Source organism: Janthinobacterium sp. GW821-FHT03C10, assembly GCF_059420865.1.
In genome coordinates, this window is sequence record NZ_JBWKUN010000002.1 from 1 (window position 1) to 55,316 (window position 55,316).

The window sequence follows — 55,316 nt, forward strand, 5'->3', positions numbered from 1 at the left end:
ATACCCGCCAGGCGCTGGCGACGGTTCAGTGCGGCGAACTGGGCGATGAAGGTTTTCCATTGGCCGGTCTGCATGGAAGGCTCCCGTTTGTCTGCGATGTACAGTCAGACAGCAGGGATACAGGAAGATTCCCGGACTTCCCCTACTTAGCGGGAACAGAGCCATAATTTATTGGGGGTTACTTAGGCCAGGCGCATCCAGAGCGCCGGCGCGGCGCCTTCCGGGCCGGCCGGCGACCCTGAGGCCTCTGCCGTGCAGCGGCCCTCTTCCAGCCGCACGATGCGGTCCGCCACGTGACGGGCGATGGGCAGATTGTGCGTGATCAGCAGCAGGGCCAGGCCGCGCGCCTCCTGCACGTCGAGCAGCAGCCGCAGCACCTTCGCCTGCACCGAGGCGTCCAGCGCGGCGGTCGGTTCATCGGCCACCAGCACGGCCGGATCGCCGATCAGCGCCCGCGCGATGGCCAGGCGCTGCAATTCCCCACCGCTCAAGCTGCGCGCCCGGCGCGCCAGGAACGCCGGCGTGGCCGGCAGGCGTACGTCGGCCAGCGCCCGCAGCGCCGCCGCGCGGCAGGCGTCCACGCTGCCGCGAGCCGCGATGACGAGCGGCTCGGCCACCGCCTCGAACACGGTGAAGTGGCTGGCCACCGAGGCGCCCGCATGCTGCGGCACGTAGGCGATGCCCGCCGCCGCGCCGCCCGGCTCGCGCGCCGGCGTGTCCACGCTGCCCGCATCGGCCTGCTGCAGGCCGACGAGGATGCGCGCCAGGGTCGACTTGCCCGCGCCGGAGGCGCCCACGATGACCACCGTTTCGCCCGACTGCACCTCCAGGTCCACGCCCGCCAATACCGCTTGCCCGCCCAGGCGCTTGTGCACGCCGCGCGCCGACAGCACGGTGACGATGCCGCCGCGCAGGCAGGCCACGCCCGTGGCGTCGAGCGCCGGCGCTTCCTCGCCGCAGCGCTCGATGCGCTGGCTGCAGCGGCTGGCGAAGGCGCAGCCGCGCGCGTTTTCCTCATGCGTGCCGGCGATGCCCTGCAAGTCCTTGCCGTTCTCGCGCGGCCAGGCGCGCAAGAGGCCGCGCGTATACGGATGGCGCGGCGACGCCAGCACCGATGCGGCCGGCCCCGTTTCCACGGCGCAGCCGCCATACAGCACCAGCACGTCGCCATCGAGCGCGCGCGCCAGTTCCAGGTCGTGCGTCACCACCACCAGCTGGCGCTGCGCCGCTTCGGCGCGCAGGCGCCCGAGCACCAGCGCGCTGGCGGCGGGATCGAGCGCGGACGTCGGCTCGTCCAGCACCAGCAGTGCCGGCGCGGGCGCCAGCGCCGCCGCCAGCAGCACGCGCTGCAGCTGGCCGCCGCTGCATTGGGCCGGATAGCGACGGTGCAGGATTTCCGGCAGGCCCAGCGAAACGAGCAAGGCGCCGGCCGCCTGTTCGGCCGGCCCGCGCCGCATGCCCAGATGCCGCCGCAAAGGCGCCACCACCTGGGCCAGCAAGGTGTGCTGGGGATTGAGGGCGTCGTGCACGTCTTGCGGCACCAGGCCCGCCTGGCGGCCGCGCCAGCGCCGCAGCGCCGTTTCGTCCGCATCCGCCAGCTGTATGCCGCCGGCGCGCAAGCTGCCGCTGCAGTGCCCCGGCGCCAGGCCGAGCAAGGCGCGCGCCAGGGTGCTCTTGCCGGCGCCCGATTCGCCGATGATCGCCAGCGGCACGCCGGGGCGCGTCTGGAAGTGCAATTGGCGCAGCAGCTGGCGGCCATCCGCCTCGACGCAGAATCCTGCCGCCGCTAGCATCGCGCGCCCTCGTCGAGGCCCTGGCCCAGCAGCGCCAGCGCGATCAGCAGCATGGCCAGGCACAGCCACGCCGCCAGGATCCAGGCGCGCGCGTCGGGATGGGCAAGATAGGGCATGGCTTCATTGAGCATGCCGCCCCAGGTCGGGGTGCGCGGATCGGCCAGGCCGAGGAAGGCCAGGCCCGCATAGTGGAACACGGCGCGGCGCACCAGGGCGACGGCCTGCACGGCCAGCAGTCCCGCCATGGCCGGCCATACGTGGCGCCGCAGCAGGTAGATGCCCGATGCCTCCGCCAGGCGCGCCGCATCCAGGCTCTCCTGGCGCCATACCTGGCGCAGGCGCAGGCGCAGCGCGCGAAATTCGGCATCCCAGCCGAATGCCGCCAGCATCGCCACCAGGGCAGGCGCACCGGGCTGCATGGCCGAGGCGATGACGATGAAGACCAGGGTGGACGGCAAGGCGCCGAACAGGTCGGCCAGCCGCAGCACGAGCGCATCGGCGGCGGGCCAGGCCAGGCCCGCCAGCGCCAGCAGCACCGCCAGCGCGATGCTGGCGGCGCTCACGGCCACGCCGATGCCCAGGGTGGGCAGCGCGGCGGCCGCCAGGCGCCGCAGGACGTCGCGGCCCAGGTCATCGGTGCCCAGCCAGTGCATGCCGTCCGGCGGCGCCAGCACGGCTTCGAAGGCGCCGCCGGACGCCGGCTGCAGCCAGCTGGCGCCGGCCAGCATGAGCGCCAGCGCCAGCAGCAGTCCCGCCCCCGCGCGCACGGAGGCGTTCATGGCGCGCGCTGCCCGCGCAGCGCCAGGCGGCCGGCCAGGACATCGGCCAGCAAGTTCATGGCGAACAGCAGCAGCCCCGTCGCCAGCAGCGCGCCGCGCACCAGCGGGTAATCGTGCTTGGCGATGGCGTCCGTCAGCGCCAGGTTGATGCCGGGATAGGCGAGGACGGTTTCCGCATACACGGCGCCCGACACCAGGCGCGCGGCCACGCCGCCCAGGCGCGACAGCACGACGGCAAGCACGTTGGGCGCCAGGTGGCGGTAGCGCAAGGCGAACGGTCCCACGCCCTGCGCGCGGGCCAGCTCCATGAAGGTGCGCTGGCGTACGCTGACGGCCGTGGCGCGCGCGCTCAGGAACACGCCGGCGGCGGCGGGCAGCGCCATGGCGCACACGGGCAGCACCAGGTGCCGCGCGCGCTCCAGCCAGGCGGCCGCGCCCGTCTGCATGGAAAACGGCGCCATGGCACCATTGCTGGGCAGCCATTGCAAGCCATAGGCGAACAGCATCACCAGGCCCATCGCCAGGGCGAACGGCGGGATGCTGTCGAGCGCCAGGGTGGCGGCCGTCAGCGCACGGTCCGCCGCCCTGCCCTGCGCGAACGCGGCCTCGATGCCCAGCACCACGCCCAGCAGCAGGGCCAGCGCCAGCGCGCAGGCCACCAGCAGCACGGTCCACGGCAGGTACTGCGCCAGCAAGGCCGCCACCGGCATGCCATGCTGGATGGAATAGCCAAGGTCGAGCCGCAGCAGCTGCGCCAGGTGCTCCAGGTACAGCTGCCACAGCGGCTGTCCGCCGCCCAGGCCATGGCGCGCCAGCAGGGCGCCGCGTTCGGCCGCATCGAGTTCGATCAGCGCATCCTGTCCCAGCAAGGCCGTGACGGGGTCGCCGGGCATGAGCAGCGGCAGCGCGAAGTCGAGGCTGACGAGCGCCAGCAAGGCGAGCACATAGCCCGCGGCGCGCCGGCCCATGAAGGTGGTAGCGCTCAGCGTCGGCTCCCGTCTACCGCACGAACATCAATTTGTTCAGCGGCAGCGAGATGCCGACGCCGATGCCGCCCGGCGTGAACCACGGCCGCAGGCGCGCATTGGCCGCCGTGCTCCATAGCGGCGAATACAGGAAGAAGGCCGGCAATTCCTCGGCGTAGATGGCCTGGGCACGGTCGAGCAGCGCGCGCCGTGTGGCCACATCGACGGTGCCGACCTGCTGCTGCAGCAGCTCGAGCAGATCGGCGCGGCGGAAGGCATCGCTGTAGGCGCCGTTGCCCGCCGTTTGCCGCAGCATGCTTTCCGGGTCGCCATTGCTGCCCTGGCTGACGAGGGCCAGGTCGAAATCGGCGGCGGCGATGCGCGCGCCCAGGATGCCGCTGTCCATGATGCGCACATGGACTTCCAGGCCCAGCTTTTCCAGCTGGCCGGCCAGCTGGCTGGCGGGCCGCGCCAGACTGCGCGCCGCCGCCAGGTCGAGCACCCAGGGCTTGCCGCCGCTGTCGCGCAGGCGGCCGTCCGGCGCGGCGCGGTAGCCCAGCTCCGCCAGCATGCGGCGCGCGGCAGAAAGATCGTAGGCATATGCGGCGAACGGCGCGCCGCTCTGCCAGATGCTGCCGCGCGCGAAGCGTCCCGCGGACACCTCGCCCTGCCCGTTCTCGACGACGCGCAGCAATTCCTGCCGGTCGATGCCGCGGGCGATGGCCTGGCGCAGGCGCTTGTCGTCAAACGGCGGGCGCGCATGATTGAAGCGCAGCCGCACGGGATGGCCGGAGGGTGCGCTGACCACGGTGGCGAAACGGGTCACCTCGGCCACCAGCGGCGCCGGCAGGCTGCGGATCATGTCCACCTGGCCCCGTTTCAACGCCCCCACGGCAAGCGAAGGCTGCATGCGCAGGAACAGTACGCTACGCACCCTGGGCGGGCCCAGGTAGTATTCTTCGTTCGCGGTAAACAAATAGCGGCCCGCCGCCTTGTCGTACGCGCCCAGGCGGTAGGGGCCGCTGCCCACGATGTCGGCCGGTTTCACCTGCTGGGGGGCGCCCAGGCGCGCATACACATGCTGCGGCAGGATGAACACCGACCCGGCCAGCTGCGCCACGAAAGGCGCATACACGCGCTTCAGGCGCACGCGCACGCGCCCTTTTCCCAGATCGTCCACGCCGTCGACGGCGCTCAAATCGAACAGCGGATGCGGGTGCTGGCGCAGATAGGCAAAGGTAAACACCACGTCCGCCGCCGTGACGGGCAGGCCGTCATGCCAGCGCGCATCGGGCCGCAAGGTGAATTCGATGGTGCGATGGTCGGCGCTTTCCCGCCACGCGCTGGCCAGGCCCGGCACCAGCTTGCCGCTGGCATCGCGCCACACGAGGGTGTCGAAAATCAGGCTGGTCAGCGTATAGCCCATGCCGCCGCTGGCATGGGTGTAGGGCGTGGGCAAGCCAAAGTCGCCCTGCTCATCGGCAATGGTACAGCGCTCGATGCGCGGCGCCGGGGGCGGCCGCTGGGCGCTGGCGCCGGCACACGCCAGCGCGCCGGCAAGGAGAAGGGGGAAAAGCAAGCGAAGACGGGGCACCAGCGTTCCTGACAATCAGAAGAGAAGCCAACCCTGGCCGCCATGGGCCGGGGGCATGTGCTGCACAAGATTCCCATATGAATGAGAATTATTTACAGCTGCATATCTTATGATTGCCGCCCTGCCCAGGCAAATTGTCTTTCCGGAGGGCTGGTATCGGAAAAACCGAGGGGTGGCGTGGCCGCCAGTCCGGTCTCAGGCGCCGGAGCGGTGCAGGCGCCATAGCCGGTGCCCGCCGAACGCCAGGCATTCCAGGTCGCCCGCCACGCGCAGATGCTCCAGCGCCGCGGCGACGACGTCCTGTGGACACTGCCCGGCCAGCCACCACTGCGCCACGCCCTCGAGCGTGTCGGTGCCGTGGGGATGCCGGGCCAGGTAAGTGCGGATCAGCTGGATGGCGATGTCGATGTCGGTGGAAAAGGAAGTCATGGCATACGGTAGAGAGGTATCGTCAAAAACACGCGTTCCGCGCCGGCAAGGCCGCGGCCCGCGATCAGCAGTCTTACTCGCCCTGCTCCGGCGCGCGCCCGATCTCGCCGTCGAGATTGGCCAGGAACCAGGCCAGCGACGCCATCAGCGCCACGTTGCGCTTGAGGTGATCCGGGTCGACCTTGTCCAGGGTATCGGCCGGCGTATGGTGGTAGTGGAAGTAGCTGTGGCTGTCGACCAGCGGCTCGAAGCTGGGCACGCCGCCCGTTTCCAGGCGGTGCAAGTCGCCCGTGCCCAGCGCGTCGCGGCGCGTAAACGCGTGCGCGCCCATCGGCTGCAAGGCGGCCAGCAACGGCGTAAACAGTTTTTCCGCCTTCGCTCCCACGCTGGCCTTGATGCCGAACGGGCGGCCGGCGCCGCTGTCCATCTCGATGGCCGCGTATTGTTTACCGAGCGCCTGCTTGTGGGCCTCGAAATAGGCCTGGCCGCCGCGCCCGCCGTTTTCCTCGTTCATCCAGGCGATCACGCGGATGGTGCGGCGCGGGCGGTAGTCGAGCTTTTTCAGGGTTTCCACCACGCCCATCGCCGCCACCACGCCGGCGCCGTCGTCGTGCGCACCGGTCGCCAGGTCCCAGGAATCGAGATGGCCCGAGACCACCACCACTTCGCCGGCCTTGTCCGTGCCCGGCCAGTCGGCGATGACGTTGTAGCTGTCCGCCTCGGGCAGGTTTTGCGGCGTCAGGGTCAGGTGCATTTTCAGCGGGCCGCGCGCGGTCAGGCGGCCGATCAGCAAGGCGTCTTCCACCGTGACGGCGGCGGCCGGAATGCGTTTATTCTCATCGAGGCCGGTGGCGCCCGCATGCGGGATGCGGAAGTTCGCGCCGCCCACCGAGCGCACCAGCGCGGCGGCCGCGCCCAGGTCGGCCGCCGCCTTCGGTCCGAGGAAGCGCGCGCGCGAACCCTCGCCATACGTGACGCCCGCCAGGCCCCGCTCGGCCATCTCCTGGTCGAACGGCGTGTCGATCAGCACGATGGCGCCCTTCACTTCCGGCGCGCGCGCCTTGAGTTCTTCCAGGCTCCTGACGATGATCACGGGCGCCGTCAGGCCGGCGGCCGCAGTGGCGCCGGAGCCGCCCAGGGCCGTGAGCACCACGCGCTGCGACACGCCCTGCGGACGGCCCGCGTAATCGACGATTTCCGCCGTTTCCACGCCGCGCACCCAGTGCGGCACTTTCACGGGCTGCAGGGTGACGGTGGCGCCCAGCTGGCGCATGGTGTCGGCCACCTGCCGCACGGCGGCCGCCGCGCCGGCGGAACCGGACAGGCGCGGGCCGATCAGGTCCGTCATGTCGGCCAGGCGGGCGTAGGCCCAGTCGCTGTGCAGCGCCGTATCGCGCACCTGCGCCAGCGCTTGCGGCGCATTGCCCGGCGCGGCGGCAAAGGCGCCGGCGCTGGCGACGCAGCCCAGGGCGATGGATAAAACGCAACGGCGCAACGGCGCGCCAGTCAGGATGGTAGGCATGTGTTCAGTTCCAGTCAACGAGGTCGTAGCGGGTACGCCTTGGCCAAGGGGCAAGGCGCGGCGTTCTACGATAGCGTATTTATTCTGTCATTGCAGCAACTTTTGCGGGAGCGATTGCTTCTTTCCCCCGGAGTCGATTACCATCAGGATCGTGATCGCTACCGGATACCGCCATGCTCAAGGGAACACTCTGTACCGTCCGGCATTTGCAGGCCGCCGACCTGAATACCTATATTTCCCTCGTCAACGACCTGCCTTCGCGCGGCGAGTTTTTCTCGATGCAGTTCAAGTCGCCCGAGGCCATGCGGCGCGACTTCCTGCAATCGGGCTTCGTCACCGAGGACAGCGAATTGTTCCTCATCGAGGACAGGGCCCAGCACATCATCGGCACGATCACGCACTTCAAGAGCCGCACGCCAGCCTCGCGCGAGATCGGCTACCGCCTGTTCGACCGGCAGCGGGATGGGCGCGGCTACGTCAGCGAAGCGACGCGCCTGGTGGTCAACTACCTGTTCAATGCCTATCCCTACCACCGGCTGGAGCTGCTGATGGATCCGCTGAACATCGGCTCCGAGCGCATCGCGCAAAAGAACGGCTTTACCCAGGAAGGCTTGATGCGCCAGGCCTTCTTTATCAACGGCGTGATGCGCGATGTCAAAATGTACAGCCTGCTGCGGCCCGAATGGCAGGCGCGCCTGCGCTGACTTGTTACCGCCGGGGCGGGATTGTAATAAGTTGTATTAGACGTGGAACAAGCTTGCGGCAGCAGATATAGTCCAGTCCATGCAGATCATTGTGATCTCGCCGGAATGGAAGGAAATGCCATGTTGAACAAGAAACTCCTGGGTGCGGTAATGGTTGCGGCAGTGGCTGTGTCTTCGGCCGCAGTCGCCGGTGACCGCGACTTCAATACCGTTGCAGGCGCCGTTGTCGGGGCGGCCATTGGCAACAGCACCGGCGGGCGCAATGGCGCGATCGTCGGTGGCGTGCTGGGCGCCGCCGTCGGCAACAGCATCAGCACGAATGACCGCTATTACGACCGTGGCGGCTATCGCGGCGGCTACCGCGAAACCTATTATGCGCCTGCGCCGCAACCGGTGTACTACGCCCCTGCCCCGCAGCCCGTGTATTACGCGCCGCCTCCGCGCTACTATGGCCCGCCGGCGGTCGTCTACGTGCAACCGGGCCGCGGCTACTACCGCGGCCATGGCCGCCACGACTACTATGACCGTGGTCACGGCCACGGCTGGGGCCATCGCCGTTAAGCATCGCCCTGCCCCTGCACAATGCAAAACCTGCGCCAGCCTGCTGCCGCAGGTTTTTTTGCAAGATAGGCAAGGTATCGCCACTGCACATTATCGGCTAAGCTGTGTCCTATGATCAACATTCCTGGCCGCCTGGACCGCACCAACCGATGCATTTAATCAAAGACGCACTCGACTTCGGCCCCTGGCTCGACGCCGCCGCCGGCACCAGCGTGGGTGCCGGCCTCCTGCCACGCCGCGAGAACCAGGACAACTTCCTGCTGATCGATGCCAGCGGCCACGCCGTCTGCCTGTCGCGCCAGGCGCCGTTCCACTGCCAGGTGCCGGGCTGGCCGCGCGGCCACGTGCGCGCCGCCGTGCTCGACGGCATGGGCGGCCACGGCCTTGGGCGTGAAGCGGCGGAAGCGGCAGTGCAAGGCTTGCTGGCCGTACCTGCCTGCCTCGACACGGCCAGCCTGGCAGCCAAACTCGACGAGTTGCACACGCGCTTGCAGGACACCTTCGCCAGGACGGCGCCCGCCCAGGCGCGCCCGCCCGGCACCACCCTGACCTTGCTGGAAGTGCCGCCCGGCGAAGCGCCGCTGCTGTATCACGTGGGCGATTCACGCCTGTATGAAATTGCCGACGGGAAGGCCGGCATCCTCACCGTCGACCACGTGCCGGCCACCGTGTACGCCATGCGCGGCGCGCTCGACGAGACGCGCTGGCGCGCCGCCGTGCACGGCGAGCACCATCCGCAAATCTCGCAGGCCTTTATTTTAGGCAACGCCATCAGCGACAGCCTGCAGCTCGACAAGCCGCTGCGCGGCCTCGATGCGGCCGCCTTGCCGCCCTTCCTGGCCCACCTGGGCGACCGCCGCGTGCTGCGCGTGCGCCCCGGCGCCCACTATCTGCTGGCCAGCGACGGTTTCTGGGCCTGCGACGATCCACTGGCCCTCACGGCCCGCTGGCCCGCCTTGTGTGCCGGCAAGACCGCGGCTCAGGCCGTCCGCGCCCTGTTCGACGACTTTCTCTCCCACCCGCCAAAAGGCTTGCATAGCGACAACATTACCGTGGTGGCGTTGCGCTTCGATGCGGAGTTCAGCGCCGCAGCCGGCTAGCGGCCAGGTAGCCGGCCGTGGCCGACACGGCCGACAAGGCGGCGCCCCAGGCCATGTCGATCGCCGTCAAGGCCAGCGGCCAGCCGCGCAAGGTCGCATAGTTACTCAAATCATAGGTGCCGTAGGCCAGCAGTCCCAGCAGCGCGCCCAGCGCCGCCGCCGTGCGCCCGCGGCGCGCGCGCAATCCCGGCAGGATGGCAAAGACCAGCAGCCCCGCCACGTACAGCAGGTAAAACAGCACGGCCGGCGCCCAGCGGGGCGTGTCCGCCAATAGCGGGCCCAGCGCCGCGGCGTACACGGGGCGCATCAGCACGGCCAGCCACAGGGCGTCGATGGCCAGAAATACGCACAAGGCGGCGCCATAGGCAATGGCAAGCTGGAACGGGCGTTGGACAGGCATGGTCGTCTTTCGGCGTCAGGCAGTTGGGGAACAGTTGCGCCAGCATAATGCAAAACGTCGCCACGCTCACGACGGCCCGCATGAAAGGAACCACCGCCGCGGCGCGCGGTCTGACGAAAGGACCTCGCCAACGTCACAGGAGCATGCCATGAGCAACACCATCGCTACACCGCAGGCCGGCACCGCCGGCGCGCCCGACTATGCCGCCATCAAGCAGCGCCAGCAAGCAGGCTGGGCCAGCGGCGACTTCGCCGTCATCGGCGTGACCCTGCAGCCGGTCGGCGAGTCGCTGGCCGAGGCCGCCGACATCCGCGCCAACGAAGACGTCATCGACATCGCCGCCGGCAACGGCAACGCCACCTTGGCGGCGGCGCGCCGCTTCGCCCGGGTCGTGTCCACCGATTATGTGCCGGCGCTGCTGGACAAGGGCCGCGCGCGCGCCGGGGCGGAAGGGCTGGCCGTGACCTTCCGCGTGGCCGACGCGGAAGCCCTGCCCTTCGCCGATGCCAGCTTCGACGCGGCCCTGTCGACCTTTGGCGTCATGTTCACGCCCGACCACCGGCGCGCGGCCAGCGAAATGCTGCGCGTGCTGCGTCCCGGCGGACGCATCGGCATGGCCAACTGGACCCCGGACGGCTTTATCGGCCAGCTCTTCAAGACCATCGGCAAATATGTGCCGCCCCCGGCGGGCGTCGTGTCGCCGGCCCGCTGGGGCGAGGAAGCGTATGTGCGCGACCTGTTCGGCCAGGCGGCAGAGCAGGTGCACAGCCAGCGCAAGGTCTTCAATTTCCGTTATGCCTCCGCTCACCACTGGGTGCAGGTCTTCCGCGATTATTACGGCCCCGTCCACAAGGCCTTTGCCACGCTGGACGCGGGTGGCGCCGAGGCGCTGGAGCAGGATCTGTTCGCCCTGCTCGAACGGCTGAATACGGCGGGAGCCCACTCGCTGGTGGTGCCGGGCGAGTATCTGGAAGTCATCGTCAGCAAACGGCGCAGCTGAACGCAGCGGGACTGGCGATATCAAAATAACATATCCGGAAAGACATAAAATGTGTTTTTGAGCAATGGTTTCCATGGCGTGTATGACAAGGTGTGACCAGGGACATGAATTTGGGCAAAAAGAGCGCATTCGGCGCCGCGAAAGTTGCCAAGCAGCGGCAAAAGCGCGTAAGCTCTCATGTATAACAGAGGGCAAAATGTCCCCGCTCGATTCGAGTCAGAATGTCATGAAAAAATGCAGCAACCCGGAGCACCCGCACTGTACGTTCTGGGTCTTGCCTGGGGAAACAGTCTGCGCGGGCAACCATCCGCAAGCGACGACTGCTCCCAGCAGCTACGACCTGTTGACCGCACTGCGCAGCGCCCGTTCCGAGCCATCGGCAACGGCGCTGCCGCACGCCCGTGCGCATGATGCCGGGCTGCGCGATGCGGTGATACGCGATGCGGCTCAAGCGGTGACCAGCCCTGCGCCAGCCTCGGCCCCCGCCGGCCTGCCAGCATTTACCCCATTGCCCGTCGCACAGCCGGCCACTGCGCCGGCCTACCAGCCGATACAGGCCCACCTGCACATCAGCGGCTTCGATCCCCGCGCGGCAGGCGGACGGCAAACCCTGAAAATGGAATTGCGCGGCATGAGCGCCACCTGCGCGCCGCAGCTGACCTTGCGCCTGCGCTCGGACCTGATCCCGCGCGGCTTTGTCCAGCATGATTTCGTGCGCGCCACGCGCGGCGACTGGCGTCCCGTATTCGTCGAGTTTTCCTCGCGCAACAAGGAACACGGGCAATACCAGATCGAGGTGGAAGTCCACAGCCACGTCGATGGCGCCGTGGCGCAGAAATGGGTGTGCACCTTCGTCATCCTGGTGCCGCGCCGCGACGCCACCCTGACGGAAATCCACCAGATCTTCCTCAGCACGCACAAGAACGTGCGCGTGATGGCCGACGATGCCTCGATCGCCCGCGTGACGGGCGGCGACGGCTGCAACCTCGACGTCACCGCGCGCAATGCCGGCATCGCCCACGTGGATTTGTCAGCCCCGCAAGGCAAGATCGACATGGGTTTTACCACCATCGCCTGGGACGAGGAGCTGATCGAAGTCGACCTGCCCGCCGCCAGCCACTGCCACCCGCACCCGAGCCAGGCCGCTTGCCTCGTCAATGCGGCGCCGGAAGCGGGCGAACAGCGCCAGATCCGCCTGTTCGCGCTGGAAGAATGCATGCTGGGCCGCTTCGAGCTGGTGGACCCGGAAGCCGACGTGCTGCTCAGCCATTTCAGCCCCGACGGTCAGGACAACAATGGCTTGACGCGCCGCCTGTCGGGCCGCCACGCCATCATCCGGCGCAGCCAGCAAGGCTTTGAAATCGAGGACGTGTCGCGCTACGGCATGCTGCTCGACGGCGTCTGGCCGGGCAAGCACAAACCTGTGCCCCTGCGCCTGGGCATGCGCATTGAATTGTCCGCCAGCATCAAGGGCATCGTCGTGCTCAGCGTCACGGCCATCCTCGCGCATGGCGTGATCCTGCACCGCATCGACCACGGCGCCCGCGCCGAGTGTTTTTACCTGCTGCTGCCCGACACCGAACCCACGCCGGCCAGCCACCTGGTCACGCCGCAGGCCAGCTGCCTTCCCGTGCTGTTCCACCGCAACGGCGGTTTCTGGCACCTGGACGCGGCCAGCGGCAAGGAAACCGCGCTGGCCCCCGCCACCGCCCTCGACAAGCTGAGCGGCTTCGCGCGGCACAACCGTTTCGCCAGCGAACCGTATCCGGAATGCTGGATCATCCGCACCGAAGGCGCGGCCCTTTGCGATAGCACCATGCAAACTGCGTAGTAACACTGTTGTAAATCTGCAGTTATCCGCAAGGCTTTAGCGTGGTATCAGTACGAGAAAAATCATCGACAACCCCAGAATAAACACCGCTTCCAGCGTAAACACGATGGCGGGAATCTGCAATTCGCGCGGGATTTTCATGGCGAGACCTCTTCAAAACGTGGTACTGCTTTCAGCATAGCGCGCCCTGCGCCAAATACATTATCAGCTGCACAACACACTTGGCCGGCCGGCATCAGGCGCCGAGTCCGCCATCACGTCCATTCCGACACACAATTTAACACTTTAATAGCAGATATTGCGCAAATAGCCCTCAGCGACGCCCCTGCGTACTGTATATTCATCCAGTTAATATTTCCCGTACTTCACAAAGCGCCCGCACGGCGTTTTACATTTCCTATGGCTTCCAACAAAGCGCATCATGCGACCGGTTGGGCTGCCGGCGTGATCGCCGCGGCCCTGGTCGCGCACGCTGGCGCCGGCGGCCCCTATCAAGTGCTGAGCATGCTCGCCTTTGTCATGGGGGCGCTGGGCGGCACGGCGCCGGACTGGCTGGAAGTGGCCTGGTGGGCGCGCACGCACCGGCTGTGGATCACGCACCGCACGTGGACCCACTGGGGCCTGGCCTGGATCGCCCTGCTCGTCTACACATATCTGCAATTGCCGCACCACCTGTGGGCGCCGCCCCTGTTCGGCTTTGCCGCGGGCGGCATCATGCATCTGCTGGCCGACTGGCCCAATCCGCTGGGCGTGCCGTGGATCTTTCGCCGCCACTCGCTGCGCTGGTGGAAAAGCGGGCGCCACGACATCATCGTCATCATCGCCGCCTGGCTGGCCGCGACCATCGTGGCCGACCACGTGTTTTTCGACGGCATCCACTGGCAGCGCAGCGTGCTGGCGTTCGAGGGCCTGCTGCACTGGTCCGCCACGGCCCTGCAGCAAGCCTGGGCGGATCTGCAACAGTGGCAGGAGCGCTGGCGCCTTGGTGGCTGACGCCGATTGACGCCGCCCGCATGGCAATGTGATAATGAGTATCATTCTCAAACAGCCCAGCCAGCCGGCACCCCGCGTTCCGTCAGCCCAGCCCATCCCTTGCCTGGAGAACGCAGTGAGTACCGTCCCTCCCACCCATGCCAGCCACCTGAACACCTTGTACAGCGAACACCACGGCTGGCTGTATGGCTGGCTGCGCGGCAAGCTGGGCAACCGCGCCGAGGCGGCCGACCTGGCGCAGGACACTTTTTTACGCCTGCTGGGCAAGCGCGAGGTGACACCGCTGGCGCCCCTGCGCGAGCCGCGCGGCTACCTGGCGACCATCGCGCGCGGCTTGCTGATCGACCGCTACCGGCGCCAGGCGCTGGAACAGGCCTACCTGGAAGCGCTGGCCCAACAAGCCGAGCCGATATCGATGTGCGCCGAAACGCATGCCATCATCATCGAAACCCTGCTCGCCATCGACCGCCTGCTCGACCGCCTGGGCGCGCGCACGCGGGCCATCTTCCTGCTGGCGCAAATCGAAGAACTGAGCTATGTGGACATCAGCCGGCGCCTGGGCGTGTCCCTGCCCACCGTGAAAAAGCACCTGGTGCGCGCCTACACGGAATGCCTGATGCTGGCGGCCGGCTGATGTTTTCCCCTTCCGCCCCGCAGTCAGCCCCAATCGCCCGCAAGGTGCTGGCCGCCGCCGCCCACTGGCATGTGGAACTCCAGTGCGGCAGCGCCGACCCGGCCGCCCTGCGGGCATGGCGCGACGCCAGCGCCGAGCATGAACGGGCCTGGGAACTGCTGCAGCGCATGGACGGCCAGCTGGCCACGATACCGCCGGCGCTGGCAATTCCCGCCCTGCAGGCGGCGCAGCAGCGCCGGCGCAGCGCCGCGAAAGTGCTGGCCCTGCTGCTGGCGGCCGGCGGCGGTATCGTGCTGGGCCAGGCGGGCCTACAGTCCGCCCCCTGGCAAGCGTGGACGGCGTCCTTGCGCACGGCGCCGGGCCAGCGCCGCCACGTGGCGCTGGCCGATGGCGGGCATATGGAAATGAACACGGACAGCGCCGTCGACGTCGACTACAGCGCCGCGCGCCGCCGCATCCGCCTGCACCATGGCGAAATCATGATCACGACGGCGCCCGATGCGCGCCCCTTCCTCGTCGACACGCCGCACGGCGTGATCCGCGCGCTGGGCACGCGCTTCGGCGTGCGCTGCGATGCGGACGGCAGCGTCGTCAGCGTCTTCGAGCATGCCGTGGAAGTACGCTGCGCGGCGCGCCCGGACGCCGTGCGCCGCCTGGAAGCGGGCCAGCAGCTGCGCTTTGGCGACACTGGCCCGGATGATGCGCAGGCCACGCAAGCGCACCAGGACAGCTGGCTGCGCGGCATGCTGGTGGCCGCCGACTGGCCCCTGCAACGGCTGGTCACGGAACTGGCGCGCTACCGGCGCGGGCGCCTGGCCTGCGACGCCGGCGTGGCGCGGCGCCCCGTCACGGGCACCTACCGGCTCGACGATATCGACGCCGTGCTGGAAAGCCTGTGCGCCTCGCACGGGCTGCAAGTGACCTACTTCACGCGCTACTGGGCCACCGTGTCGGCCCGGTCAACGTAATTATTTTCAGTTTTTTTGTCTCAGGGGTTGGTGTTTCGGCGCGCTGCTTCGGCTTGACAGGTAAGTAGCCGATTCATACGCCATTTTCCTATCCCTCTGAGCAGAAAGACCGAGCATGCAGCCGACCATCCCCGTCCTCCATCCCGCCGCGCGCGCCATCCGCCTGGCCGTCCTCGCCATGGCGTGCGCCGCCCCCGCCGCCTTCACCGCCGCGCCCGCGCTGGCGCAAGGCCAGGCCGCCGCGGCAAGCGCTGCGCCGCAAGCCTACGCCATCGCGGCCGGCCCGCTGGCCACCGCCCTGAACGACTTCGCCGTGGCCGCCGGCGTCAGCCTGTCGACCGATCCCGCGCAGACGCGCGGCTTGCGCTCGCCCGGCGTGCGCGGCAGCCACAATGTGGCGCAGGGCTTTGCCCAGGTGCTGGCCGGCAGCGGCCTGGAAGCGGTGCAGCTGCCGAACGGCGCCTACGTGCTGCGCCAGGCGGCACCCTCCTCCGCGCCGGCGGCCGGCGTGGAAAAGACCATGGCTCCCGTGGTCGTGAACGCCAGCATGGAGCGCGACCCCGTCAGTGAACACAGCAACTCGTATGCGGCGCGCGCCGTCACGGTCGGCAAGGGCGTGCAGACCCTGCGCGAGATTCCGCTATCGGTCAGCGTCGTCACGCGGCAGAAGATGGATGACCAGAACCTCAACACCATCGACGCCGTCCTCGCCAACACCACCGGCATCACCATGTACGACAGCCCCATGGGCGGGCGCTATGTGTATTCGCGCGGCTTCATGGTCGACACGTACCAGTTCGACGGCGTCAACCGCGCCATGTACTACCCGCAGGCGAACAGCTTTACCAGCAACACGGCCATGCTCGATCGCGTGGAGATCGTGCGCGGCGCCACGGGCCTGCTGCAGGGCACGGGCTCGCCCGGCGCCGCCATCAACATGGTGCGCAAGCGCCCGCTGGCGGAAAAGCAGGTGCAGCTGGCGCTCGGCGCGGGCCGCTGGAACGACGTGCGCGGCGAAGTCGACGTCACCGGCCCCTTGAACGAATCGGGCAGCATCCGCGGCCGCGCCGTGGCCGCGATTGAACAGCGCGATTATTTCTATGACGTGGCCGACAGCCGCACGGACGTGCTGTACGGCGTGCTGGAATTCGACCTGGCGCCGGGCAGCAAACTGACGACGGGCGCCAGCTACGAGAAGCTGCGCTCAACCCCGTTTTTCTCCGGCATGCCCCGCTACCTCGATGGCAGCGACCCGAAACTGCCCCGCGAGACCTTCCTCGGCGCCGACTGGAACCGCTGGGCTAGCCGCCAGACGGCCGTCTTCGCCGAATTCGAGCACCGCTTCGACGCCGACTGGTCGCTGAAAGCCAGCGCCAACTACACGCGCGAGCGGCATGACGTGAAATACATGTTCAGCCAGGGGGCGATCAATCCCGCCACCCTGGCCGGCATGATGATGTACGGCGGCGTGTTCGACTACGGCAGCACCAACAAGGGTATCGACCTGTCGCTCGACGGCAAATTCAACGCCTTCGGCCGCCGCCACGGCTTCAGCGCCGGCATCAGCACCAACCGCCTGGAAAGCGACAGCGATTTCAGCCTGGCCCTGCTGAAACAAGCAAACAATCCGCTGCAGCCGAATCACGGCGTGGCCGAGCCGAGCGACGCCTGGTTCCGCGAACACAGCTACCGGGGCGATCCCAGCGTCACAAAAATGACGCAGACGGGCGCCTACGGCGTGGCCCGCTTCAGCGTCAGCGATCCGCTCACCGTGGTGGCGGGCGCGCGCGTGTCGAACTACAGATGGAGCAGCGTGTACCGCGACACGGGCGAGGTGTACATCGATCCCTACCGCGAAAACGGCGTCGTCACGCCATATGGCGGCGTGATCTACGCATTCGACAAGCGCTGGTCCGGCTACGCCAGCGTCTCCGACATCTTCCAGCCGCAAAACCAGCGCACGGCCGAAGGCGCCCTGCTCGATCCGCTCAAGGGGCGCAACCTGGAAGTAGGCGTCAAGGGTGAACTGTTCGACGGCAAGGTGAACACCTCGCTGGCGCTGTTCCGCATCGAGCAGCGCAACCGCGCGGAACTCGACCTGGCCAATACCTGCTCGTCCGGCACGGAGTGCTATTTCTCGACGGGCAAGGTGCGCAGCGAAGGGCTCGATGCGGAAATCAGCGGCGAAGTGGCGCCAGGCTGGCAGCTGTTCGCCGGCTACACGCTGAACAATTTCAAGTACCTGGAGCAGACGTCGAACGCGGGCGTGATGTTCGCCAGCACCTACTCGCCGCGCCACATGCTGCGCGCGTGGAGCGACTACCGCCTGCCCGGCGCCTTGCAGCAGTGGAGCGTGGGCGGCGGCGTGAACTTCCAGACGGAGAGCTCGCGCATCACGCGCGACGTGACCGTGGCACAGGGCGCGTATGCCTTGTGGAGCGCGCGCGCCGCCTGGCAGATCGACCGCAACTGGACGGCGTCGCTGTCCGTGACGAACTTGCTCGACAAACGCTACTACCAGACGGTGGGCGCGCCGGCCTGGGGCAATTTCTACGGCGAGCCGCGCAAGGCGCAACTGACCTTGCGCGCGCGTTTCTAAGCGGGACTCAGGTCGCCGGGCGCAGGGGCGCCTTCGGCAGCGGGATGAATTCCGTCTCGCCCGGCACCTGCCCCATGCGCTGGGCGCTCCAGTCGTCGGCCGCCTGCGACAGGCGCTCCTTGCTCGACGAGACGAAATTCCAGAACAGGTAGCGGTGGCCGTCCAGCGGCTCGCCGCCGATGACGACGAACTGCACCAGGCCGCCGCCTGCCGATACCACGGGCACGGCACCTGCCTCCAGCAAGGCCATGGTGTGCGGCAGCAGCGCCACGCCGTCGAGCAGCACCTCCCCGCTGACCGGATAGATCGCCGCTTCCGGCGGCAATCCTTCCAGCCGCAGCTCGCGCCCCGCTTGCAGCGCCACGTCCAGGTACAGCGTCTGCATGTAGGTGCGCACGGGCGAGGTCTGGCCGAAGGCCGTGCCAATCAGGACTTTCACGACGGCGCCATCGAGCGTCACGACGGGAATGTCGGCCTGCGGCGTGTGCGTGAAACTCGGCGCATCCTCTTCGTGCGCCTTCGGCAGCGCGGCCCACAGCTGCAAGCCGTGCGTGCGGTGCGGCTGGCCGGCCAGATCCTGCGGCGTGCGTTCCGAATGCACGATACCGCGCCCGGCCGTCATCCAGTTGATGGCGCCCGGTTCGATGCGCTGGTACGAACCGATGCTGTCGCGGTGGTCGATCGCGCCCTCGAACAGATAGGTGACGGTGGCCAGGCCGATATGCGGATGGGGGCGCACGTCGTGGTTGGCGTCGGGCGCCACGTCGATGGGGCCGAAATGGTCGAAGAAGATGAAGGGGCCGACGGCCTGTTTCTGGCTTGACGGCAGCAGGCGCCGCACGACGAAGCCGCCGCCCAGGTCCTTTTCATGGCTTTTCAGGATGGCCGCGCTCATGCCAGCACCGTCGTGATTTCCGTGGTGACGGCCGTCATCAGCTTGTGGATCGGGCATTTGCCGGCCACGGCCAGCAATTCCTGGCGCTGCGCATCCGTCAGCTCGCCCGTCAGGTGCAGGGTGGCGGCCAGGCGGTACACGCCCTTGCGCTCCTCGCTGGCATCGCGCTCGGTCGACACTTCCACGTGCTCCAGCGGGATGCCCTTGTGTTTGGCGTACCAGACGACGGTGAGCGCCTTGCAGGCCGACAGGGCCGCGTCGTACAGGTCGTGCGGCGACGGGCCGGCGTCGCCGCCGCCCTCCTCCACCGAGGCGTCGGCGGATATGATGTGATCGCGCACGTGCACGATGTGGCGCATGGCTTGCGACTGGTCGCGGATGGCTTTGATGGTCATGGCGTTCCTTGGTGCGTTTGGAAAGCCACAATTTACACCGTTTGCCCGCTTGGCGCAGCCCGCTCCATGCCAACTTGCCTAATCGAGCGTGCGCGCCACGCGGAATCCCACGATGTCATTCGACAGCACGGTGGAAAAGCCGTTGCGCAGGGCCGAGCGCAGGTAGCGCGGGTGGTACAGCCAGGAGCCGCCGCGCAGGATGCGCCGGCTGCTGTCGCTGCCCTCTTCCCATGCGCTGCCATCGACAGGCGCGCCCTCGTAATTGTCGTGCACCACGTCCTGCACCCATTCCCACACATTGCCATGCATGTCGAACAGGCCCCAGGAATTCGGCGCGAACATGCCCAGCGGGCTGGTGCCGCCCCGGTACACGCCGCGCGGGCCGCCGTTGTACACATACAGGCCGTCATAGTTGGCTTGCTCGGTGCTGATCGTGTCGCCCACATTGAACGCCGTGCGCGTGCCGGCGCGGCACGCGTATTCCCATTCCGCTTCGCTGGGCAGGCGGTACTTGCGCCCGGTACGTTCGCTGAGCCAGGCCAGGTACAGTTGCGCGTCATTCCAGCTCACGCCCACCACCGGGTGCTGGTCGTTCTGCACGAAGCCGGGATTGTCCCAGTCCGTCTCGGAACCGCCCGCCCAGCCGGTCGCCTTGACGAAGGCGCGCCATTCGCCCACGCTGACAGGGTGGCGCGCCAGCGCGAACGGGCGCTCGATGCCGACCCAGTGCTGCGGCCTCTCGCGCTCGAGCCAGGCCTGTTGCGAGCCGGCCTGGATGGCGGCCTTGTGCTCCGTCTCGTGCGCGCCCATCTGGAAGCGGCCGCTGGGAATGAGCACCAGTTCCGGCCCCTGCCCCGCGCCATCGAGAAAATCGTCGCGCAAGACGCCTTCCGCATTGGCCACCGGTTGCGCATGTTCGGGTTCCGATTCCGCTTCCGGCGCCGGCGCGGATGCCGGCGCCGGGACAGCGGCAGCGGCGGCGCGGCTGGCCTCTTCGCGGCGCGCCCGTTCCTGCTCGGCGCGGTAGGCCGCCTCCGCCTTGGCGACGATGGCCTTGCGCTGCAACTCCTGGTGTTCCTGCAAGGCGGTGGCGGCATCGGCTTCGCGGCGCGCGCGCAGCTGGCCGCGCAGCGCCTCCTTGCGCAGCTTGCGCGCCTCTTCCGCTTCGAAATGGCGCTGCGCCTCCTGCTCGCGGCGCAGTTTGTCCAGTCGCTGCTTTTCCAGCGCGGCGGCCTGGATTTCCGCCTTGCGGCGCTGGTCCAGTTCTTCCTGGCGTATCCGGGCCTGCTTGATCTCTTCCTCGCGGGCCTGTTCGGCGGCCAGCGCCGCCTCCTTTTGCTGCTGCGCCGCGCGCGCCTGCTGCTGGCGCGCCTGCTCCGCCAGTTCTTCGGGCGACGGCCCGGCCGCGCGTTCCAGGTTTTCCAGCAAGGCTTGCACGGATTGCGGACGCAGTTCCGGCGTCAGCGAAAATCCGTTCTGCAGCACTTGCCATTGTTGCGCGTTGAGCGCTTGCGGCGTTGATGGCAGATGGCTGGCGCTGCGCGCGTCGTCGAACGGCATGCGCGCTTCGAGCATTTGATAGATCATCACGGCCACCGCATACACGTCCAGGCGCGGGCTGGGCTGGCGCTGGTTGGCGCCGGCCTCGGGCGCCCGGTAGCCGTGCGTGCCCGCATTCGGCATGTCCAGCGCCAGGCTGCTGTCCGCATTGCGCACGCGCGTAGCGATGCCGTAATCGAGCAGCTTGACGTCTCCCTTCGCCGTCAGGAAGACGTTGCCCGGCTTGAGGTCGCGGTGCACCAGCTTGTGCTTTTCCCACGCATACGACAGGGCCTCGGCCACCGGCTGCAGCAGTTGCTGCACGGTGGACAGGGGCAGCGCGCCCTCGCGCGCCAGATAGTGCTCGAGGTCTTCGCCATCGAGGCATTCCATGATGATGAAATAGCTGGCCGTGGCCGGGTCCTGCGCCCACTCGTAGACGCGCACGATGTTTTCATGCGCGAGCTTGCGCGCCTGGGTCGCTTCCTCGATCAGCAGCTTGGCATGCGTGGCGCTTTGCGTCAGCTGCGGCGGCAATATCTTCAGCGCCACCATTTCGCTGCTGCCCAGCTCCGCGTGCGTAGCCAGGTCGGTGGCTTGCCACACCTGCCCCATGCCGCCCGTGCCGATCAGCCGTTCGAGCCGGTAGCGGCGGTTTTGCGGACCGATTTCCTGGCCCGTCATGAAGCCCAGCTCCGTGCCCTGGCGCACGGGCAGCGGCGCGGCCACGGGAGCGGTGCCGGGCGGCGCGTACTCGGCGTCGAGGATGGCGTTCTTGCGGCGTTCAAATTCCTGCTCGCTGAGCAGCCCGTCGTCGTGGAGGGCGCGCAGTTCCCGCAGTTTATCTCGTGCTTTTTGCATCATCTGGGGTGAAACGCTTCCATCAAGGCTGCAGGGCGACGCCGCAGGCGGCGCAGAATTTATCTTCGGGATGGCCCGCGCGCTGCGCATGGCCGTTCTTGCAGCGGGCCGGCGCCGATGCTGGCGCGGCGGAGGCCGCACCCGGCTGCAGCGCCTGCGCCACGGCCACGCCCAGCTGCGCCTGTGCCGACAGGCCGTGCGCATGCGCCGCATTCTGCAGGTTGATCAGGTCCAGCTGCTGGCGCCGTTCGCGCTCCGCCTGGCCTTCCAGATAGCTGCGTTCCTGCGCCACGCTGTCCTGCGCCATGCGCAGCGCGTCCAGCGGCGCGACGCTGTTTTCGGCCGCCGCCAGCGCCGCCAGCGCGTGGATCTGCTCGGCGCTCATGCCCGCCTGCAGCTGCACCTTGAGCACTTGCGCCAGCGCGGCCGCATTCTGCCCGGCGGCCATGGCCACCTTGCCCGTGTCGCTCAGGGAGCCGATTTTCTCGATGCGGTCGATGTCGATGCGCGCCAGTTCGGCCGCATGCGCCTGCTGCGCCAGCAGGGCTTCATATTCTCCCTTCCAGCGCGCGTAATCGCTTTCGCGCTGCTGCGCCATGGCCAGCAAGTCGCGCTGCCATTGCGCTTCCTGTTCCAGCTGGCGCAGCTGCTGGCGCTGTTCCTCGATGGCCAGCGCGTCGAGCTGCGCCAGCTGCGTTTGCTGCTGCAGCTGGCGCGCGTGCACGCCGTCTGCCTCGATGGTGCGCAGCAGCTTTTCCTGCTGCGCGATGGCGTCCTCGCGCGCGCCGCCGCGCCGCAGCGCTGCCACCTTTTCCGCGATTTCCGCCGCCTGCACCTGGGCCGCCTCGTCCTTGTGCGCCTCGGCGCGCAGCAGTTCGCGCTGACGCGCCAGCTGCATCTGGTCTTCCCACTCCTGCACCCGCTCGGCCTCGCGCTTGCGCGCCGCGTTGGCCAGCATCAGGCCCTGCCAGGCCGCCTGGTGCTGCTCCGCCTCCAGCTGCGCCTCGCGCTGGGCCGCATCCGCCTCCGCCTGGCGCAGGCGCGCCAGCTGGGTGCGGCGGCCCGTCTCGTCGTCGATCAGCAGCGCGCTTTCCACCTGCTGCGCGATCGACTGCAAGTGGACTTGATGCGTAAAGCGCTGCTGCGCCAGCTGGATCTGCTCGCGCCCGTGCAGCTGCGACAATTCCAGCTCGCTACGCATCTTGATGGCGGCCAGCGCCCGCACGTGTTCCCAGTTGGCCGCTTCATCGGCCCGTTGCGCGCCCTTCTGCGCCAGTTCCTGTTCCAGCTCGCCCAGCGCCAGCGCGGCGCCATGGTCGAGCGCCTGACGCCGCGACTTCGCTTCCAGGATGCGGCCATACAGGTCGATCTGGCGTCCGCGCAGCGCTTGCAGGCGCTCCGCCTCCTGGTGGCCCAGCTCCGCCTTTTCCAGCGTCGCATCCTGCTGCAGCTCGGCGCGGCGGTGCGCATGGCGCGCCGCCAGTTCCTCGCGGCGGATGCGCTGCCATTCTTCCTCGTCATACAGCTGGTCGAGCTGCTTCATGCGCTCAAGGCTGTGCTGCTCCAGTTCCTGCGCCGGCAAGCCGCCCAGCCACAGGGTGCCGATGCTGGCGCCGGCGTCTCCATCGCGCCTGTCGTGCCGCAAACTGAGCGTTTCCACGCGTGCCACGGCCAGGCCGGACGGCGCCAGGCGCTGCGTCAGGGCCGATTGCAGGCGTTCGTTCAGTTCGGGCCGCAGGTCGGCATTCGCGTCCATCTCGCGCAGCGCGCGGCTGCCGATGAATTCCAGCGCAATCTGGCGCACGGACGGCAGCAGCAAGGCATGCAGGTGGGCGCGCGTGACGGCGCCCGGCGCGCGCATGAACTGGCGCGCGAACGCATCGGGCTGGCCCAGCGCGATATCGATACGCAAGGACGCGGCGACGTTGAGCAGCTCCGTGCTGGCCAGCCCGGGCAGGTCGAATTCCAGGCTGACGGCGTCGGCGCGCGCGATCAGCACTTCGGCCGGGCGTGCCGGCAGCAGCGCGGGCAGGCGCGCAAAGAAGGCGGCGCTGTCGTAGTCGCCGGCCGGTATCAAGGTGAAAGCGTCCGATTGCACGATCCAGGCGCGCGACTCGGCCGGCACCTGCAGGCGCCGCGCCGCGCTGCCGAACAGCGAGGACAGCTCGCGCACGCCGAAGAACAGGGCCAGTTGCCCATCAGCAAGATGCCATTGATTGGCATGCAGCACCGCGTCGCTGTCGGGAGCGCCCAGCGACAAGCCGCATTGCGCGCAATAGCCGGCGGCAGCGCCGTTCTTGTGCTCGCAGCGCGGGCAGCGGGCGCCGCCAAAACCAAACAATTGGAACATGTGTGACTCCTGATGAGAATGATTGCGTGCGCTGGCTGCCGTAGCGATTCTAGCAGGAGCGCCGGCGGCGCACGCTACAGCGCGCAGTATCGAATAATGCCATGTGGCAATTGCATTCATATGCCCGGATACAGGGCTATTTAGCCCTCAATTCCAGCCGTCGGCTGGTCGGCCGCCCCCGTCGGCATTTCAGCGCCGTTTTTTTGCAGGCCATCCCGCCAAAACCACGGCTGGTCGCATGCGCATGGCGGGCGGGCGCGCGCTTGGCTACAGTGCAGACATACCCACCCGCCACCGAAAGGAACGATCATGAACACGCAAAAAAACGCCCTGAAAAACATGGAAGCCATCTTTACCGTCGTCGTCGCCATCGCCTGCGGTGCCAGCTACGTCAGCTTCATGCAGCCATCGGCAGCCAGGAGCGCCGACGTGGCGCAGGCGAACGCCATCCCCGTCGTGGTGGTCAGCGCCAAGCGCCTGACGGAGCAGGAAAAGAAGATCTCGCTGATCGAGGAACGCCAAGCCTTGCTGGGCAACGCCACCGCCAGCACCCTGTGAGCCACGCATGATGACTCCACGCCGCCTGGCGCCAGTTTGAACACGACCGCGCCAGGCCGCCATTTGCATCTCATTGTATCCGCCACGGATACACGGACACACAGCATTGTGTCAATTGTAATAAGTTGAATCAAAGGCGATCAGCACGCCCGCAAGCGCCTATAGTCCATTTCACGCAATCACCGAAATGGAGCACACAATGAAACCCATCGCACTCTACGCAGCAGCCATGCTTGCCATCAGCGCCGCGGCTTTTTTGCCCGCGCAGGCCATGGCACAGAATCAGCTCGGCGTCAGCATTGTCGTCGGCAACGCCCCGCCTCCGCCACGGTTTGAAAGCGTGCCGGCGCCGCGCGCCGGCTATGTCTGGGCGCCAGGCTACTGGAACTGGGATGGCCAGCGCCATGTCTGGAACAATGGCGAATGGCTGCGCGAACGGGGCGGCAACCAGTACCGCCGCGCCGCCTGGATACAGGAGAACAACCGCTGGCGCCTGGACCGTGGCGGCTGGGTCGCCGCGCAGGTGCAGCCCGTGCGCTATGACGAAATCCGCATCGCCCCGCCGCCGCCGCGCCGCGAAGCCATCCCGCGCGCGCGCCACGGCTACATCTGGGCGCCCGGCCACTGGGAATGGCGCAGCCAGCGCTACGCCTGGACGCCGGGCGTGTGGATCGCCGAACGCCCCGGCTATGTGTATGCGCCGCCCGCCTGGAACCAGCGCGATGGCCGCTGGCAGATGGAGCAAGGCCGCTGGTCGCCACGGGGCCCGAACGGCGACCGCGACCGCGACGGCATCCCCAACCGCTATGACCGCGACAATGGCAACCGCCACGACCGCGATGGTGACGGCGTACCGAACCGCGACGACCGCCGTCCCGATAATCCGCGCCGCGATTAATACGCATCCGTAGTCCCGACAAGGCCACCCATCGCGGTGGCCTTGTCATTTTCCGGACACATCCGTGTATTAACATCGCGCGACGATCAATCACACTGCGCGAGAAAGATTCACGATGGCGATGGAAACTGCCGGTTTTACTTACGGCTCGGATACCTCGGGCCTGGTCTGGGGCTTCCTGTTTGGCCGCGCGGCGCAGCCGCTGGCGCTCGACTCGACGGCCGCATTGGCCTGGCTGGCCGATGGCGCGGCGAGGCCGGCGCAGGAATTCGTCTGGCTGCATTTTAATTTGTCGCATGCCGCCAGCGAAAAATGGCTGATGGCGCACACGCAGCTGGCCGACGAATTCTATGAAACCCTGCACCAGGGCTCCCGTTCCACGCGCATCGAGCAGGCGGAAAACACCCTGATCGCCGTGGTCAACGATGTGGTGCACAATTTCTCGTTCGAGGCGTCCGATATTTCCACCATGTGGGCCAGCGTGGCGCAAAACCTCGTCATCACGGCGCGCCGCGCGCCGCTGCAGTCGATCGAGCGCCTGCGCCAGGCCGTCATCAAGAACCACGAACCGATCCGCTCGTCGGTGGAACTGCTGATCCACCTGCTGCGCGACCAGGCCGACGTGCTGGTCAACATCGTGCGCGATGCCGTGGCGCGGGTCGACGATATCGAGGATCACTTGCTGGCCGGGCGCCTGGTGCCGAAACGCGCAGACCTGGGCGGCATGCGGCGCGTGCTGGTGCGGCTGCAGCGCCTGCTGGCGCCGGAACCGGCCGCCCTGTTCCGCCTGCTGCAGCGTCCGCCCGCATGGGTGTCGGAGCTGGACAGCCTGGAACTGCGCCAGTCGACGGAGGAATTTTCCGTGGTGCTCAGCGATATGTCCTCGCTACAGGAACGCATCAAGCTGCTGCAGGAAGAGATTGCCGCCAGCGTCAACGAGGAAAACAGCCGCAGCCTGTTCGTGCTGACCATCGTCACCGTGCTGGCCTTGCCGATCAACATCATCGCCGGCATGCTGGGCATGAATGTGGGGGGGATTCCGCTGGCCCAGCACCCGCAGGGCTTCTGGATCATCGTCGCCATCATCGTCACGTTCACCGTCGTGGCGGGATGGCTGGTGGTGCGCGTGCAGAGAAACAGTTAAATCCCTGCACGGCCTGGCGGGCGGACGGCGGGCGCCGTCCCCCATGGTGCTTGCCGCGCTTAGCGGTGGTACTCGCCGGCCCGTTCAGGCTGGTAGACGATTTCCTCGATCTTGACCTTCACCACGCCGCCCGGCATGGGCCAGGCGATGCTGTCGCCGACGGACAGGCCCAGCAGCGCGCTGCCGACGGGCGCCAGCACGGAAATACGGTCGGCCTGGCCTTCCACATCCTTCGGATAGACGAGCGTCAGGCAGAATTCCTCCTTGTTTTCCACCGTGAAGCGCACGGTGGAATTCATCGTCACGACGGTCGGGGGAATCTCTTGCGGCTCGAGCACCTCGGCACGGCCAAGTTCATCGAGCAAGGCGGCCTTGTCAGGCGACAAATTATTACCCAAGGCATACAACAACGCTTCCAGTCGTTCCAGGTCTTGTGACGACAAAATAATTTTTGGTTTTTTTTCCAAGATATCCTCACTATTGATCATTAGGGCGACGTCCGGTTTTGCTGGCGGCAACTTGCTTGGCCGCGGCGGACAAAACAAACAGCATCAGAACGTCCATCATCAGCGGATTATGGACGAACTCGCGGAGCAAGGCCATAGCGTTCTCGCATTCTTCATTAAAAATTATAAAAATCAATGACTTGCAATCAGCCACCCAGAGAAAAAGTTAATCCGCGCCAGGCTGGACGGACGCATTGAAGTTATTCTTCATGGCATTTTGTTTACTATCAGCATGTTTTTAGGGAAAAAACCCGGCTGCTCAAAAAAGGATTAAAATTCAATTTGATTTATTATTAGAAAGACACGGCCAGCTATTTCCGCCTGTCTTGTCGCCTTGCCTGCCGCCACCGATCTGCGGCCTGGACACTAAATTGCCGCGCGCCCTGTACTTTCACGCCGCAAAATGACAATATGTCGGCCTTAGCAACACTTAGCAACACGTTGAGAGTTCCGGCTCACTTCGGTTTTCATCAGACTGGAACGTAAAGTATGGCAGGGCGAGGCGGGATCACACGGGGCGGCGGCAAGCGGGGCCGGCAGGAGCATGCGTCATGATGGCGCCCTTGATGCTGCCTTCCGTGCAGCTGCGCGGCGACCGGATAGCCCGGCTGAACTTGCTGGCCGCGGCGGCCATGCTGGCCACGGCCAGCCTGCTGCTGATCCTCTTCCAATTGTTTTCCCTCCAGGCATCCTTCCAGCACAACCTGCGCATCCAGGCCGACATGCTGGCGCCCGCCGCCTCCCAGGCCATGCGTCAGGATAATCGTCTTGCTGCACAACAACTTCTCGCTCCCCTCGCCGCCGCCCCGCATATCCGCCAAGCACTGCTCTACACCCCCTATGGCATGCCGTTTGCCCGCTACGCGCGCAGTGGCGCCGACGCCGTGCCCGCGGCGCCGCGCAACGGCCTGCATATCGATTATCTGGACGGCAGCGCCGCCATCCTGAAGGCCTTGCCCGGCGGCGGCGCGCTGTACCTGCGCGCCAGCCTGGCGCCGCTGTACGCCAGCCTGGCGCAATTTGCCGCCTTCACCCTGCTCGTCTGCCTGTGCGCATTCGGCCTGACGTTCCTGATGGTGCGCCGCACGCGCACCGCCGCCCAGCATGCGGAAAGCCATTTGCACTACCTGGCCCACGTCGACTCCGTCACGCAGCTGCCGAATCGCCATGAATTCAACGATGCCCTGGCCTACGCGCTGGCGCGCGCCGACCGCCAGGACAGCAGCGTGGGCCTGCTGCTGCTGGACCTGGACAACTTCAAGATCGTCAACGATACGCTGGGCCACCACTGCGGCGACCAGCTGCTCAAGCTCGTCGCCGAGCGCCTGGTGGCCATCCTGCGCGGCACCGACATCATCTGCCGCATCGGCGGCGACGAATTCGTCGTCATCGTCGAACCGGCCGACGACAGCTCGGAAATGGCCAGCGTGGCGCGCAAGATCCTCGCCGTGCTGGCCGCGCCATTCGACCTCGAAGGCCACCAGCTGTACGTCAGCGCCAGCATCGGCGTGAGCCTGTACCCGTTCGACGCACAGGACGTGGCCACCCTGACGCGCAATGCCGATACGGCCATGTACCACGCCAAGCACCAGGGCAAGAACCGCTACGCCGTGTTCAAGGCCGAAATGGAATTGCGCGCCCAGCGCCGCCTGCGCATGGAAGCGAACCTGCGCCGCGCGCTGCAAAACGAGGAACTGTATCTGCACTACCAGCCGCAGATCGACTTGCGCAGCGGGCGCATCGTGGGCGTGGAAGCGCTGGTACGCTGGAACTGCCGCGAAATGGGCCAGCTGAGCCCCGCCGAATTCATTCCCGTGGCCGAGGAAAGCGGCATCATCGTCGACCTGGGACGCTGGGTGCTGCAAAGCGCCTGCCGCCAGGCGGCCGTCTGGTGCAAGGCGGGGCTGCTCGACTCGCTCGAGCACGTGGCCGTCAACCTGTCGGCCTGCCAGGCGCGCGACCCGGGCCTGATGGACGATATCCGCGCCATCCTGCACGAAACGCAGCTGCCGCATGGCTTGCTGGAGCTGGAAATCACGGAAGGGGTCTTGATGGACAATATCCACGCCAACGTGGAACTGATGCGGCGCCTGCAGGAAACGGGCATCCATTTGTCCGTCGACGATTTCGGCACCGGCTATTCGTCGATGTCCTACCTGAAGCGCCTGCCGATCGACCAATTGAAGATTGACCGCAGCTTCGTGCACGACCTGCCGGGCGAGGGCGAAGCCATCGTCACGGCCATCATCGCCATGGCGCACAGCCTGCACCTGAAGGTGGTGGCCGAAGGGGTGGAGACCTTGCAGCAGGTGGAGTTTTTGAGAACGGCGGGCTGCGACAACGTGCAGGGCTACTTCTTCGCGCGCCCGATGACGGCGGCGCAGCTGACGGCATTGCTGCTGGAGCGGCGCGACTGGAGCACGCGCACGATTTTGCCGGCTTGAGTTGCTGCCAACGATGGTGTCGGATTACGGCCGTTGGCCTAATCCGACCTACGCCATGAACAGGTAGGTCGGCGTAGGTCGGGTTAGCGCGAAGCGCGTAACCCGACACCACCCACATCAGGCCAATTTCGCCGAATGCTCGCGCGTCGCGTGGAATGTCAGCTTCGGCCAGCGCTCTTCCGTCAACCGCAGGTTGACGCCCGACGTGGCCAGGTAAGCCATGTTGCCGGCCGCATCGTAGGCCACGTTGTGGCCCAGCGCGTTTTCGAAGTCCTGCAGGACGCGCTTGTCGTCGCAGCTGACCCAGCGCGCGCTGCTGATGCTGGTGCCTTCGAACACGGCATCGACGCCGTACTCGTTGAGCAAACGGCTGGCCACCACTTCGAACTGCAGCACGCCGACGGCGCCCAGTACCAGTTCGCCGCCCTGCACCGGCTTGAAGACCTGCACCGCGCCCTCTTCGCCCAGCTGCTGCAAGCCCTTGTGCAACTGCTTGATCTTCAGCGGATTACGGATGCGCACGGAGCGGAAGAAGTCCGGCGCGAAGTACGGGATGCCCGTAAACGTCAGCATCTCGCCTTCGGAAAAACTGTCGCCGATCTGCATGTTGCCATGGTTCGGCAAGCCGATGATGTCGCCCGCGTACGCTTCTTCCACCTGTTCGCGCGAGGAAGCCATGAAGGTCACCACGTTCGACACCTTGATCTCGCGCCCCAGGCGCAAGTGCTTGACCTTCATGCCGCGCTCGAAACGTCCGGAGCACACGCGCAGGAAGGCGATGCGGTCGCGGTGGGCCGGGTCCATATTCGCCTGGATCTTGAAGACGAAACCGGTGAAGGGCTGCTCGGTCGGATCGACGGAACGCACGGTCGCGTCGCGCGGGCGCGGCGCCGGCGCCCAGTCGACCAGGGCGGAGAGAATCTCGCGCACGCCGAAGTTGTTGATGGCCGAACCGAAGAACACGGGCGTCTGCACGCCGGAAAGGAATTCCTCCAGGTTGAACGGATTCGACGCGCCGTGCACCAATTCGACTTCCATGCGCAACTGATCCATCTCCAGCGGGAACATCTCCTGCAGGCGGGGATTGTCGATGCCCTTGATGATTTCGAAGGCGCCGTCGGCCTTTTCCTCGCCCGCCTTGAACAGCATGATCTCGTCGTTCAGCAGGTGGTACACGCCGCGGAAGTTCTTGCCCATGCCGATAGGCCAGGTGACGGGCGCGCACTGGATCTTCAGCACCGACTCGAGTTCGTCGAGCAGGTCCAGCGGATCGCGCGTCTCGCGGTCCATCTTGTTCATGAACGTGACGATGGGCGTATTGCGCATGCGGCAGACGGCCAGCAGCTTGATCGTCTGCGCTTCCACGCCCTTGGCCGCATCGATCACCATCAGCGCCGAGTCGACCGCCGTCAGCACGCGGTAGGTATCTTCCGAGAAGTCCTGGTGGCCCGGGGTGTCGAGCAGGTTGACGACGTGGTCGCGGAATTCGAACTGCATCACCGAGGAAGCGACGGAAATGCCGCGCTGCTTCTCGATCTCCATCCAGTCCGACGTCGCGTGGCGGCCCGATTTGCGGGCCTTGACGGTACCGGCCATCTGGATCGCGCCCGAGAACAGCAGCAGTTTTTCCGTCAGCGTGGTCTTGCCCGCATCCGGGTGGGAAATGATGCCGAAGGTGCGGCGGCGCTGCACTTCGCGCGCGATCACGGCCGGCGCCTTGCTGCTGGCTGGCGCCGCGGCGTTGTCCGCGCTGTCGGTGGAATCGGGGGTGTGGATGTCGTTCTCGTTGGCCATATTGGTGACCATAATATGGCCCTCGCAAAAAACCCTCGATTTTACAGAAGGATCGGCCTTCCGTGTGAACTGCTTCACTGTGGCGAACGGCAAAATCGCCCGCTTCATCAAGGGGTCACAATCCGCAGGCAACATTGCAGTGCAGAAATGTTGTCACCCTACCCTGGAAACCCGATGAAAATGCTCCTCACCCCCGCCGTCCGACTCATGCAGCGCCTGCGCCTGCTGCCCAAATTCATGCTTGTCTGCCTGGTCTTCCTGCTGCCGCTGGCGCTGGCGACCACCCTGCTGATCTCGGAACTGGGCAAGTCGCTGGCCCAGGCGCAGGATGCGCAGCGGGGCGTGGCGTATGTGCGCCAGCTGCAGGAAGGCACGCGCCTGCTGCAGCAGCGGCGCGGCCTCGAGCACCTGCGCCTGAGCGGCAAGGCGGGCATGGACAACACGGCCGTCAATGCGCGCATCACGGCCGCGCTGGCGGCCCTGGGGCGTTTGCCGGCCGGCGCGGGCCTGCCGCAGGCGGCCGAGCTGACGAAGCAGTGGCAAGCACTGCTGGGCCGCCAGGCGGGCCTGGCGGCGCGCGACAGCTACGCGGCGCACACGGCGCTGCTGCGCCAGGCGGCCAAGCTGGGCCAGCTGGTGGCCGACCGTTCGCACCTGAGCCTGGACCCGGACGCGGGCGCCAACCACCTGAGCGCCGTCTTCACGGCCACCCTGCCCGACCTGACCGAAAGCCTGTCCGACATCGCCGGGCGCGGCGCCGCCTACATCGACACGGGCCTGTTCGAAGCGAACGAGGACCAGCTGGTCAACGCCAACGCCCTGATCGCGCGCCACGAACTGGAACGCCTGCCGGCCCGCTTCGATGAAATCCTCGCCGCCAGGCCGGATTTGCGCGCCAGCCTGCAGCCTGCCCTGAAAGCCGTGCCGGCAGCTCTCGCCTTCCTCGAACGTACGAAGAATGAAGTGACAAATTCCTACGACCAGACCTCGGGCGCGCAATTCCACGCGGCCGGCATGCAGGCGATCGACGCCCTGCACGCGCTGTCCGGCGCCTCCGCCTCCGCGCTCGACAGCCTGCTGGCGCAGCGCGTCGCCCGCGACGAAGCGCGCCGCGGCCTGATCATGGCCGCCATGTTGCTGGTGCTGATGGCCGCAGCCTACCTGTGCGCGGGCTTTTATGCCGCGTTTGCGCGCGACGTGACGCAATTGCGCCTGGCCGTCGGCGCGGCGGCGGCGGGCGACCTGTCGCAGCGCATCACCTCGCAGGCGCACGACGAAATCGGCGACCTGGTGCGCGACTTCGGCGCCATGACGCATGGCCTGGCCACCCTGGTGCGGGAAATCCGCGGCGGCGCGGCCGTCATCGCGGCGGCCGGCGCCGATATCACCCAGGGCAACGCGGCCCTGTCCGGCCACACGGCCACGCAAGCGGACGCGCTGGGCGCCACCGTCGACTCGATGCGCGAGCTGACGGCCACCGTGGGCCGCAACGAAGCCCACGTAGGACAGGGACGCACCCTGGTGGCAACGGCGGCCGACGTGGCCCTGCGCGGCGGGCACACCGTGGGCGCCGTGGTCGAGACCATGGCCTCGATCAAGGCCAGCTCGCACAAGATCGTCGACATCATCGGCGTCATCAACGGCATCGCCTTCCAGACGAATATCCTGGCACTGAACGCGGCCGTGGAAGCGGCGCGCGCGGGCGAGCAAGGGCGCGGCTTTGCCGTCGTGGCGGCCGAGGTGCGCAGCCTGGCGCAGCGCTCGAACGAGGCGGCGCTGGAAATCAAGCGCCTGATCGGCGATTCCGTCGCCACCGTCGATGCGGGCGGCGACCTGGTCAATGCCGCCGGCCACACCATGCGGCAAGTCGTCGATGCCGTGCAGCAAGTTGCCGTGGTGATCGGACGCATCAGCAGCGCCGGTGCCGAGCAGAATGGCGAGATCGCCCGCATCAACCAGGCGCTGGCGCAGATCGACGACATGACGCGCCAGAACGCGGGCCTGGTCGACGAGGCGCGCGCCGGTTCGCAGCGCCTGCACCAGGAAGGCGAGGCCCTGACGCAGGCCGTGAGCCGCTTCCGCCTGGGGGAACACGAAGTGCCAGGCCCGCGCCAGACACCCGCCGCGACCGTGCGCGACGGCTTGCCCAGCGTGCGTCCGGCCGGCCTGTGGAGCGCCAACAAGCCGCGCGTCATATCACAAAATCGCGCAGAACGGCGCAAGGCTAGCTAGTCAAAAGTGTGCGCGTAGGACAAGGACTACAATTTCGCCTCAAAAGAGACTACAAAGTGGCGACTGCTAATCTTATGTTCGCCACTTACATAAGCTTTTAAAGTAGCTACATCGCGATCTGCACCGCGCGGTCGAAAGAAACACCGTTATCACATGAGTACGGCAGCTTTTTTTGACCGGCAACGCGGCAGTCGCACTCCGATGTAAAAAGCCTGTGAGGAATACTATGAGCCATACTCAACTTATCGCCCCGGTCCAGAAGAACCAGCTGCTGCCGCGCGCCATGCCGGCGGCCGGACGGGAAATCAAGCTTGCGTCGCGGGTTAGCCTCAGCAGTGCACAACAGAATGAATTGCTGGCCGCCCTGCCGCGCGCCGCGCTCGAATCGCTGTTCGAAGACCTGGAACTGGTGGAACTGCCTTTCGGCAAGGAACTGTATGCCTACGGTAACAACTTGGAATACAGCTACTTCCCCACCACCGCCATCATTTCCTTGCTGTACGTGATGGAAGACGGCGCCACGACGGAAATCGCCGTCGTCGGCCATGAAGGCGTGGCTGGTGCCTCGCTGCTGGCAGGCGAGCGCGCCATGTGCACGGCCGTCGTGCAAAGCGCCGGTTACGGCTACCGCCTGAAAACGCAAAGCTTGCGCGATGCCTTCAATCAAGGCGGCGCCCTGCCCCAGCTGCTGATGCGCTACACCAACGCCCTGTTTGCGCAGATGGCGCAGAACGCCGTCGGCGGCCGCCACAGCTCGATCGAGCAAAAGCTGTGCCGCTGGCTGCTGGACCGCCTGGACCGTTCGCCATCGAACGAATTGAAGGTGACGCAGGAGCTGATCTCCATCATGCTGGGCGTGCGCCGCGAAAGCATCACGGCCGCCGCCGGCAAGCTGCAGGAAGAAGGCTTGATCCACTATCGCCGCGGCAATATCACGGTGCTGGACCGCGCCGGCCTGGAATGCTATGCGGGCGAGTGCTACAAGGTCGCCAAGACGGAATACGACCGTTTGCTGCGCGACGTATCACGCTGCTGATCTGACAGGATGGATAAAAAAATGGCCGGGCTGCATGCCCGGCCATTTTTTTGCATTCAGAAACACTCACACGCTGGCGTCTTCGTCGATCTCTTCCGGCTCCTGCGTCAGCGGCAAGGGAATCACGGCTTCCACGCACGTCCCCTTGCCTTCCGGCCCCTGGCGCACGGTGAGGGTGCCGCCCAGCAACAAGGCACGTTCGCGCATGCCCAGCAAGCCGTGCGACATGGGTTTTTGCAGCGCATCTTCCGTGATGCCGATGCCGTCGTCGATCACGCGCAGCACCAAGCCGTGCTCGTTGCGCTTCAATGTCACGCTGACCATGCCGGCGCGCGCATATTTGAGGATATTCGTCAGCGATTCCTGCACGATGCGGAACAGGGCGATCGTCAGGGTCGCTTCGCGGTTGTCGATATTGATGGCCACATCCGTTTCGCAGCGAACCGAGCTCATGCGCGCAAAATCCTCGCAATAGCTTTCGATGGCGGCGCACAGGCCCAGGTTGTCCAGCAGGCTGGGGCGCAGATCTTCGACGATGCGGCGCTTCAGTTCCACCGTTTCCAGCAAGGTCGCCTTAGCGCGGCGCAATTGCGCGGCCAGGTCAGGCTGTGTATGCGCCAGTTGCTGCGTGACGGCCCCCAGGTCCATGCTGATCGAGGTCAGGTTGGCGCCCAGCTCATCGTGCAGCTCGCGCGCCAGGCGCGCCTTTTCCACTTCATTGACACTGATCAAATGGCGCGACAGCACGGATAACTGCTCCGTGCGCTTGCTGACCGTCGATTCCAGGGTGTCGTTGGCATTTTGCAATGCATACTCGACGGCCGCGCGGTTCTGGAAGCTGCGCCGCACCAGCTGGTAAAACATGATCAGCACGAGGATGGCCAGGGCATTGATGCCGATGCCGAGCAGCACGGCTTTCTGATACTCATGATAAAAGGCGGCGCTGCCGGACGACAGCGCTTCATTCTGCTCGCGCGTCATGATCACCACCTGCAGGCGGATCTCGTCCATGGTGGCGCGGTCGTCGGTCACGCGGGAAATGTTGACGATCTCGGCCAGCCCGCCCTGCTTGTAGACGTCGATCGACTGTTGCAGCATCGACATCTTGCGACGGATCAAGCTCTTTAATTGGCCCAGGTTCTTCAGTTGGGTGGGACTGCCTGCAAGCAAAGTCTGCAGCTCGTTGAATTCGTTTTCGATTTCGGTGGTGGCGGTCTTCGACGGCCCCAGATAGGTTTCCGAGCCGGAAATGAAATAGCCGCGCAAGCTGCTTTCCGCATCGAGCACGAGCACGTTCAAATACTGCAGGCGGTCCGCCACGCGGGCGCTCTGGCTGAGCAAGGCGTTCGTGCCCTTCAGCGACTGCAGGTTATGATAGAGACTGAAACCATTGAGTACAAGCAGCAAGGCGCAAGTCACGCACAGGATCGTCTTGTACAGGGGCAGGCGGTGATTCGGGGCCGGTTCAGCGGTGAAATACATCCTGATGTGCATCCTTAGCAAGGTTCGGCGCGGGAGAGAGCGCCGGCGCCGGCCAATTATAGTCCTCGCCACAAACTGCTGCACTGCACAACATCAAGTCGTGCCCGGCTAGCTGGCTGAGCGATCATGCTGCCATGATCGCACCGCAGCGCTAGTCAAGCAAATTGTTTTTCATTGCGTAATAGGTCAAGTCGCTGTTCGATTGCAAGCCCATTTTTTCCATGATGCGCGTACGGTAGGTGCTCACCGTCTTGATGCTCAGCGACAAGGCCACGCCGATATCGGACACGGTGGCGCCGCGCGCCAGGCGCAGGAAGACCTGGAACTCGCGGTCCGACAATTCCGTATGCAAGGCCGCATTCGTGTCGCGGTCGAACGACTGCGCCAGCAACTCGCCCACGGTGGAGCTGACATAGCGGCGCCCCTGGAATACGGTGCGCACGGCCGTCATCAGCTCATCGGCTTCGCATTCCTTGTTCAGATAGCCATTCGCGCCCATCTTGAACAGGTTCAGCGCGTATTGCTGCGCAGGATAGCCGCTGAGGATCAGCACGGGCAATTCCGGCTGGCCCTGGCGGATCGTGCGCAAGGTATCGATGCCGCTCTGGTCGGGCATGGCTATATCGAGCAGCAATACATCGCAAATTTCGCGGCGGGCGATATCGAGCGCTTCGCGCCCCGTACCGGCTTCCGCCACCACACTGAAATCGTCTGACGACGAAAAAATCTGTTTGAATCCAGCTCGTACTATTTGGTGATCATCACAAATGGCAACGCGTATCATTGTTTCCCCTTAAATTTTCCTGGCCTGGGAAAGACTACCGGAACCTGAACGCTGCTCCGGCCTAGCGTCACTAACAAAAACGCAACATTAACATTATATTCAAAATATGGCGCACCGTACGGTAGCGGCAGCGCCAAGGCGGAGCCGGAGCGCCCATGCAGTATAGTCAAGCGGTACCGGACAACCCCACCTATATTGGTACAAATCTTATTTTAGCAAGTTTAAAATCGCCATTAATTCATTGCGTATCCACGCGCGGTCCAGCGGCGCTTCCTGCGGCACGACGGGCATGGCCGGCAGCACAGGCAGCTCATCAAGAATGGCATGCGATGCGCCACGGCTATCGAGCTTGTTGCGCGCGCCGCTGATGGTAAAACCCTGCTCATACAGCAATTCGCGGATGCGGCGTATCAACAGCACCTCATGGTGCTGATAATAACGGCGGTTGCCACGTCGTTTGACCGGCTTGAGCTGAGAAAACTCCTGCTCCCAGTAGCGCAGCACGTGCGGTTTGACGCCGCACAACTCGCTCACCTCGCCGATCGTGAAATAGCGTTTCGCCGGAATGGGCGGCAAGGGGGCGATCAACTCGGTTTTACTGATGCGCTCGTTCATCGCCACTCACTCAGGCAGCACGTGCCAGCGGACTGGTCTCTTCGACCATGCTTTTCAGCTTCTGGCTCGCATGAAAGGTCACGACGCGGCGCGCCGTGATGGGAATCTCTTCACCCGTCTTCGGATTGCGGCCCGGCCGTTGCGGCTTGTCGCGCAGCTGGAAATTGCCGAAACCGGACAATTTGACGGCCTCGCCGCGCTCGAGCGCATTGCGGATTTCATCGAAAAAGGTCTCGACCATATCCTTCGCTTCGCGCTTGTTCAGGCCCACTTGCTCGAACAACAGTTCGGCCAGTTCCGCCTTGGTCAAGGTGGGTAAATCTTTTTCCGCTTCCTGGCGCACTTTGGCAACCAGCATGGCCCGATGCAAATCGGCGGCCAGTGCGGATTGCAGTACGGCGGAATCAACGTCGCTGTTATTAATTTTCCTGCCCTGCCTTTTCTGTGCGCCCGAGCCCGCCACATGGCAAGCTCGTCTACGGTTGACGACGGAAAGGCCGTCACGCAAAAAGTGACGGCCAGTCCGGAATTACGAACGCAGTTTCGCGTCGTGGCCCTGCTTGGCGGCATCGATCAGGACAGCCATCAGGCCATCGACGACATCGTCTTGCAGGGTGTTTTGAGTATCTTGCAAGCTAATCCGGAAAGCAAGGCTTTTTTCATCCGTTTCCAGCCCTTTTCCACGATATTCATCAAATAAAACAATGGCTTGCACGATACGCGCCGCCGGGCTTGCCTTGACGGCGGCGTGGAAACTGTCGAGCAGATCCTGCACGGCCACCGATTGCTTGACGACCACGGCCAGGTCGCGGCTGGCGCCAGGGAATTTCGAGATTTCCTGGTACACGGGCACGACGCGTTGCGTCAGGGCAGCGGCATCGACTTCGAACAGCACGGGCGCCAGCGGCAGGTCGTACTTTTGCATCCAGCGCGGGTGCAATTCGCCGATGAAACCGATGACCTTGCCGTCGAGTTCCACATTGGCCGAACGGCCCGGATGCAGGGCTGGATGTTCCGCCTTGGTGAAACGCAAGACCAGCGGCGCGAACAGCGCTTCCAGGTCCGCCTTCACGTCGAAGAAGTCGACCGTGCGGGACGGCTGGCCCCACTGCTCGTCGGCCACCGCGCCGTAAGCCATGGCCGCCACGCGCTTGGGCTGGGCGTAGCCGGCCACCGACAAGGGGCCGTTTTGCACGCTGTCGTCGCGCTGGTAGATGGCGCCCACTTCGAAGATGCGCACGCGGTTCGTCTTGCGGTTCAGGTTATAGCGCACGTTGGCGATCAGGCTGCCGATCAGCGAGGAACGCATCACGCTCATCTGGCTGGCGATCGGGTTCTGCAATTTGATCGGATGCGTATTGCCCGAGAAATCGCGCTCCCATGCCGTGTCGACAAAGCTCATGTTAACCACTTCCTGGAAGCCCAGGTCGGCCAGCTCATGACGTACCGCAAACAAGGAGCGGGTATTTTCCGGTGCAATCTGCATCACGTTCGCGGCCACGGGCGGCAAGGTCGGGATGTTTTCGAAGCCGTACACGCGCGCCACTTCCTCGATCAAGTCTTCCTCGATCTCGATGTCGAAACGGTAGCTGGGCGACGTCACGGAAAACACGCCGTCGGCCAGGGTGAACGGCAGCGCCAGGCGCGTGAAGATGTCGGCGATCAGCGCATCGGTCAGCGGCACGCCGATGACTTTTTGCGCGCGCGCCGTGCGCATGGTCACGGGCTGGCGCTGCGGCAAGTTCACCACGTGGTCGTCGACGGGGCCGACGGTGGTGGCCGATGTGCCGCAGATTTCCACGATCAGGGCCGTGATGCGCTCGATATGCTCGACGGTGGTGGCAAAATCGACGCCGCGCTCGAAACGGTGCGCCGCATCGGTCGAGAAATTCAAACGGCGGGCGCGGCCCTGGATGGCATTCGGCCACCAGAATGCCGCTTCCAGGTAGATGCTGTCCGTATCGTCCGATACCGAGCTGGCGTCGCCGCCCATGATGCCGGCCAGCGATTCGATTTCCTGCTCATCGGCAATGACGCCGAGCCACTCGTCGACGGCGATGGTGTTGCCGTTCAACAGCTTGACGGATTCGCCCGCCTTGCCCCAACGCACGTCGAGGCTGCCGTGGATCTTCGCCAGGTCGAACACGTGGCTGGGACGGCCCAGTTCCAGCATGACATAGTTGGAAATGTCGACCAGGGCCGACAACGGACGCTGGCCGCTGCGCTCGAGGCGCTGCTTCATCCAGTCCGGCGTGGCTGCCTTGGCGTTCAGGCCGCGGATGACGCGGCCCGTGAAACGGCCGCACAGGTCCGGCGCGCTGACTTTCACGGGCAGGACTTCGTCGCTGGAAACCGGCACGGCGCGGAACTGCGGCGCATTCAGCGGTACGCCCGTGAGTGCCGACACTTCGCGCGCCACGCCCAGCACGGACAGGCAGTCCGCCTTGTTCGGCGTCAACTTGATGGTGAATTTCAAGTCGTTCAAGGCAAAGTAATCGCGGAAATTCTGGCCGATCGGCGCGTCGTCCGGCAATTCCATCAAGCCGGCGTTTTCTTCCGACAATTTCAATTCGCGCGCGGAGCACAGCATGCCTTGCGACTCGACGCCGCGCAGCTGGCCCACCTTGATTTCAAACGGCTTGCCATCGGCGCCGGGGGGCAGCACGGCGCCCGCCATCGCGCAGACGACTTTCAAGCCCGGGCGCACGTTGGGCGCGCCGCAGACGATGTTGAGCATGGTGCCCGTGCCGACGTCGACCTGGCACACGTTCAGGCGGTCCGCGTTCGGATGTTTTTCCATCTCCAGGATCAAACCTACCACCACGTTCGAGAAAGGCGGGGCGACGGGATCGACGTCCTCGACTTCGAGACCGGACATGGTCAGCAGATGGGCCAGTTCGTCCGAAGTCATCTTCGGATCGACCATGGTACGGAGCCAGTTTTCGGAAAATTGCATAATCAAGCCTTCAAAGGGTCAAAGCTCACAGCGCGAGCGCACGGGCGCTCAAGCGCCATGAATCAAACGGAACAACGCTTAGTTGAATTGCTTCAAGAAACGCAAGTCGCCTTCATAGAACAGACGCAGGTCATTGATGCCATAGCGCAGCATCGTCAAGCGTTCCAGGCCGGAGCCGAAAGCGAAACCGATGAATTTCTCGGGATCGAGGCCGAAGTTCTTCACCACGGTCGGATGCACCTGGCCGGCGCCCGACACTTCCAGCCAGCGGCCCTTCAAAGGACCGGAGCCGAAGGCGATGTCGATCTCGGCCGACGGTTCCGTGAACGGGAAGTACGACGGGCGGAAGCGCACCTGCAGGTCGTCCGTTTCGAAGAAGGCCTTGACGAAGTTCAGGTACACGCCCTTCAGGTCGGCAAAGCTGATGTCTTCGGCGATCCACAGGCCTTCGACCTGGTGGAACATCGGCGAATGGGTGGCGTCGCTGTCGACGCGGTAGGTGCGGCCCGGCGCGATGACCTTGATCGGCGGCGTATGCGTGCGCGCATAGCGCACCTGCATCGGGCTTGTGTGCGTGCGCAGCAGCAAGGGCTTGCCATCGGTGTCGTTGCCATCGATGTAGAACGTATCTTGCATGGAACGGGCTGGATGGTTTTCCGGGCTGTTGAGCGCCGTGAAGTTGGTCCAGTCGTTTTCGATTTCGGGGCCGTCGGCCACGTCGAAGCCGATCGAGCGGAAGATTTCCTCGACCCGCTCCCACGTGCGCATCACGGGATGGATGCCGCCTGGCATGCGGCCACGGCCCGGCAGGGTCACGTCGATCGCTTCGGCGTTCAGACGGCCTTGCATCTGGGCATCGGCCAGCGCATCACGGCGCGCCGTCAGCGCGTCTTCGATCTGCACTTTGACGGCATTGATCAGGGCGCCCTGCGCCTTGCGCGCGTCCGGGTCCAGCTTGCCCAGGCCCTTCATCATTTCAGTAATCTGGCCAGTCTTGCCCAGGTAGCGGGCTTTGGCGTTTTCAAGTGCGGCAGCGTCTGCGGCGGCGATAAAGTCAGCCTGGGCCGAGACGACGAGTTCTTCTAGGGAGTTCATGCGGCTTTTCCTGTTTTGGAAATCAATCCTGGATTTAGTAATCTAGAACCCAACAATCAAAAACGGAAACGGGGCACAAGGTGGTTGTACACCCCTGCCCCGCTCTTTATAACGTCACCCTGGGGGTAACGTTGTGCAATGACCGATGCTTACGCAGCGATTTTTGCTTTCACTGCGTTGACAATCGCAGCGAATGCTGGCTTGTCCATCACAGCCATATCGGCCAGGACTTTACGGTCCAGTTCGATATTTGCTTTTTTCAAGCCGTTCATGAATACGCTGTACGTTACGCCATGCTCACGGGAAGCGGCGTTGATACGGGCGATCCACAGGCGGCGGAAAACACGCTTCTTGTTGCGGCGATCGCGGTAAGCGTATTGGCCAGCGCGCATAACTGCTTGCTTGGCAACACGGTATACACGGCTGCGGCGACCACGGTAGCCTTTAGCTTGAACAAGAATCTTCTTATGACGGGCACGAGCTGTAACCCCACGTTTTACTCTAGGCATAGTAACTCCTTAAATTGAGTGTGAGATTAAGCAGTCGGCATCATGCGCATGACGGATGTGACATCCGATGCGTTGATGTTACGGGTACCGCGCAACTGACGTTTGTTTTTGGTGGTTTTCTTGGTCAGGATGTGGCGTTTGAACGCGTGACCCGACTTGACTGTTCCACCTGGACGCACGCGAAAACGTTTTTTCGCGGAGCTTTTGGTCTTCATTTTAGGCATAGCAATCTGTCCTCTTACGGACAGCTCCATTTATAACAGGATTGCAGGTGGCAACACGACGCTGCGCTTAGATGCCTGCTTTCACATGTTGTGCAGCGGATGCGAGTCCGCTACAGTTCACGCGGCCCGCACATTGCTGAGCGGGCCGCGCAAATTCTGCCTGGAATCTGGTGTCGCACCAATGCTGGCGCAAACCACGTCGATCCACAGTAAAACGCTATTGTAGCTTACTTCTTCTTCTTAGGCGAAAGAACCATGATCATTTGGCGGCCTTCCATCTTCGGGAACTGCTCGACCTGGCCGTACGGCTCCAGATCGGCTTTCAGACGTTCCAGCATGCGGAAGCCAATATCCTGGTGCGCCATCTCACGACCGCGGAAACGCAAAGTGATCTTGGTTTTATCGCCGTCTTCAAGGAACTTGATGAGATTACGCAACTTGATATTGTAGTCACCATCATCAGTCCCCGGACGGAATTTGACTTCCTTCACGAGGATGATCTTTTGCTTCAATTTGGCTTCGTGAGCTTTCTTTTGCTCCGAATACTTAAATTTGCCGTAGTCCATCAAACGGCATACCGGTGGCTGCGCGGTAGGCGCAATTTCCACCAGGTCGACGTTTGCCTCTTCCGCCAGGCGGAAGGCTTCAGCCAAACTTACGATACCGAGTGGCTCGTTATCGACCCCGCTTAAACGCATTTCAGGGGCAGTGATTTCGCCATTGATGCGATGTGACTTGTCAGTAGCTATTGTAATTTCCTTTAAAAATCTTGTAAGACGGTCGTGCAGCGAGTTTCCTCGTCAGGCCTTGGTGTCGACTTCATGTTTGAGTCGCTCAATCAGGGCATCGACGGACATGACGCCCAGATCGACATTGCCCCGCGCCCGCACGGCCACTGTATTCGCATCCCGCTCTTTGTCGCCAATTACTAAGATGTAAGGCAATTTTTGTACGGAATGTTCACGTATTTTATAGGTAATCTTCTCGTTACGCAAATCAGCCTGTACACGCAGCCCCGCTTTGCGCAGTTTTGTTGTTACTTCTTGTACATAATCAGCTTGAGCGTCGGAAATATTCAACACCGACACCTGCACCGGCGACAGCCACAACGGCATGGCACCCGCATAGTGTTCGATCAGGATGCCGATGAAACGTTCCAGCGAACCCACGATCGCGCGGTGCAGCATGATCGGCACCTGGCGCGTGTTGTCCACGGCCACGTATTCGGCACCCAGGCGGCCCGGCATCGACGGGTCGATCTGCACGGTGCCCACTTGCCATGCGCGGCCCAGACTATCCTTCAAGTGGTATTCGATCTTCGGACCATAGAACGCGCCCTCGCCCGGCAATTCCGTCCATTCCACGCCGCAGGCGCGCAGAGCCGAACGCAGGGATTCCTCGGCGAAATCCCACGATTCTTCCGTGCCGATGCGGTTATCGGGACGCAAGGCCAGTTTCACGTCGATATTCGTGAAGCCGAACGCCGTGTACACATCCATGGCCTGCTGGTGGAAGGCCGTCACTTCGCCGGCGATCTGCTCTTCCAGGCAGAAGATGTGGCCGTCATCCTGCGTAAATCCGCGCACGCGCATCATGCCGTGCAAGGCGCCCGACGGTTCGTTGCGATGGCATTGGCCGAATTCGCCGTAGCGCAATGGCAAGTCGCGGTAGCTGCGCATGCCATTGTTGAAAATCTGGATATGACCAGGGCAATTCATCGGCTTCAGCGCATAGGCACGGTTTTCCGATTCCGTGATGAACATGTTTTCACGGTAATTATCCCAGTGGCCGGTTTTTTCCCACAGGCCACGGTCGAGAATCTGCGGCGCCTTGACTTCCTGGTAACCGTTGACCTGGTACACATTGCGCATGTATTGTTCGACCTGCTGCCAGATCGACCAGCCTTTCGGGTGCCAGAAGATCAGGCCTGGCGCTTCTTCCTGGAAATGGAAGAAATCGAGCTGCTTGCCCAACTTGCGGTGATCGCGCTTTTCCGCCTCTTCCAGGTTGTGCAGATACAATTCCTGGTCCTCCTTCTTGGCCCAGGCCGTGCCATAGATACGCTGCAGCATCTCGTTTTTCGAGTCACCGCGCCAGTAGGCGCCGGCCAGCTTCATCAGTTTGAAGACTTTCAGCTTGCCCGTCGATGGCACGTGGGGGCCGCGGCACAAGTCCGTGAACTTGCCTTCGGAATACAGCGACACTTCCTGGTCGGCCGGGATGGAGCCGATCAGTTCAGCCTTGTAGGCTTCGCCGATGCCCTTGAAGTAGTCGATGGCTTCGTCGCGCGCGACAACCTTGCGCGTGACTTGCTCATCCTTCTTGGCCAGTTCCGCCATTTTCTTTTCGATCGCAACCAGATCCTCCGGCGTGAACGGCCGCTTGTAGGCGAAGTCATAATAAAAGCCGTTGTCGATCACGGGGCCGATGGTCACTTGCGCGTCCGGGAACAATTCCTTGACGGCATATGCCAGCAAGTGGGCCGTCGAGTGGCGGATCACTTCCAGGCCGTCGGCGTCCTTGTCCGTGACGATCGCCAGTTCCGCGTCTTGCTCGATCAGATAGGAGGTATCGACCAGCTTGCCGTCGACCTTGCCCGCCAGGGCAGCCTTGGCCAGGCCGGTACCAATATTGGCCGCAACCTGGGCCACGGTGACCGGGCCGTCAAATTGACGGGCGGAACCATCGGGAAGTCGGATTGTAAGCATATTGATCTCCATATCGGCGCTGGCGCCAGGTAAAACTGCAATGAATGGTGTGGACTGAAAAACTGAAAGGAAAACGCAGACGCAAAAAAACGCGGACTAGCCGCGTTTTTCACTTTTTTGAGACAAAGGAAACCCGTTCGACTAGCGTCACTCCCAAAGCTTGGTAGTAGTTCGCGGTGTCATAACCGGTTTTACCTTTCTCTCTAACTGCATTCCTGGTGGGCGGTGAGGAATTCGAATCCCCGACCCCTTGGATGTCGACCAAGTATTCTAACCAGCTGAACTAACCGCCCGTAAAACTTTTGTTGATCATTGTATTTCAAATGACCGCTTGCGGCTTGCGCCAGCTTAAAACTCTTTAAAACCACTTACTGCTAAATTCTGGTGGGCGGTGAGGAATTCGAATCCCCGACCCCTTGGATGTCGACCAAGTATTCTAACCAGCTGAACTAACCGCCCCGAAGACCAGCATTATAGAGAGGCTTTCCCAGAATGACAAGGGCTGTTTTACAGGAAACTTTAATCTGTTTTTCATCCGCTTCCCGGGCGTCAGCCCCTTTTATATAGAGTCGGCCCGGTGCATGCGGAATGCCGCTAGAATCGCGGCATGAACTCCACCCTATTCGCCTGGCTGAAAACCCTGAGCCGCATCTGCGGTTTTGAAACGGCCGACTCCTTCCCGCCCAATCACCCCTACGCGCGCACGCGCTGGGAAGCCGCGTATTTCGATATCGCTTCCGACGTGAAGCCCGACGAGATCGAGCGGCGCATCTGCGCGGCCATTGCCAACACGCCGAGCGTCTTCGCCTACATCACCAATCCCACGCCGCGCATGCAGCGCGCGCTGCTGAACGTGATCCACGACCGGCTGCGGCGCCAGCCCGGCGCGGGCGCCACGGACCTGGTCTTGTTGTTGATCAATGCCTACGCCAGCGACCACATCACGGAAGCCGTGCCCGGCCTGCGCACCCTGATCCACAACACGGCACACGAAGACACGAATCTGCGCGTGCATGCGATCCTGGAATTGCTGGTCGGCACGCCACGGGGACTCGACGTGATCGACATGTAATCGTCACGCATGATTGGCGGGCACATAACGCGCCCGCAGGCGCATGAACGGCGTTTCCACCACTCTATACAAGAGCCAGCCCGTAAAGATACTAACGGCGATACTGATCAGTATCGCCACGAGGCCGTCCGGCCCATACCCCATCTCCTGCAACAGTGGGCGCAGCAGGATGCATAGTTGCTTGTGCAACAGATAAATCGCATACGACCACAGGGCCAGGCTGGCCGCGCCCGGCACGCGCAGTTTATATAATGCGCTGCCGGGACTGAGCGCGGCGATCAGCAGCAAGCTGAAACTGACGGCCAGGGCCGGATAGCCGAACACGGTCACCGCATAGCCATAGTGATCGGTGAGAAACACATAAAACATCAGCGCCGTGCCCGCGATTCCCGCCAGCAAGGTGCGGTTGCCGTAGGAGGTGAGGCGTGTCCAGGCACCAGGGTGGTAATTCTTCATCAGCGCCAAGGCCACGCCCGCCACCAGTTCGTCGAAGCGGCACCACGACGCGTAATAAATATACTTGTAATAGCCAAGGCCGCCGCGCGGTACTTGCACGTATTCATCCCACAGGTAGGCGCGCACCAGCATGCCGACGATCAAGCTGGCGGCCACGGCCAGCCAGGCCCACAGCAAGGACTTGCGGCAGGCGGCGATCATCAGCGCCACGGCCGGCAGCAGCACGTAGAACTGCTCTTCCACACACAGCGACCACGCATGGGAAAACGCCGTGCCCGGCGTCAGATTGATGTTTTGCGTAAACGTCAGGAATTTCCACAGCGGCAATAGCGCGCTATCGCCGCGAAACGCGGGCCACACATAATACAAAGCCAGCACGACATAAAAATTGGGCAAGGTGCGCAAAAATCTCCGCGCATAGAAGCGGGACAGTGAAAAGCCGTGTGCGCTGCGCAAGGCCCCGAAGATCTGGTTGCCGATCAGGTAGCCGCTGAGGGCAAAGAACAGGTCCACGCCTACCCAGCCGATTTCGCCCCAGAAACCGAACGCCCCGCCCTCGCTGACGAACAGCAAATAATGGTTCATGAAGACGAGCACGATGGCCAGCGCGCGCAAGGTGTCGAGGCCATACAGGCGGGAAGGATGGAACGTACTGGACATGGAATCGGCAAGGGAAAACAACGGTGGCGCCGATCATGCCACGCCAGAGTGCGCCATGGCCACATTTTTGCAGGCGTGCACGGCGAATCCCGCTAAAATATGCCGACCCCGCTTTCCCTTCCCGCAACAGCATAGGATATGTCCAGCATGAGCAGCGCACTCCACTTCAAGTCCATCAACTACACGGGCCAGGGCAGCGGCCCGCGCCTGATCGTCACGGGCGCCGTGCACGGCAATGAAACCTGCGGTACCAAGGGTATTCAACGCGTGATGGCTGAACTCGACAGCGGCGCCCTCTCCATCGTGGCCGGCAGCGTCACCTTCGTGCCCATCACCAACCCGCTGGCTTACGCCAAGGGCGTGCGCAGCGGCGACCGCAACCTGAACCGCAACCTGTTTCCGAACGACAATCCACAGGATTTCGAAGACCGCATCGCCAACTGGCTATGCCCCTTGCTGGGCCAGCACGACGTGCTGCTCGACTTGCACTCGTTCAATGCCGACAGCCAGCCCTTCGTCATGGTGGGGCCGCGCAACAACGACGGTCCGCTGCAACCGTTTCAACATGAAGACAAAGAACGCGCGCTGGCGCGCCGCCTGGGCGTGCGCCGCTTCGTCGACGGCTGGCTGCATGCCTACGGTCAGGGCGTGCAGCGCCGCCTGGGCAATAGCGACCAGGTGGGCCTGGTCTTGCGCTATGGCGTGGGCACGACGGAATACATGCGCTCGACGGGCGGCTATGCCCTGACCCTGGAATGCGGCCAGCACGCGGACCCGGCCGCGCCGGATGTGGCCTACCGCGCCATCATGAACACGCTCGCCTTCCTCGGCTTCATCGACGCGCCGCCACCGGAACCGATCGCCGATGCCGACATGGAAGCGCTGAACATGGTCGTCGTGCACGACAAGCTGCATACAAGCGACCGCTTCATCAAGACCTGGTCCAGCTTTGACAAGGTCAAACAGGGCGAGCAGATCGGCGTGCGCGCGGACGGCACGCCCGTGACGGCCGAATTCGACGCCTATATCCTCTTCCCGGACGTCAACGCGCAAGCCAATGCCGAGTGGTATTACCTGGCGCGGGTGGCCAGCAGCTTCTGATCAATGCCCCACTGATTTGGAAAAGAGATTAATCACCAGCACGCCGGCAATGATCAGCCCCAGGCCGATCAGGGCCGGCGTATCGAGGCTTTGCTTGAACCAGAACCAGCCCACGGCGGAAATGAGCACGATGCCCACGCCCGACCAGATCGCATACACGATGCCGGTAGGAATGACCTTCAGGGTCAGCGACAAGCACCAGAAGGCGATGCTGTAGCCGACCACGGTGATGATGCTGGGCCACAAGCGGCTGAAGCCCTCGGACGCCTTCAAGGCGCTGGTGGCGATGACTTCGGCGATGATGGCGATGGCCAGGTAGAAATACGTCATGGCGAGACTCATGCTGGCATCCTTTATTGCGGGCTGAGCAATTTCAAGCCCAGGATGCCGGAGACGATCAGGGCGATGCAGGCGATGCGCGCGGCGCTGGCCGGTTCGCCCAGCACCATGATGCCGAAGATGGCCGTGCCCACGGTGCCGATGCCCGTCCAGATGGCGTACGCCGTGCCCAGCGGCAAGGTGCGCAAGGCCAGGCCCAGCATCACCACACTGCCCAGCATGGACACCGCCGTCAAGACGGAGGGCACGAGGCGGGTAAAGCCGGCGCTGTATTTGAGGCCGATGGCCCAGCCGATTTCCAGCAAACCCGCCAATACCAGAATGATCCACGCCATACTTTTCTCCCGAGGCGGCAGGGTCGTCCCCGCCATGCAGCCCCCACATCGAGCGGGGTCGTCCCCACAGGAGCAAAAGGAAAAGTATACCACTGGGTGAAAAGTCTTGCCGCAAGCACATTTTTTCTGGTGCTGTTGCCAAAAAACATGCGTCTGGCAGCATAATTGCCGCATCCATTCACTCTCGGGAACAACGATGCTGCTACTGGCCCAAATCCTTACCGCCCTCATCCTGCTGCTGCACGTCTACATCATGCTGCTGGAAACCGTGCTGTTCGATGCGCGCGGACGCAAGGTCTTTGGCCTGAGCAAGGAAAAGGCGGAGATCGTGCGCCCCGCCATGTCGAACCAGGGCTGCTACAACGGCTTTCTTGTCGCCGCGCTGGCGCTGGGCTTTTTTCATCCGGACGCGGCCATCGCCCATGCATTCACCGTCTTCGGCCTGACCTGCATCGCCGTGGCCGGCGTGTGGGGCGCAGCCACCGTCATGGCGCGTATCCTCTACCTGCAAACCGTGCCGGCCGTCATCGCCTTGCTGCTGTTCCACTTCGCCTGATCCCTGCCAAGGCGGCCAGCCGGCCGCCCTACCCCACTCCGTGCCGCCCGCGCATACCCCAAATGGGTGATGTTTCCAAGAAACACGCCCGATACAATTCCTTGTAGCAATAAAAAAGATACCACCAGACACATGGTGGCAAGTCACAGTCCACAGGGGAAATCATGCAAGCACATCCAACCACCTTTGCCGTCACTTTGCTCGGCTGCCTCATGCTGTCCGCCTGCGGTGGCGGCGGCAGCGACGACAGCGGCTCGGGCAGCGGCTCCACCAGTGCCAGCGGCGGCACCTCGTCAAGCTGCCAGTACAGCAATCTGATCAGCGATACGGAACGCAAGCAGGCCAGCGCCTGTGGCATCCAGGTATCGGGCAACTACGCCCAGGCGGACTCGGGATACGATAGCCTCGTTGCCGCCTGCAAACAGGGAGACAAAGCCAAGGCGGATGCCTATTACAGTGGCACCTACCAGCACATGGTCGACTATGCGCGCGCCGTGAGCAAGGAACTCGGTTGCGGGCAAAACAACGGCGCCACCTTGCCCAACAACACCACGGCCAGCAACTACAATTTCTGTGTCAAAAGCACCACCGTCAATGGTAAGCTCAGCTATGAAGGCGCTTGCTATGGCCCCGTCAAATCCGGCGAAGGCGGCTGCGGCAGCGGCTATAACCATATCAGCCAGTACGCCAGCCTCAGCACGTGCACCTCCGGCGGCAAAAGCTGGCTGGAATCGCGTTAAGGAAGCCGGGCGGCCATAGCAAAGGCCGCCCGCGATCTTGTCCATCGCTTGCCGCATGAGGATCGCCAATGACGCCATCGCTCGCCGTCGCCAGCCAGGCACTGATTACCCTAATCTATGAAGCGGCCACGCGGCATGGCGCTTGGTCGCAATTCCTCGCCGCCCTTGCGCAACAACTGAAATCGCACGCGGGTTTGATCTGGGCCAATGATTTCAGCAACCGCTCGGTCGACGTGCAGCTGCCGGGCAGCGGCCTGGCCGCCACGTATGGCTTCGAATCGGAGGCCATGGCCAGCTTTGCCAGCTACTACGGCGCGCGCAATGTGTGGCTGGAAGACGCCACCCTGCACCGCGAGGGCGCCGTCGTCACCGGCTCCATGCTGTTTCCCGACCATTGCCTGAAGAAAACCGAGTACTGGACGGACTGGCTGCGCCCGCAAGACATCTTCTATACGGCGGCGGCCATCGTCGAATTGCGCGCCGAGCGCTCCACCAACGTCACCGTGGTACGCCGCGAACAGGCGGGCGTCTACGAGGCGGGCGAGCTGGCGCTGATCCGCAGCCTGATGCCGCACCTGCAGACGGCCTTTGCCCTGCAGCGCAAACTGCGCCGGCTGGAAGTGCTGTCCCAGAGTTCCACCCAGGTGCTGGAATTGCTGCCGTTCGGCGTACTGTTGCTCGACGCCACCTCACAATTGCTGTACGCCAACGAGCGGGCGCTGGCCATGACGGCGTCAACGCGCTTGCTGCAGCTGCGCGAGGGAGCGCCCCTGTATTGCCCGCGCGAAGCGGACAACGGCGCGCTGCGGCGCATGCTGCACGAGGCGGCCCAAACGGGCACGACAGCGGCAGGCGGCCCCGGCGGCGTGCTCAACCTGAACGGCTTGACGGGAGAGCAGCTGCGCCTGCGCGTCACGCCCCTGCCCTCCTGGCACAGCCCGTTCGGCTCGGCCAGCGCCATCGCCGTCTTCCTCAGCGACAGCAGCGACCTGATCACCTCCCTGGCGGCGACCCTGCGCAATTTCTATGGCATGACCGTGGCCGAGGCGCGCCTGACGGAAGCGCTCGTCAACGGCTACTCCCTGCAGGAATACGCCGAACGCCAGCGCATCTCCATCCACACGGCCCGCACGCAAATCAAGAGCGCCACCGCCAAGGCCGGCGCCCAGCGCCAGGTGGACCTGGTGCGCATCGTGCTGACGGGCCCGGCCGTGCTGCAGCGCAATCCCCTTCCCGCCTGAGCTTTCAAAAACGCGCGCCGCCGGCACGCTTTTCATTTATATCGTAAGATACGTATATCGCAATATAACGATATTAGAATTGAACAATCACGATATATACATCGCTGAAAAGCGAATTGTGTATTGAGGAGAAACAACATGGATATCGACGCCATCCACAAGGCGCTGGCCAATCCCGTGCGCCGGCAGATTTTGCAATGGCTCAAGGAGCCGGAACAGTATTTCCAGGAACAGGACCACCCGCTGCACCTGGGCGTGTGCGCCGGCCTGATCGACCGCCGCCTGAACCTGTCGCAATCGACGGTGTCGGCGCACCTGGCCAGCTTGCAGAAGGCGGGCCTGGTTTCGGCCACCAAGGTGGGCCAATGGAGTTTCTTCAGCCGCAACGAAACCACCATCGCGGCCTTTCTCGACCACATGCAACAAGGTTTGTAAGCATCCCCATCTCAACGCCGCCCGACCGGCCCCCCACAAGGAAATGACAATCATGACAACCCTATTCGCCCCCATCACCATCGGCAGCCTGCAACTGAAAAACCGCATCATCATGGCGCCGCTGACGCGTTCGCGCGCCGGCAATCCGGGCCGCGTGCCCAACGCCCTGATGGCCGAGTACTACGCGCAGCGCGCTTCGGCCGGCATGATCATTTCGGAAGCGACGGCCGTCACGCCGCAGGGCGTGGGCTATGCGGACACGCCCGGCATCTGGTCCGACGAGCAGGTGGAAGGCTGGAAACACATCACCCGCGCAGTGCATGAGGCGGGTGGCAAGATCGTGCTGCAACTGTGGCATGTGGGCCGCATTTCCGCGCCCCTGTTCCTGAATGGCGATTTGCCCGTGGCACCCAGCGCCGTCAAGCCGGCCGGCCACGTCAGCCTGGTGCGCCCGCAACAGGAATTCGTCACGCCGCGCGCGCTGGACGCGGAAGAAATCCCCGGCATCGTGGCGGCCTACCGCCTGGGCGCAGAGAATGCAAAGAAAGCGGGCTTCGACGGCGTGGAAATCCATGGCGCCAATGGATATCTGCTCGACCAGTTCCTGCAAGACAGCACCAACTTGCGCACCGATAACTACGGCGGTTCGATTGAAAACCGCGCCCGATTGATGCTGGAAGTGACGGACGCCTGCATAGCCGTGTGGGGCGCGGACAAAGTGGGCATGCACCTGGCGCCGCGCCGCGACGCACACGACATGGGCGATTCCGACCCGCGCGCTACCTTCGGCTATGTGGCGCGCGAACTGGGCAAACGGGGCATCGCCTTCATCTGCGCCCGCGAAGCGCTCGGTGACGACCGCCTGGGCCCCTACCTGAAGCAGGAATTTGGCGGCGTGTACATTGCCAACGAGAAAATGGACAAGGCGGCGGCCGAAGCCTTGCTGGCCAAGGGCGAAGCCGATGCCGTGGCCTTCGGCCTGTGGTTCATCGCCAACCCCGACCTGCCCATCCGCCTGCACAGCGACGCGCCATTGAACCCGCTGAACCCGGACACCCTGTATGCACCGGACGCCGCCGGCTACACGGACTACCCGGCGCTGGCCGCACAAGCCTGAACGGCCCCCTGAGCACGAGCGGCACTGCGCCGCTCCCCCCTTGGCGGCGGGCGCAACGATACCAACGCACTGACCGCGTGACGATCGCGGCGCCCGCCGTTTTTACCTGCCCTTCAGCGCCATCGGCGCCGTGCCGGCCGGGCCGGGCGGCGCGCCTGCACGCTGCTGAAGACGCGGCGTATTACTTCGGCCGGCACCGCGTGCTCGCGCAAATAGGCGGTCGCCACCGTTCGCCCCAGGGCATGATGAAACGCCACGCCACGCTCAACGAGCTCGGCCATCACTGTGTCCGTTCGAACATGCTCCCCATGTACATCGTCGATACTGTTTTTCATGCCATGGCTCCATAGCGGGTGGATCAACCTTGCATCAAGTTTTGACCACATACCGTGCATTTAGTGCCCGGCACAGGAAGCAAGCATGGTTAAAATGGCAGTGTAAACGACCCCGACACCGCATGGATAGCGGCCTTCGCTGCTTGTCGCCACCGCCAGCCCCGTATAGAATGCCTGCGCAGAATTTTTGCTTCACGGAAAATGGCCACCAGCGCCATCCCATTAAGAACAGTGTCACTGAAGGGTATCAATGGACGATTTATTTGTACAAGCGGGCGACTTGCCGACCTGGCACCAGCGCTGCGCGCTGCGCGTGCTGCACCTGTTCGGCTGGCGCATGCGCTTCCGCCCCTTGCCGGGGCCGCGCGGCATCGCCGTCGTCTACCCGCACACGTCGAACTGGGATTTCATGGTGGGCCTGTTCGGAAAATGGGCGCTTTCGCTGCCGTTCCGCTGGCTGGCCAAGGATTCGCTGTTCCGCGGCCCCATGGGCAAGGTGCTGCGCTACCTGGGCGGCGAACCAGTCGACCGCAGCACCACCAGCGGCACGATCCAGCGCCAGGCCGAGCGCATGCTGGCCGCCGACTGGTACTGGCTGGCCATCACGCCGGAAGCGACGCGCAGCTACCGTCCGAACTGGAAAAGCGGCTTCTATCACCTGGCCGTCGCCGCCAAGGTGCCGCTGTTGCTGGTCTACATCGACTACCCGAACAAGGTGCTGGGCGTCGTCGACCACTTATACTTGACGGGCGACAAGGATGCCGACATGGCGGCGATTGCCGCCGTGTATGCGGGCCACCAGGGCTTGCATCCGGAAAAAGCCGCGCCCATCGTTCTGTCCGACAAGCGCCCCGCCCCTTAATTCATTCCCATCAGCACCACGCCGGCGGCCGTCAAGGCCACGCCGGCCACACGCAGCACGCGCTCGGCCAGCACCAGGCCGGTGACACGTCCCGCACACAGCAGCATGGCCGAGGCCAGCATGAAGCCGCACGCGGCCGAGGCGGCCGGCAATTCCTGTCCATGCGCATTGCCATGCGCCAGCGCAAACATGGCCACCAATCCCAAGCCTAGCCAGTTCGGCAAGGCCAGCGCCAGCGCGATGGCCAGTCCCACCAGCGCCACCGTCGCGGCGATGCCCGTTTCCAGCCCCGGCACCGTCAAGCCCGCCATGCCGGCCAGCGCGCCGAACAGCATCATGCCGAGGAAAGTGGCAGGCTGGCCCCAGCCGCGGCGCTGCTGGCCGCCCCAGAGACCCACGCCCAGCATGGCCAGCAAATGGTCGATGCCCGTGAACGGATGGGCGAAGCCGGCCAGGAAGCCCACGCTGTCGCCATGACCGGGGTGGGCCATGGCGGGCACGGCCAGCAGGCACAGTGCCGCCACGGCGGCCGTTTTTGTCATCAGTGTTGCGCTCATTGCAGCTCCTTGCCTGGTTGATCGAGCAAACCTTGCTCGCGGATAAAATCGATCACGGCCTGCACGCCGTCGCCGCTGCGCAGGTTGGTGAACACGAAGGGCCGCTCGCCGCGCATGCGCCTGGCGTCCTGCGCCATCACGTCGAGGTTGGCGCCCACGTACGGCGCCAGGTCCGTCTTGTTGATGATCAACAAGTCGGAGCGCGTGATGCCGGGGCCGCCCTTGCGCGGGATTTTTTCGCCGCCGGCCACGTCGATCACGTAGATCGTCAGGTCCGACAGTTCCGGGCTGAAGGTGGCAGCCAGATTGTCCCCGCCCGATTCGACCAGGATCAGGTCGAGATCGGGAAAATCAGCCTGCATGCGTGCGATCGCTTCCAGGTTGATCGAGGCATCTTCGCGGATGGCCGTGTGCGGGCAGCCGCCCGTCTCCACGCCCATCAGGCGCTCGGCCGGCAAGGCATCGGCGCGCAACAGGATTTCCATGTCTTCCTTGGTGTAGATGTCGTTCGTGATGACGGCCATGTCGTAGCGCTCGCGCATGCCCTTGCACAGCATTTCGCACAGGGCCGTCTTGCCCGAGCCAACGGGCCCGCCGATGCCCACGCGCAGGG

At 64.5% G+C, this 55,316-nt stretch carries 53 protein-coding genes and 2 tRNA genes (1 of these 55 running past the window's edge); 23 read left to right on the forward strand and 32 right to left on the reverse strand.

All coding sequences use genetic code 11. From position 1 onward, the window contains the following. Positions 1-182: 182 nt before the first annotated feature. The 6 genes from AC07VH_RS07770 to AC07VH_RS07795 all read right to left on the reverse strand — a co-directional run bounded on the left by AC07VH_RS07770 (position 183) and on the right by AC07VH_RS07795 (position 7,082). Positions 183-1,793 carry an ABC transporter ATP-binding protein gene (locus AC07VH_RS07770; protein ID WP_494787123.1) on the reverse strand — a complete coding sequence of 537 codons (1,611 nt, stop codon included), beginning with the start codon at positions 1,791-1,793 and terminating at the stop codon, positions 183-185. Beyond that, complete coding sequence (locus AC07VH_RS07775; protein ID WP_475413931.1) at positions 1,787-2,572, reverse strand: ABC transporter permease; 786 nt, start codon at positions 2,570-2,572, stop codon at positions 1,787-1,789. The genes AC07VH_RS07770 and AC07VH_RS07775 overlap by 7 nt, the downstream gene beginning before the upstream one ends. Continuing rightward, positions 2,569-3,540, reverse strand: coding sequence for an ABC transporter permease (locus tag AC07VH_RS07780; protein ID WP_494787124.1), 972 nt, complete (start codon positions 3,538-3,540; stop codon positions 2,569-2,571). The genes AC07VH_RS07775 and AC07VH_RS07780 overlap by 4 nt, the downstream gene beginning before the upstream one ends. 31 nt (positions 3,541-3,571) lie before the next feature. Then, on the reverse strand, positions 3,572-5,131 hold the full coding sequence (locus AC07VH_RS07785) for an ABC transporter substrate-binding protein (protein ID WP_494787125.1): 1,560 nt from the start codon (positions 5,129-5,131) through the stop codon (positions 3,572-3,574). Positions 5,132-5,326: 195 nt separating this feature from the next. Then, a complete protein-coding gene (locus AC07VH_RS07790) occupies positions 5,327-5,560 on the reverse strand; it encodes a hypothetical protein (protein ID WP_475413934.1) in 234 nt (77 codons plus the stop codon). 73 nt (positions 5,561-5,633) lie between these two features. Next, a complete protein-coding gene (locus AC07VH_RS07795; RefSeq protein WP_494787126.1) occupies positions 5,634-7,082 on the reverse strand; it encodes a M20/M25/M40 family metallo-hydrolase in 1,449 nt (482 codons plus the stop codon). 173 nt (positions 7,083-7,255) lie between these two features. On the opposite strand from AC07VH_RS07795, the gene AC07VH_RS07800 reads away from it, so the two are divergent. From AC07VH_RS07800 to AC07VH_RS07810, 3 genes are all read left to right on the forward strand, one after another. Beyond that, entirely contained in the window at positions 7,256-7,786 is a 531-nt protein-coding gene (locus AC07VH_RS07800; RefSeq protein ID WP_494787127.1) for a GNAT family N-acetyltransferase, read from the forward strand. Positions 7,787-7,954: 168 nt separating this feature from the next. Continuing rightward, positions 7,955-8,347 (forward strand): glycine zipper 2TM domain-containing protein, encoded by a 393-nt coding sequence (locus AC07VH_RS07805; RefSeq protein ID WP_475413937.1) that lies wholly within the window; start codon positions 7,955-7,957, stop codon positions 8,345-8,347. A gap of 149 nt (positions 8,348-8,496) precedes the next feature. Continuing rightward, complete coding sequence (locus AC07VH_RS07810; protein WP_494787128.1) at positions 8,497-9,447, forward strand: PP2C family protein-serine/threonine phosphatase; 951 nt, start codon at positions 8,497-8,499, stop codon at positions 9,445-9,447. Here the strand turns inward: AC07VH_RS07810 and AC07VH_RS07815 are convergent. Beyond that, positions 9,428-9,847 (reverse strand): DUF2177 family protein, encoded by a 420-nt coding sequence (locus AC07VH_RS07815; RefSeq protein WP_475413939.1) that lies wholly within the window; start codon positions 9,845-9,847, stop codon positions 9,428-9,430. The genes AC07VH_RS07810 and AC07VH_RS07815 overlap by 20 nt on opposite strands. 148 nt (positions 9,848-9,995) lie before the next feature. Here AC07VH_RS07815 and AC07VH_RS07820 point away from each other — a divergent pair, with 148 nt between their 5' ends. From AC07VH_RS07820 to AC07VH_RS07845, 6 genes are all read left to right on the forward strand, one after another. Then, positions 9,996-10,847, forward strand: a complete 852-nt coding sequence (locus AC07VH_RS07820; RefSeq protein ID WP_475413940.1) for a class I SAM-dependent methyltransferase — start codon at positions 9,996-9,998, stop codon at positions 10,845-10,847. 226 nt (positions 10,848-11,073) lie between these two features. Next, positions 11,074-12,678, forward strand: a complete 1,605-nt coding sequence (locus AC07VH_RS07825; RefSeq protein WP_494787129.1) for an FHA domain-containing protein — start codon at positions 11,074-11,076, stop codon at positions 12,676-12,678. Positions 12,679-13,077: 399 nt separating this feature from the next. Then, entirely contained in the window at positions 13,078-13,671 is a 594-nt protein-coding gene (locus AC07VH_RS07830) for a metal-dependent hydrolase (RefSeq protein WP_494787130.1), read from the forward strand. 115 nt (positions 13,672-13,786) lie between these two features. Continuing rightward, the gene (locus tag AC07VH_RS07835; RefSeq protein ID WP_494787131.1) at positions 13,787-14,305 is read left to right on the forward strand and encodes a sigma-70 family RNA polymerase sigma factor; all 519 of its coding nucleotides are present in this window, start codon (positions 13,787-13,789) and stop codon (positions 14,303-14,305) included. After that, positions 14,305-15,273 carry a FecR domain-containing protein gene (locus AC07VH_RS07840; protein WP_494787132.1) on the forward strand — a complete coding sequence of 323 codons (969 nt, stop codon included), beginning with the start codon at positions 14,305-14,307 and terminating at the stop codon, positions 15,271-15,273. Before AC07VH_RS07835 ends, AC07VH_RS07840 begins: the two co-directional genes overlap by 1 nt. A gap of 115 nt (positions 15,274-15,388) precedes the next feature. Continuing rightward, entirely contained in the window at positions 15,389-17,872 is a 2,484-nt protein-coding gene (locus tag AC07VH_RS07845) for a TonB-dependent siderophore receptor (protein WP_489630552.1), read from the forward strand. 7 nt (positions 17,873-17,879) lie between these two features. On the opposite strand, the gene AC07VH_RS07850 is transcribed toward AC07VH_RS07845, so the two are convergent. From AC07VH_RS07850 to AC07VH_RS07865, 4 genes are all read right to left on the reverse strand, one after another. Beyond that, positions 17,880-18,767, reverse strand: a complete 888-nt coding sequence (locus AC07VH_RS07850) for a pirin family protein (protein WP_489630551.1) — start codon at positions 18,765-18,767, stop codon at positions 17,880-17,882. Continuing rightward, on the reverse strand, positions 18,764-19,162 hold the full coding sequence (locus AC07VH_RS07855) for an OsmC family protein (RefSeq protein ID WP_072453163.1): 399 nt from the start codon (positions 19,160-19,162) through the stop codon (positions 18,764-18,766). The genes AC07VH_RS07850 and AC07VH_RS07855 overlap by 4 nt, the downstream gene beginning before the upstream one ends. Before the next feature lie 78 nt (positions 19,163-19,240). Then, positions 19,241-21,565 carry an SUMF1/EgtB/PvdO family nonheme iron enzyme gene (locus AC07VH_RS07860; protein WP_494787133.1) on the reverse strand — a complete coding sequence of 775 codons (2,325 nt, stop codon included), beginning with the start codon at positions 21,563-21,565 and terminating at the stop codon, positions 19,241-19,243. A gap of 19 nt (positions 21,566-21,584) precedes the next feature. Then, positions 21,585-23,912 carry a coiled-coil domain-containing protein gene (locus tag AC07VH_RS07865; protein WP_494787134.1) on the reverse strand — a complete coding sequence of 776 codons (2,328 nt, stop codon included), beginning with the start codon at positions 23,910-23,912 and terminating at the stop codon, positions 21,585-21,587. 309 nt (positions 23,913-24,221) lie between these two features. On the opposite strand from AC07VH_RS07865, the gene AC07VH_RS07870 reads away from it, so the two are divergent. The 3 genes from AC07VH_RS07870 (at position 24,222) to AC07VH_RS07880 (ending at position 26,512) form a co-directional block, all read left to right on the forward strand. Then, on the forward strand, positions 24,222-24,470 hold the full coding sequence (locus AC07VH_RS07870) for a hypothetical protein (protein ID WP_494787135.1): 249 nt from the start codon (positions 24,222-24,224) through the stop codon (positions 24,468-24,470). A gap of 199 nt (positions 24,471-24,669) precedes the next feature. Further along, positions 24,670-25,368, forward strand: a complete 699-nt coding sequence (locus AC07VH_RS07875; protein ID WP_494787136.1) for a YXWGXW repeat-containing protein — start codon at positions 24,670-24,672, stop codon at positions 25,366-25,368. 115 nt (positions 25,369-25,483) lie between these two features. Continuing rightward, a complete protein-coding gene (locus tag AC07VH_RS07880) occupies positions 25,484-26,512 on the forward strand; it encodes a transporter (protein WP_494787137.1) in 1,029 nt (342 codons plus the stop codon). A gap of 59 nt (positions 26,513-26,571) precedes the next feature. Here AC07VH_RS07880 and rnk read toward each other — a convergent pair whose 3' ends face one another. Together rnk and AC07VH_RS07890 are read right to left on the reverse strand one after the other, a co-directional pair. After that, positions 26,572-26,979: a nucleoside diphosphate kinase regulator gene (gene rnk / locus AC07VH_RS07885; RefSeq protein ID WP_162835757.1), complete on the reverse strand. Its 408-nt coding sequence runs from the start codon at positions 26,977-26,979 to the stop codon at positions 26,572-26,574. Positions 26,980-26,989: 10 nt separating this feature from the next. After that, on the reverse strand, positions 26,990-27,115 hold the full coding sequence (locus tag AC07VH_RS07890) for a hypothetical protein (protein ID WP_489630545.1): 126 nt from the start codon (positions 27,113-27,115) through the stop codon (positions 26,990-26,992). Between the two features lie 454 nt (positions 27,116-27,569). Here AC07VH_RS07890 and AC07VH_RS07895 point away from each other — a divergent pair, with 454 nt between their 5' ends. Further along, positions 27,570-29,462 (forward strand): putative bifunctional diguanylate cyclase/phosphodiesterase, encoded by a 1,893-nt coding sequence (locus tag AC07VH_RS07895; RefSeq protein WP_494787138.1) that lies wholly within the window; start codon positions 27,570-27,572, stop codon positions 29,460-29,462. A gap of 117 nt (positions 29,463-29,579) precedes the next feature. Here the strand turns inward: AC07VH_RS07895 and AC07VH_RS07900 are convergent, their stop codons facing one another. Then, positions 29,580-31,256 carry a peptide chain release factor 3 gene (locus AC07VH_RS07900; protein ID WP_489630803.1) on the reverse strand — a complete coding sequence of 559 codons (1,677 nt, stop codon included), beginning with the start codon at positions 31,254-31,256 and terminating at the stop codon, positions 29,580-29,582. Positions 31,257-31,430: 174 nt separating this feature from the next. Here AC07VH_RS07900 and AC07VH_RS07905 point away from each other — a divergent pair, with 174 nt between their 5' ends. Together AC07VH_RS07905 and AC07VH_RS07910 are read left to right on the forward strand one after the other, a co-directional pair. Further along, the gene (locus AC07VH_RS07905) at positions 31,431-33,488 is read left to right on the forward strand and encodes a methyl-accepting chemotaxis protein (RefSeq protein WP_494787139.1); all 2,058 of its coding nucleotides are present in this window, start codon (positions 31,431-31,433) and stop codon (positions 33,486-33,488) included. A 226-nt stretch (positions 33,489-33,714) separates the two neighbouring features. Next, positions 33,715-34,524, forward strand: a complete 810-nt coding sequence (locus AC07VH_RS07910; RefSeq protein WP_034783188.1) for a Crp/Fnr family transcriptional regulator — start codon at positions 33,715-33,717, stop codon at positions 34,522-34,524. A gap of 66 nt (positions 34,525-34,590) precedes the next feature. On the opposite strand, the gene AC07VH_RS07915 is transcribed toward AC07VH_RS07910, so the two are convergent. The 12 genes from AC07VH_RS07915 to AC07VH_RS07970 all read right to left on the reverse strand — a co-directional run bounded on the left by AC07VH_RS07915 (position 34,591) and on the right by AC07VH_RS07970 (position 45,356). Continuing rightward, the gene (locus AC07VH_RS07915; RefSeq protein ID WP_494787140.1) at positions 34,591-36,006 is read right to left on the reverse strand and encodes a sensor histidine kinase; all 1,416 of its coding nucleotides are present in this window, start codon (positions 36,004-36,006) and stop codon (positions 34,591-34,593) included. Positions 36,007-36,157: 151 nt separating this feature from the next. Beyond that, on the reverse strand, positions 36,158-36,790 hold the full coding sequence (locus tag AC07VH_RS07920; RefSeq protein ID WP_010399201.1) for a response regulator: 633 nt from the start codon (positions 36,788-36,790) through the stop codon (positions 36,158-36,160). 207 nt (positions 36,791-36,997) lie between these two features. Then, the gene (locus tag AC07VH_RS07925; protein ID WP_475413958.1) at positions 36,998-37,405 is read right to left on the reverse strand and encodes a MerR family transcriptional regulator; all 408 of its coding nucleotides are present in this window, start codon (positions 37,403-37,405) and stop codon (positions 36,998-37,000) included. A 10-nt stretch (positions 37,406-37,415) separates the two neighbouring features. Next, positions 37,416-37,763, reverse strand: a complete 348-nt coding sequence (locus AC07VH_RS07930) for an integration host factor subunit alpha (protein WP_010399205.1) — start codon at positions 37,761-37,763, stop codon at positions 37,416-37,418. 171 nt (positions 37,764-37,934) lie between these two features. Continuing rightward, complete coding sequence (pheT, locus tag AC07VH_RS07935) at positions 37,935-40,361, reverse strand: phenylalanine--tRNA ligase subunit beta (RefSeq protein WP_494787141.1); 2,427 nt, start codon at positions 40,359-40,361, stop codon at positions 37,935-37,937. 78 nt (positions 40,362-40,439) lie between these two features. Further along, the gene (gene pheS, locus AC07VH_RS07940) at positions 40,440-41,456 is read right to left on the reverse strand and encodes a phenylalanine--tRNA ligase subunit alpha (protein ID WP_034751917.1); all 1,017 of its coding nucleotides are present in this window, start codon (positions 41,454-41,456) and stop codon (positions 40,440-40,442) included. A 149-nt stretch (positions 41,457-41,605) separates the two neighbouring features. Next, the gene (rplT, locus tag AC07VH_RS07945) at positions 41,606-41,965 is read right to left on the reverse strand and encodes a 50S ribosomal protein L20 (protein WP_010399214.1); all 360 of its coding nucleotides are present in this window, start codon (positions 41,963-41,965) and stop codon (positions 41,606-41,608) included. Between the two features lie 26 nt (positions 41,966-41,991). Continuing rightward, positions 41,992-42,189, reverse strand: coding sequence for a 50S ribosomal protein L35 (rpmI, locus tag AC07VH_RS07950; RefSeq protein ID WP_038493025.1), 198 nt, complete (start codon positions 42,187-42,189; stop codon positions 41,992-41,994). Positions 42,190-42,416: 227 nt separating this feature from the next. Continuing rightward, entirely contained in the window at positions 42,417-42,977 is a 561-nt protein-coding gene (infC, locus tag AC07VH_RS07955; protein ID WP_205711303.1) for a translation initiation factor IF-3, read from the reverse strand. 12 nt (positions 42,978-42,989) lie between these two features. Further along, positions 42,990-44,897, reverse strand: coding sequence for a threonine--tRNA ligase (gene thrS / locus AC07VH_RS07960; protein WP_071326353.1), 1,908 nt, complete (start codon positions 44,895-44,897; stop codon positions 42,990-42,992). 216 nt (positions 44,898-45,113) lie between these two features. Continuing rightward, positions 45,114-45,190 (reverse strand) — tRNA-Val (locus AC07VH_RS07965). Positions 45,191-45,279: 89 nt separating this feature from the next. Continuing rightward, positions 45,280-45,356, reverse strand: a tRNA-Val gene (locus AC07VH_RS07970). A 148-nt stretch (positions 45,357-45,504) separates the two neighbouring features. Between AC07VH_RS07970 and AC07VH_RS07975 the strand changes: the two genes are divergently transcribed. After that, positions 45,505-45,969: a hypothetical protein gene (locus AC07VH_RS07975; protein ID WP_494787142.1), complete on the forward strand. Its 465-nt coding sequence runs from the start codon at positions 45,505-45,507 to the stop codon at positions 45,967-45,969. Between the two features lie 3 nt (positions 45,970-45,972). On the opposite strand, the gene AC07VH_RS07980 is transcribed toward AC07VH_RS07975, so the two are convergent. Beyond that, positions 45,973-47,085, reverse strand: coding sequence for an acyltransferase family protein (locus tag AC07VH_RS07980; RefSeq protein ID WP_494787143.1), 1,113 nt, complete (start codon positions 47,083-47,085; stop codon positions 45,973-45,975). Between the two features lie 138 nt (positions 47,086-47,223). Between AC07VH_RS07980 and AC07VH_RS07985 the strand changes: the two genes are divergently transcribed. After that, on the forward strand, positions 47,224-48,186 hold the full coding sequence (locus AC07VH_RS07985) for a M14 family metallopeptidase (protein ID WP_494787144.1): 963 nt from the start codon (positions 47,224-47,226) through the stop codon (positions 48,184-48,186). Here AC07VH_RS07985 and AC07VH_RS07990 read toward each other — a convergent pair whose 3' ends face one another. Both AC07VH_RS07990 and sugE read right to left on the reverse strand, forming a co-directional pair. Continuing rightward, complete coding sequence (locus AC07VH_RS07990; protein WP_151097794.1) at positions 48,187-48,516, reverse strand: SMR family transporter; 330 nt, start codon at positions 48,514-48,516, stop codon at positions 48,187-48,189. 23 nt (positions 48,517-48,539) lie between these two features. Continuing rightward, positions 48,540-48,860 carry a quaternary ammonium compound efflux SMR transporter SugE gene (gene sugE / locus AC07VH_RS07995; RefSeq protein ID WP_070217981.1) on the reverse strand — a complete coding sequence of 107 codons (321 nt, stop codon included), beginning with the start codon at positions 48,858-48,860 and terminating at the stop codon, positions 48,540-48,542. A 196-nt stretch (positions 48,861-49,056) separates the two neighbouring features. Between sugE and AC07VH_RS08000 the strand changes: the two genes are divergently transcribed. The 5 genes from AC07VH_RS08000 to AC07VH_RS08020 all read left to right on the forward strand — a co-directional run bounded on the left by AC07VH_RS08000 (position 49,057) and on the right by AC07VH_RS08020 (position 52,949). Then, positions 49,057-49,416: a DUF1304 domain-containing protein gene (locus AC07VH_RS08000; RefSeq protein ID WP_494787145.1), complete on the forward strand. Its 360-nt coding sequence runs from the start codon at positions 49,057-49,059 to the stop codon at positions 49,414-49,416. A 164-nt stretch (positions 49,417-49,580) separates the two neighbouring features. Then, positions 49,581-50,156: a hypothetical protein gene (locus AC07VH_RS08005; protein WP_494787146.1), complete on the forward strand. Its 576-nt coding sequence runs from the start codon at positions 49,581-49,583 to the stop codon at positions 50,154-50,156. Positions 50,157-50,224: 68 nt separating this feature from the next. Next, positions 50,225-51,397, forward strand: coding sequence for a helix-turn-helix transcriptional regulator (locus AC07VH_RS08010; protein WP_475413967.1), 1,173 nt, complete (start codon positions 50,225-50,227; stop codon positions 51,395-51,397). Positions 51,398-51,535: 138 nt separating this feature from the next. Then, complete coding sequence (locus tag AC07VH_RS08015; RefSeq protein WP_494787147.1) at positions 51,536-51,832, forward strand: ArsR/SmtB family transcription factor; 297 nt, start codon at positions 51,536-51,538, stop codon at positions 51,830-51,832. A 52-nt stretch (positions 51,833-51,884) separates the two neighbouring features. After that, positions 51,885-52,949: an alkene reductase gene (locus tag AC07VH_RS08020; protein WP_494787148.1), complete on the forward strand. Its 1,065-nt coding sequence runs from the start codon at positions 51,885-51,887 to the stop codon at positions 52,947-52,949. A gap of 113 nt (positions 52,950-53,062) precedes the next feature. On the opposite strand, the gene AC07VH_RS08025 is transcribed toward AC07VH_RS08020, so the two are convergent. Continuing rightward, the gene (locus tag AC07VH_RS08025; protein ID WP_475413970.1) at positions 53,063-53,284 is read right to left on the reverse strand and encodes a hypothetical protein; all 222 of its coding nucleotides are present in this window, start codon (positions 53,282-53,284) and stop codon (positions 53,063-53,065) included. A gap of 250 nt (positions 53,285-53,534) precedes the next feature. Here AC07VH_RS08025 and AC07VH_RS08030 point away from each other — a divergent pair, with 250 nt between their 5' ends. Continuing rightward, entirely contained in the window at positions 53,535-54,146 is a 612-nt protein-coding gene (locus AC07VH_RS08030; RefSeq protein ID WP_475413971.1) for a 1-acyl-sn-glycerol-3-phosphate acyltransferase, read from the forward strand. Here the strand turns inward: AC07VH_RS08030 and AC07VH_RS08035 are convergent. Next, entirely contained in the window at positions 54,143-54,703 is a 561-nt protein-coding gene (locus tag AC07VH_RS08035) for a HupE/UreJ family protein (protein WP_494787149.1), read from the reverse strand. The genes AC07VH_RS08030 and AC07VH_RS08035 overlap by 4 nt on opposite strands. Beyond that, positions 54,700-55,316, reverse strand: partial view of an urease accessory protein UreG gene (gene ureG / locus AC07VH_RS08040; protein ID WP_493043815.1) — the 3' portion only. Its footprint extends 22 nt past the window's final position; 617 of the gene's 639 nt are visible here — the last part of the coding sequence; the start codon falls outside the window, past its right edge; its stop codon occupies positions 54,700-54,702. Before ureG ends, AC07VH_RS08035 begins: the two co-directional genes overlap by 4 nt.

Excerpts from the sequence above, each read along its gene's own strand:
- AC07VH_RS07825 (WP_494787129.1), top strand. The coding sequence starts at position 11,074 with ATGAAAAAATGCAGCAACCCGGAGCACCCGCACTGTACGTTCTGGGTC.
- AC07VH_RS07820 (WP_475413940.1), top strand. The coding sequence starts at position 9,996 with ATGAGCAACACCATCGCTACACCGCAGGCCGGCACCGCCGGCGCGCCC.
- AC07VH_RS07990 (WP_151097794.1), bottom strand. The coding sequence starts at position 48,516 with ATGACGTATTTCTACCTGGCCATCGCCATCATCGCCGAAGTCATCGCC.
- AC07VH_RS07910 (WP_034783188.1), top strand. The coding sequence starts at position 33,715 with ATGAGCCATACTCAACTTATCGCCCCGGTCCAGAAGAACCAGCTGCTG.
- AC07VH_RS07930 (WP_010399205.1), bottom strand. The coding sequence starts at position 37,763 with ATGCTGGTTGCCAAAGTGCGCCAGGAAGCGGAAAAAGATTTACCCACC.
- AC07VH_RS07810 (WP_494787128.1), top strand. The coding sequence starts at position 8,497 with ATGCATTTAATCAAAGACGCACTCGACTTCGGCCCCTGGCTCGACGCC.
- AC07VH_RS08035 (WP_494787149.1), bottom strand. The coding sequence starts at position 54,703 with ATGAGCGCAACACTGATGACAAAAACGGCCGCCGTGGCGGCACTGTGC.
- pheS (WP_034751917.1), bottom strand. The coding sequence starts at position 41,456 with ATGAACTCCCTAGAAGAACTCGTCGTCTCGGCCCAGGCTGACTTTATC.
- AC07VH_RS07775 (WP_475413931.1), bottom strand. The coding sequence starts at position 2,572 with ATGAACGCCTCCGTGCGCGCGGGGGCGGGACTGCTGCTGGCGCTGGCG.
- AC07VH_RS07980 (WP_494787143.1), bottom strand. The coding sequence starts at position 47,085 with ATGTCCAGTACGTTCCATCCTTCCCGCCTGTATGGCCTCGACACCTTG.
- AC07VH_RS07860 (WP_494787133.1), bottom strand. The coding sequence starts at position 21,565 with ATGATGCAAAAAGCACGAGATAAACTGCGGGAACTGCGCGCCCTCCAC.
- AC07VH_RS07890 (WP_489630545.1), bottom strand. The coding sequence starts at position 27,115 with ATGGCCTTGCTCCGCGAGTTCGTCCATAATCCGCTGATGATGGACGTT.
- AC07VH_RS08025 (WP_475413970.1), bottom strand. The coding sequence starts at position 53,284 with ATGAAAAACAGTATCGACGATGTACATGGGGAGCATGTTCGAACGGAC.
- AC07VH_RS07870 (WP_494787135.1), top strand. The coding sequence starts at position 24,222 with ATGAACACGCAAAAAAACGCCCTGAAAAACATGGAAGCCATCTTTACC.
- AC07VH_RS07905 (WP_494787139.1), top strand. The coding sequence starts at position 31,431 with ATGAAAATGCTCCTCACCCCCGCCGTCCGACTCATGCAGCGCCTGCGC.
- AC07VH_RS07850 (WP_489630551.1), bottom strand. The coding sequence starts at position 18,767 with ATGAGCGCGGCCATCCTGAAAAGCCATGAAAAGGACCTGGGCGGCGGC.
- sugE (WP_070217981.1), bottom strand. The coding sequence starts at position 48,860 with ATGGCGTGGATCATTCTGGTATTGGCGGGTTTGCTGGAAATCGGCTGG.
- AC07VH_RS07920 (WP_010399201.1), bottom strand. The coding sequence starts at position 36,790 with ATGATACGCGTTGCCATTTGTGATGATCACCAAATAGTACGAGCTGGA.
- rpmI (WP_038493025.1), bottom strand. The coding sequence starts at position 42,189 with ATGCCTAAAATGAAGACCAAAAGCTCCGCGAAAAAACGTTTTCGCGTG.
- AC07VH_RS07865 (WP_494787134.1), bottom strand. The coding sequence starts at position 23,912 with ATGTTCCAATTGTTTGGTTTTGGCGGCGCCCGCTGCCCGCGCTGCGAG.
- AC07VH_RS07830 (WP_494787130.1), top strand. The coding sequence starts at position 13,078 with ATGGCTTCCAACAAAGCGCATCATGCGACCGGTTGGGCTGCCGGCGTG.
- AC07VH_RS07880 (WP_494787137.1), top strand. The coding sequence starts at position 25,484 with ATGGCGATGGAAACTGCCGGTTTTACTTACGGCTCGGATACCTCGGGC.
- AC07VH_RS07815 (WP_475413939.1), bottom strand. The coding sequence starts at position 9,847 with ATGCCTGTCCAACGCCCGTTCCAGCTTGCCATTGCCTATGGCGCCGCC.
- AC07VH_RS07975 (WP_494787142.1), top strand. The coding sequence starts at position 45,505 with ATGAACTCCACCCTATTCGCCTGGCTGAAAACCCTGAGCCGCATCTGC.
- AC07VH_RS07915 (WP_494787140.1), bottom strand. The coding sequence starts at position 36,006 with ATGTATTTCACCGCTGAACCGGCCCCGAATCACCGCCTGCCCCTGTAC.
- AC07VH_RS07900 (WP_489630803.1), bottom strand. The coding sequence starts at position 31,256 with ATGGCCAACGAGAACGACATCCACACCCCCGATTCCACCGACAGCGCG.
- AC07VH_RS07985 (WP_494787144.1), top strand. The coding sequence starts at position 47,224 with ATGTCCAGCATGAGCAGCGCACTCCACTTCAAGTCCATCAACTACACG.
- AC07VH_RS07770 (WP_494787123.1), bottom strand. The coding sequence starts at position 1,793 with ATGCTAGCGGCGGCAGGATTCTGCGTCGAGGCGGATGGCCGCCAGCTG.
- AC07VH_RS08015 (WP_494787147.1), top strand. The coding sequence starts at position 51,536 with ATGGATATCGACGCCATCCACAAGGCGCTGGCCAATCCCGTGCGCCGG.
- AC07VH_RS07795 (WP_494787126.1), bottom strand. The coding sequence starts at position 7,082 with ATGCCTACCATCCTGACTGGCGCGCCGTTGCGCCGTTGCGTTTTATCC.
- AC07VH_RS08005 (WP_494787146.1), top strand. The coding sequence starts at position 49,581 with ATGCAAGCACATCCAACCACCTTTGCCGTCACTTTGCTCGGCTGCCTC.
- AC07VH_RS07875 (WP_494787136.1), top strand. The coding sequence starts at position 24,670 with ATGAAACCCATCGCACTCTACGCAGCAGCCATGCTTGCCATCAGCGCC.
- AC07VH_RS08010 (WP_475413967.1), top strand. The coding sequence starts at position 50,225 with ATGACGCCATCGCTCGCCGTCGCCAGCCAGGCACTGATTACCCTAATC.
- rplT (WP_010399214.1), bottom strand. The coding sequence starts at position 41,965 with ATGCCTAGAGTAAAACGTGGGGTTACAGCTCGTGCCCGTCATAAGAAG.
- AC07VH_RS07840 (WP_494787132.1), top strand. The coding sequence starts at position 14,305 with ATGTTTTCCCCTTCCGCCCCGCAGTCAGCCCCAATCGCCCGCAAGGTG.
- AC07VH_RS07780 (WP_494787124.1), bottom strand. The coding sequence starts at position 3,540 with ATGGGCCGGCGCGCCGCGGGCTATGTGCTCGCCTTGCTGGCGCTCGTC.
- AC07VH_RS07800 (WP_494787127.1), top strand. The coding sequence starts at position 7,256 with ATGCTCAAGGGAACACTCTGTACCGTCCGGCATTTGCAGGCCGCCGAC.
- AC07VH_RS07790 (WP_475413934.1), bottom strand. The coding sequence starts at position 5,560 with ATGACTTCCTTTTCCACCGACATCGACATCGCCATCCAGCTGATCCGC.
- AC07VH_RS07845 (WP_489630552.1), top strand. The coding sequence starts at position 15,389 with ATGCAGCCGACCATCCCCGTCCTCCATCCCGCCGCGCGCGCCATCCGC.
- thrS (WP_071326353.1), bottom strand. The coding sequence starts at position 44,897 with ATGCTTACAATCCGACTTCCCGATGGTTCCGCCCGTCAATTTGACGGC.
- AC07VH_RS08000 (WP_494787145.1), top strand. The coding sequence starts at position 49,057 with ATGCTGCTACTGGCCCAAATCCTTACCGCCCTCATCCTGCTGCTGCAC.
- AC07VH_RS07925 (WP_475413958.1), bottom strand. The coding sequence starts at position 37,405 with ATGAACGAGCGCATCAGTAAAACCGAGTTGATCGCCCCCTTGCCGCCC.
- AC07VH_RS07855 (WP_072453163.1), bottom strand. The coding sequence starts at position 19,162 with ATGACCATCAAAGCCATCCGCGACCAGTCGCAAGCCATGCGCCACATC.
- AC07VH_RS08030 (WP_475413971.1), top strand. The coding sequence starts at position 53,535 with ATGGACGATTTATTTGTACAAGCGGGCGACTTGCCGACCTGGCACCAG.
- AC07VH_RS08020 (WP_494787148.1), top strand. The coding sequence starts at position 51,885 with ATGACAACCCTATTCGCCCCCATCACCATCGGCAGCCTGCAACTGAAA.
- pheT (WP_494787141.1), bottom strand. The coding sequence starts at position 40,361 with ATGCAATTTTCCGAAAACTGGCTCCGTACCATGGTCGATCCGAAGATG.
- AC07VH_RS07895 (WP_494787138.1), top strand. The coding sequence starts at position 27,570 with ATGATGGCGCCCTTGATGCTGCCTTCCGTGCAGCTGCGCGGCGACCGG.